The sequence below is a fragment of the Streptomyces sp. NPDC096205 genome, from assembly GCF_044763135.1.
In the GTDB taxonomy this organism is placed as follows: domain Bacteria; phylum Actinomycetota; class Actinomycetes; order Streptomycetales; family Streptomycetaceae; genus Streptomyces.
Genome location: NZ_JBIWFS010000010.1, coordinates 397626 through 453318 on the forward strand (window position 1 = coordinate 397626; position 55693 = coordinate 453318).

51 protein-coding genes and 2 pseudogenes (1 of these 53 running past the window's edge) are annotated in these 55693 nt (G+C 70.5%); 31 read left to right on the forward strand and 22 right to left on the reverse strand.

The annotated features are described in order from the left end of the window. Window positions 1–656: pseudogene (locus ACIQ6Y_RS33740) on the reverse strand (glycosyltransferase); the annotation flags it as partial. A gap of 306 nt (window positions 657–962) precedes the next feature. Here ACIQ6Y_RS33740 and ACIQ6Y_RS33745 point away from each other — a divergent pair. The 4 genes from ACIQ6Y_RS33745 (at window position 963) to ACIQ6Y_RS33760 (ending at window position 3744) form a co-directional block, all read left to right on the forward strand. After that, window positions 963–1103 carry a hypothetical protein gene (locus ACIQ6Y_RS33745; RefSeq protein WP_015657133.1) on the forward strand — a complete coding sequence of 47 codons (141 nt, stop codon included), beginning with the start codon at window positions 963–965 and terminating at the stop codon, window positions 1101–1103. Between the two features lie 103 nt (window positions 1104–1206). Then, window positions 1207–1839, forward strand: a complete 633-nt coding sequence (locus ACIQ6Y_RS33750) for a flavoprotein (protein WP_404044958.1) — start codon at window positions 1207–1209, stop codon at window positions 1837–1839. Continuing rightward, complete coding sequence (locus ACIQ6Y_RS33755; protein ID WP_404044960.1) at window positions 1823–3001, forward strand: macrolide family glycosyltransferase; 1179 nt, start codon at window positions 1823–1825, stop codon at window positions 2999–3001. The genes ACIQ6Y_RS33750 and ACIQ6Y_RS33755 overlap by 17 nt, the downstream gene beginning before the upstream one ends. Next, the gene (locus tag ACIQ6Y_RS33760; protein WP_404044962.1) at window positions 2998–3744 is read left to right on the forward strand and encodes an NAD-dependent epimerase/dehydratase family protein; all 747 of its coding nucleotides are present in this window, start codon (window positions 2998–3000) and stop codon (window positions 3742–3744) included. Before ACIQ6Y_RS33755 ends, ACIQ6Y_RS33760 begins: the two co-directional genes overlap by 4 nt. Here ACIQ6Y_RS33760 and ACIQ6Y_RS33765 read toward each other — a convergent pair. Then, window positions 3713–4165 carry a hypothetical protein gene (locus ACIQ6Y_RS33765; protein WP_404044965.1) on the reverse strand — a complete coding sequence of 151 codons (453 nt, stop codon included), beginning with the start codon at window positions 4163–4165 and terminating at the stop codon, window positions 3713–3715. The genes ACIQ6Y_RS33760 and ACIQ6Y_RS33765 overlap by 32 nt on opposite strands. Before the next feature lie 318 nt (window positions 4166–4483). Here ACIQ6Y_RS33765 and ACIQ6Y_RS33770 point away from each other — a divergent pair, with 318 nt between their 5' ends. The 5 genes from ACIQ6Y_RS33770 (at window position 4484) to ACIQ6Y_RS33790 (ending at window position 9727) form a co-directional block, all read left to right on the forward strand. Next, window positions 4484–4879 (forward strand): hypothetical protein, encoded by a 396-nt coding sequence (locus tag ACIQ6Y_RS33770; protein WP_404044968.1) that lies wholly within the window; start codon window positions 4484–4486, stop codon window positions 4877–4879. A 322-nt stretch (window positions 4880–5201) separates the two neighbouring features. Next, window positions 5202–6164, forward strand: a complete 963-nt coding sequence (locus ACIQ6Y_RS33775; protein ID WP_404044970.1) for a YihY/virulence factor BrkB family protein — start codon at window positions 5202–5204, stop codon at window positions 6162–6164. A 118-nt stretch (window positions 6165–6282) separates the two neighbouring features. Beyond that, window positions 6283–7512, forward strand: coding sequence for a phosphatidylserine/phosphatidylglycerophosphate/cardiolipin synthase family protein (locus tag ACIQ6Y_RS33780; RefSeq protein ID WP_404044973.1), 1230 nt, complete (start codon window positions 6283–6285; stop codon window positions 7510–7512). A 497-nt stretch (window positions 7513–8009) separates the two neighbouring features. Beyond that, a complete protein-coding gene (locus tag ACIQ6Y_RS33785) occupies window positions 8010–8732 on the forward strand; it encodes a hypothetical protein (protein WP_404044976.1) in 723 nt (240 codons plus the stop codon). 17 nt (window positions 8733–8749) lie between these two features. After that, window positions 8750–9727, forward strand: a complete 978-nt coding sequence (locus ACIQ6Y_RS33790) for a hypothetical protein (protein WP_404044978.1) — start codon at window positions 8750–8752, stop codon at window positions 9725–9727. A 75-nt stretch (window positions 9728–9802) separates the two neighbouring features. Here the strand turns inward: ACIQ6Y_RS33790 and ACIQ6Y_RS33795 are convergent, their stop codons facing one another. Next, window positions 9803–11338, reverse strand: a complete 1536-nt coding sequence (locus tag ACIQ6Y_RS33795; RefSeq protein WP_404044981.1) for a CHAD domain-containing protein — start codon at window positions 11336–11338, stop codon at window positions 9803–9805. Between the two features lie 326 nt (window positions 11339–11664). On the opposite strand from ACIQ6Y_RS33795, the gene ACIQ6Y_RS33800 reads away from it, so the two are divergent. The 6 genes from ACIQ6Y_RS33800 (at window position 11665) to ACIQ6Y_RS33825 (ending at window position 16710) form a co-directional block, all read left to right on the forward strand. Beyond that, on the forward strand, window positions 11665–12090 hold the full coding sequence (locus tag ACIQ6Y_RS33800; protein WP_404044982.1) for a DUF6003 family protein: 426 nt from the start codon (window positions 11665–11667) through the stop codon (window positions 12088–12090). 586 nt (window positions 12091–12676) lie between these two features. Further along, a complete protein-coding gene (locus ACIQ6Y_RS33805) occupies window positions 12677–12784 on the forward strand; it encodes a keywimysin-related RiPP (RefSeq protein ID WP_110635242.1) in 108 nt (35 codons plus the stop codon). A gap of 147 nt (window positions 12785–12931) precedes the next feature. After that, window positions 12932–14803: an asparagine synthase-related protein gene (locus ACIQ6Y_RS33810; protein ID WP_404044986.1), complete on the forward strand. Its 1872-nt coding sequence runs from the start codon at window positions 12932–12934 to the stop codon at window positions 14801–14803. Continuing rightward, a complete protein-coding gene (locus tag ACIQ6Y_RS33815; RefSeq protein ID WP_404044989.1) occupies window positions 14800–15057 on the forward strand; it encodes a lasso peptide biosynthesis PqqD family chaperone in 258 nt (85 codons plus the stop codon). The genes ACIQ6Y_RS33810 and ACIQ6Y_RS33815 overlap by 4 nt, the downstream gene beginning before the upstream one ends. Before the next feature lie 65 nt (window positions 15058–15122). Continuing rightward, window positions 15123–15539, forward strand: coding sequence for a lasso peptide biosynthesis B2 protein (locus ACIQ6Y_RS33820; protein ID WP_404044992.1), 417 nt, complete (start codon window positions 15123–15125; stop codon window positions 15537–15539). Window positions 15540–15981: 442 nt separating this feature from the next. Beyond that, window positions 15982–16710 (forward strand): GNAT family N-acetyltransferase, encoded by a 729-nt coding sequence (locus ACIQ6Y_RS33825; RefSeq protein ID WP_404044994.1) that lies wholly within the window; start codon window positions 15982–15984, stop codon window positions 16708–16710. Between the two features lie 51 nt (window positions 16711–16761). Here the strand turns inward: ACIQ6Y_RS33825 and ACIQ6Y_RS33830 are convergent, their stop codons facing one another. The 5 genes and pseudogenes from ACIQ6Y_RS33830 to ACIQ6Y_RS33850 all read right to left on the reverse strand — a co-directional run bounded on the left by ACIQ6Y_RS33830 (window position 16762) and on the right by ACIQ6Y_RS33850 (window position 22956). Beyond that, entirely contained in the window at window positions 16762–18297 is a 1536-nt protein-coding gene (locus ACIQ6Y_RS33830; protein ID WP_404044997.1) for an SDR family oxidoreductase, read from the reverse strand. A 226-nt stretch (window positions 18298–18523) separates the two neighbouring features. Then, a complete protein-coding gene (locus ACIQ6Y_RS33835) occupies window positions 18524–20434 on the reverse strand; it encodes a caspase family protein (RefSeq protein WP_404044999.1) in 1911 nt (636 codons plus the stop codon). Further along, window positions 20424–20750: a hypothetical protein gene (locus ACIQ6Y_RS33840; RefSeq protein ID WP_404045002.1), complete on the reverse strand. Its 327-nt coding sequence runs from the start codon at window positions 20748–20750 to the stop codon at window positions 20424–20426. The genes ACIQ6Y_RS33835 and ACIQ6Y_RS33840 overlap by 11 nt, the downstream gene beginning before the upstream one ends. Before the next feature lie 229 nt (window positions 20751–20979). Beyond that, window positions 20980–21411 (reverse strand): annotated as a pseudogene (locus tag ACIQ6Y_RS33845) (AIR synthase related protein); the annotation flags it as partial. A gap of 60 nt (window positions 21412–21471) precedes the next feature. Then, the gene (locus tag ACIQ6Y_RS33850; RefSeq protein WP_404045004.1) at window positions 21472–22956 is read right to left on the reverse strand and encodes a peptidoglycan-binding protein; all 1485 of its coding nucleotides are present in this window, start codon (window positions 22954–22956) and stop codon (window positions 21472–21474) included. Between the two features lie 892 nt (window positions 22957–23848). On the opposite strand from ACIQ6Y_RS33850, the gene ACIQ6Y_RS33855 reads away from it, so the two are divergent. After that, window positions 23849–24904 carry a bifunctional class I SAM-dependent methyltransferase/NUDIX hydrolase gene (locus ACIQ6Y_RS33855; RefSeq protein ID WP_404045007.1) on the forward strand — a complete coding sequence of 352 codons (1056 nt, stop codon included), beginning with the start codon at window positions 23849–23851 and terminating at the stop codon, window positions 24902–24904. Window positions 24905–25209: 305 nt separating this feature from the next. Here the strand turns inward: ACIQ6Y_RS33855 and ACIQ6Y_RS33860 are convergent, their stop codons facing one another. Then, window positions 25210–25482 carry a hypothetical protein gene (locus tag ACIQ6Y_RS33860; protein ID WP_404045009.1) on the reverse strand — a complete coding sequence of 91 codons (273 nt, stop codon included), beginning with the start codon at window positions 25480–25482 and terminating at the stop codon, window positions 25210–25212. A gap of 110 nt (window positions 25483–25592) precedes the next feature. Here ACIQ6Y_RS33860 and ACIQ6Y_RS33865 point away from each other — a divergent pair, with 110 nt between their 5' ends. Then, window positions 25593–26165, forward strand: coding sequence for a dihydrofolate reductase family protein (locus ACIQ6Y_RS33865; protein ID WP_404045011.1), 573 nt, complete (start codon window positions 25593–25595; stop codon window positions 26163–26165). An 858-nt stretch (window positions 26166–27023) separates the two neighbouring features. Next, window positions 27024–27815: a DUF5995 family protein gene (locus ACIQ6Y_RS33870; protein WP_404045014.1), complete on the forward strand. Its 792-nt coding sequence runs from the start codon at window positions 27024–27026 to the stop codon at window positions 27813–27815. 864 nt (window positions 27816–28679) lie between these two features. Here ACIQ6Y_RS33870 and ACIQ6Y_RS33875 read toward each other — a convergent pair. Together ACIQ6Y_RS33875 and ACIQ6Y_RS33880 are read right to left on the reverse strand one after the other, a co-directional pair. Beyond that, window positions 28680–29453: an SDR family NAD(P)-dependent oxidoreductase gene (locus ACIQ6Y_RS33875; protein ID WP_404045016.1), complete on the reverse strand. Its 774-nt coding sequence runs from the start codon at window positions 29451–29453 to the stop codon at window positions 28680–28682. Then, window positions 29450–30457, reverse strand: a complete 1008-nt coding sequence (locus ACIQ6Y_RS33880) for an NADP-dependent oxidoreductase (RefSeq protein ID WP_404045019.1) — start codon at window positions 30455–30457, stop codon at window positions 29450–29452. Before ACIQ6Y_RS33880 ends, ACIQ6Y_RS33875 begins: the two co-directional genes overlap by 4 nt. A 345-nt stretch (window positions 30458–30802) precedes the next feature. On the opposite strand from ACIQ6Y_RS33880, the gene ACIQ6Y_RS33885 reads away from it, so the two are divergent. The 3 genes from ACIQ6Y_RS33885 to ACIQ6Y_RS33895 are packed head-to-tail and all read left to right on the forward strand — an operon-like array spanning window position 30803 to window position 33669. Then, on the forward strand, window positions 30803–31297 hold the full coding sequence (locus ACIQ6Y_RS33885) for a DUF485 domain-containing protein (RefSeq protein ID WP_404045022.1): 495 nt from the start codon (window positions 30803–30805) through the stop codon (window positions 31295–31297). Next, complete coding sequence (locus ACIQ6Y_RS33890; protein WP_404045025.1) at window positions 31294–32910, forward strand: cation acetate symporter; 1617 nt, start codon at window positions 31294–31296, stop codon at window positions 32908–32910. Before ACIQ6Y_RS33885 ends, ACIQ6Y_RS33890 begins: the two co-directional genes overlap by 4 nt. Before the next feature lie 24 nt (window positions 32911–32934). Further along, the gene (locus ACIQ6Y_RS33895; protein ID WP_404045027.1) at window positions 32935–33669 is read left to right on the forward strand and encodes an SOS response-associated peptidase; all 735 of its coding nucleotides are present in this window, start codon (window positions 32935–32937) and stop codon (window positions 33667–33669) included. 46 nt (window positions 33670–33715) lie between these two features. Here ACIQ6Y_RS33895 and ACIQ6Y_RS33900 read toward each other — a convergent pair whose 3' ends face one another. Next, window positions 33716–34519, reverse strand: coding sequence for a phytanoyl-CoA dioxygenase family protein (locus tag ACIQ6Y_RS33900; RefSeq protein ID WP_404045030.1), 804 nt, complete (start codon window positions 34517–34519; stop codon window positions 33716–33718). A gap of 118 nt (window positions 34520–34637) precedes the next feature. Between ACIQ6Y_RS33900 and ACIQ6Y_RS33905 the strand changes: the two genes are divergently transcribed. Both ACIQ6Y_RS33905 and ACIQ6Y_RS33910 read left to right on the forward strand, forming a co-directional pair. Next, complete coding sequence (locus tag ACIQ6Y_RS33905; protein WP_404045132.1) at window positions 34638–35504, forward strand: GyrI-like domain-containing protein; 867 nt, start codon at window positions 34638–34640, stop codon at window positions 35502–35504. 126 nt (window positions 35505–35630) lie between these two features. Further along, window positions 35631–36296 carry an MSMEG_1061 family FMN-dependent PPOX-type flavoprotein gene (locus ACIQ6Y_RS33910; RefSeq protein ID WP_404045033.1) on the forward strand — a complete coding sequence of 222 codons (666 nt, stop codon included), beginning with the start codon at window positions 35631–35633 and terminating at the stop codon, window positions 36294–36296. A gap of 122 nt (window positions 36297–36418) precedes the next feature. On the opposite strand, the gene ACIQ6Y_RS33915 is transcribed toward ACIQ6Y_RS33910, so the two are convergent. After that, complete coding sequence (locus ACIQ6Y_RS33915) at window positions 36419–36820, reverse strand: hypothetical protein (RefSeq protein WP_404045035.1); 402 nt, start codon at window positions 36818–36820, stop codon at window positions 36419–36421. Between the two features lie 104 nt (window positions 36821–36924). Here ACIQ6Y_RS33915 and ACIQ6Y_RS33920 point away from each other — a divergent pair, with 104 nt between their 5' ends. Further along, window positions 36925–37656, forward strand: a complete 732-nt coding sequence (locus tag ACIQ6Y_RS33920; protein ID WP_404045037.1) for a CHAT domain-containing protein — start codon at window positions 36925–36927, stop codon at window positions 37654–37656. 104 nt (window positions 37657–37760) lie between these two features. On the opposite strand, the gene ACIQ6Y_RS33925 is transcribed toward ACIQ6Y_RS33920, so the two are convergent. Then, window positions 37761–39227, reverse strand: a complete 1467-nt coding sequence (locus ACIQ6Y_RS33925) for a non-reducing end alpha-L-arabinofuranosidase family hydrolase (protein WP_404045039.1) — start codon at window positions 39225–39227, stop codon at window positions 37761–37763. A 511-nt stretch (window positions 39228–39738) separates the two neighbouring features. Between ACIQ6Y_RS33925 and ACIQ6Y_RS33930 the strand changes: the two genes are divergently transcribed. From ACIQ6Y_RS33930 to ACIQ6Y_RS33945, 4 genes are all read left to right on the forward strand, one after another. Beyond that, window positions 39739–41169 (forward strand): endo-1,4-beta-xylanase, encoded by a 1431-nt coding sequence (locus ACIQ6Y_RS33930; protein ID WP_404045041.1) that lies wholly within the window; start codon window positions 39739–39741, stop codon window positions 41167–41169. 100 nt (window positions 41170–41269) lie between these two features. Further along, the gene (locus ACIQ6Y_RS33935; protein WP_404045135.1) at window positions 41270–42571 is read left to right on the forward strand and encodes an RICIN domain-containing protein; all 1302 of its coding nucleotides are present in this window, start codon (window positions 41270–41272) and stop codon (window positions 42569–42571) included. Between the two features lie 223 nt (window positions 42572–42794). Then, complete coding sequence (locus ACIQ6Y_RS33940) at window positions 42795–44300, forward strand: alpha/beta hydrolase domain-containing protein (protein ID WP_404045138.1); 1506 nt, start codon at window positions 42795–42797, stop codon at window positions 44298–44300. A gap of 115 nt (window positions 44301–44415) precedes the next feature. Continuing rightward, complete coding sequence (locus ACIQ6Y_RS33945) at window positions 44416–44973, forward strand: hypothetical protein (RefSeq protein ID WP_404045043.1); 558 nt, start codon at window positions 44416–44418, stop codon at window positions 44971–44973. Window positions 44974–45019: 46 nt separating this feature from the next. Here the strand turns inward: ACIQ6Y_RS33945 and ACIQ6Y_RS33950 are convergent, their stop codons facing one another. The 4 genes from ACIQ6Y_RS33950 to ACIQ6Y_RS33965 all read right to left on the reverse strand — a co-directional run bounded on the left by ACIQ6Y_RS33950 (window position 45020) and on the right by ACIQ6Y_RS33965 (window position 50706). Beyond that, entirely contained in the window at window positions 45020–45853 is an 834-nt protein-coding gene (locus ACIQ6Y_RS33950) for a PIG-L family deacetylase (protein WP_404045046.1), read from the reverse strand. Between the two features lie 182 nt (window positions 45854–46035). Further along, window positions 46036–46836 carry a xanthine dehydrogenase accessory protein XdhC gene (gene xdhC / locus ACIQ6Y_RS33955; protein WP_404045048.1) on the reverse strand — a complete coding sequence of 267 codons (801 nt, stop codon included), beginning with the start codon at window positions 46834–46836 and terminating at the stop codon, window positions 46036–46038. Between the two features lies 1 nt (window position 46837). Then, window positions 46838–49234 carry a xanthine dehydrogenase molybdopterin binding subunit gene (gene xdhB, locus ACIQ6Y_RS33960; RefSeq protein WP_404045051.1) on the reverse strand — a complete coding sequence of 799 codons (2397 nt, stop codon included), beginning with the start codon at window positions 49232–49234 and terminating at the stop codon, window positions 46838–46840. Further along, window positions 49231–50706 (reverse strand): xanthine dehydrogenase small subunit, encoded by a 1476-nt coding sequence (locus ACIQ6Y_RS33965; RefSeq protein ID WP_404045054.1) that lies wholly within the window; start codon window positions 50704–50706, stop codon window positions 49231–49233. Before ACIQ6Y_RS33965 ends, xdhB begins: the two co-directional genes overlap by 4 nt. A 707-nt stretch (window positions 50707–51413) precedes the next feature. Between ACIQ6Y_RS33965 and ACIQ6Y_RS33970 the strand changes: the two genes are divergently transcribed. Further along, on the forward strand, window positions 51414–51806 hold the full coding sequence (locus ACIQ6Y_RS33970) for a hypothetical protein (RefSeq protein ID WP_404045057.1): 393 nt from the start codon (window positions 51414–51416) through the stop codon (window positions 51804–51806). A 180-nt stretch (window positions 51807–51986) separates the two neighbouring features. After that, window positions 51987–52730: an esterase/lipase family protein gene (locus ACIQ6Y_RS33975; RefSeq protein ID WP_404045060.1), complete on the forward strand. Its 744-nt coding sequence runs from the start codon at window positions 51987–51989 to the stop codon at window positions 52728–52730. A gap of 90 nt (window positions 52731–52820) precedes the next feature. On the opposite strand, the gene ACIQ6Y_RS33980 is transcribed toward ACIQ6Y_RS33975, so the two are convergent. From ACIQ6Y_RS33980 to ACIQ6Y_RS33990, 3 genes are all read right to left on the reverse strand, one after another. Further along, entirely contained in the window at window positions 52821–53615 is a 795-nt protein-coding gene (locus ACIQ6Y_RS33980) for a hypothetical protein (protein ID WP_404045063.1), read from the reverse strand. Between the two features lie 10 nt (window positions 53616–53625). Further along, a complete protein-coding gene (locus tag ACIQ6Y_RS33985; RefSeq protein ID WP_404045065.1) occupies window positions 53626–54015 on the reverse strand; it encodes a peptidoglycan-binding protein in 390 nt (129 codons plus the stop codon). A gap of 148 nt (window positions 54016–54163) precedes the next feature. Continuing rightward, entirely contained in the window at window positions 54164–54394 is a 231-nt protein-coding gene (locus ACIQ6Y_RS33990; RefSeq protein ID WP_404045068.1) for a DUF6479 family protein, read from the reverse strand. Between the two features lie 287 nt (window positions 54395–54681). Between ACIQ6Y_RS33990 and ACIQ6Y_RS33995 the strand changes: the two genes are divergently transcribed. Further along, on the forward strand, window positions 54682–55404 hold the full coding sequence (locus ACIQ6Y_RS33995) for an alpha/beta hydrolase (RefSeq protein WP_404045070.1): 723 nt from the start codon (window positions 54682–54684) through the stop codon (window positions 55402–55404). Between the two features lie 83 nt (window positions 55405–55487). Here the strand turns inward: ACIQ6Y_RS33995 and ACIQ6Y_RS34000 are convergent, their stop codons facing one another. Next, window positions 55488–55693, reverse strand: the final stretch of a protein-coding gene (locus tag ACIQ6Y_RS34000; protein ID WP_404045072.1) for an amino acid adenylation domain-containing protein. It continues 3868 nt past the right edge of the window; the window shows 206 of its 4074 coding nt (coding positions 3869–4074); its start codon lies beyond the right edge, outside the window; its stop codon occupies window positions 55488–55490.

The window sequence follows — 55693 nt, forward strand, 5'->3', positions numbered from 1 at the left end:
CAGCAAGGCCCCACGAAGTGGAAGTCCTCCCCGAACGTCTCGCCCCGGAACTGGAACTCACGCGGGATGAACACCAGCGCCGGACCCGACTCGCTGCTCGCGAAGAACTCCTGGGCGCTCAGGCCCACTCCGAGGTCCGCCAGCATGGTGGCGATCTCCCCGTAGACGGCGTTCAGTCCGGCGTGCTCCGGCTCGAAGGTCGCGTACTCCCCGTCCGTACCGAGCGACCAGTGCTCGTTCGCGGCCAGCGTGGGAATGCTCCGCACGGCCGGTATCCCCCAGCTGTGCGCGAGGAGGCGGCCCGTCCACCCGGACAGTCCGTCGTGGACCAGCACGTCCGGACGGTCACCGGCGAACGCCTCGGCGAGCCTCGGGTACACCGCCTCGGTCTCGCGCACCAGGCCCCGCAGCACCTGTACGAAGTCGCCGGTGGTGAACCGGTCGACGCTCTCCAGGTCGTTCATCGCGTTCCGGGTCTGCCGCATGGTCGACTCGTACGGCACCAGCGTGGCGCCGGCCTCCTCGACCTCCGCGCCCTGGCGTGCGGTGACCGCGTAGCTGACGCGATGGCCGCGCGCCACGAGTTCCGCGACGATCCCCGCCGTCGGATTGACGTGGCCGGTTCCAGGAATGTTGAAGAAGGCGATATGGGACATCGAACCACCTGTGTTTCCGGGCGGGCAGAACTGTCATCGGACCGGCAACGTAGCAAAGGATTCTGCCCGTTCGGTATGCGCGGGCTCCGTCCGATGCCGTAATAGCGGGATGGTGAGCCCGCCTCTCACACCCGGGTGGGAGACGCGGGGTCGGCTTCCCACTCGTGCGGGGAGCGAGAAACCAGCGGGCCGACGGAAGAATTCGGGATGCTCCCCCGGACAGCATGGCGATCGCCGCCCGGACTTCGGGCGGCCCGACGGATGCATTCCCCATCCGTCGGAATATCCCTTGTCGAAGGAGGCACCATGCCCGTCGCCGACCTGCTGGCCGATGACCTGCTGGAGCTGGACGCCCTGACCGAGGACGAGCTCCTCACCGTCGAGGCGGACGAGAACGAGGCACAGGCCATCCTGTGCGCCTGCTGCTGCTCCTGGTGCGGTTGCTGAGCATCGGCCTGATACACGTCCCCCGGGAGGCCCTGCCTCCCGGGGGACGGCTGGACGCTGTCGCCCAGGAGACCGGAGTGTGCGATGACAGGTGATGTGCGCGATGACGAGTGAAGAGAACTGGGGCATGCCGCCCATCCCGATTCCGCCCCTCGGGGTGAAACGCCTTCTCCTGGTCGGTACCGGCTCTTCGAATGCCGCTTTCCTTCCGCTGTGGGTCAACTGGTTCCAGGTCAGTTACCCGCAGGTGGAATTGCGTATCGTCCTCACGCGCTCCGCGCAGCGTTTCGTGACCCGGGAGGGTCTTTCGGTTCTCACCAACCGGCTGGTTTTCGAGGATTCCTGGTCCGAGGAGCCGCAGACCCGGAAACTCCATGTGGAGCTGGCAAACTGGCCGGACGCCATTGCCGTATATCCGGCGGGCCTGCACTTCATCGCCCGCCTCGCCCAGGGCCTCGCCGACACTCCGGTGACGATGGCGCTGCAATGCACCGAGGCGCCGATCGCGCTGGCCGCCGCGCTGCCTCCGGGCGGCTGGGAGAGCGCGGCGATGGCGGACCACCGGGCGCGGCTGGAGCAGCGCGCCAATGTCGTGCTGTGTCCGCCGGTGACGGGGCTGAGCATGACGACCGGACGCCATGACGGCAACCAGCCGGACACCCTCCCGAACCTCCTCAGGAGTCTGGAGGACCTCCGCACCCGGCACGAGGCGGTGAACGGTGCGGGCTCCCGCTGAGCCGGGAGCGGCGGCCCGGCACGTGGCGGTCTGCACGGCCGCCGCGTACAGCCACATCGGCCCGCTGCTGGGCACGGTGGCCGAGCTGGTACGGCGCGGCGTCCACGTCAGTTACGCCACGACCGAGCAGTTCGCGCCGCTGGTGGAGTCCGTCGGTGCCACGCCCGTACCGGTGCGCTCCTCGCTCCCCGCGGACCCGGCCGACTGGCCCACGGACGTCCGCCGGCTGCCGCTCCTCTACCTCGACGACGCCCGCACCGCACTGCCCCAGCTGACGGCGGCCTTCGCGGGCAACCGCCCCGACCTCGTCCTCACCGAGGACCCTGCGGGCGCGGGCAGCGTCCTCGCCGCCCGGTGGGGCATCCCGTCGATGCAGGTCTGGACGTACCTGGCGGCACCCCGCCATTGGTCCCTGGCCCCGTCCGGGACACCCGAGGCGAACCCGGCGGCACCCGAATTCCTGTCCCGGCTGGGGGAGTTCCTCGTAGCCGAGGGCATACGGGCCACAGCACGGGAGCACCTGACCACGGCGCTGTCGGGCGGACTGGTCCTGATCCCCCGCTCCTTCCAGCCGGACGGTGACTCCTTCGGCGAGGAGTACGCCTTCGTGGGCCCGACCCCGGCCCCCGAACCGGCGGACTGGACACCGCCCGACACGGACACCCCTGTCGCCCTGGTCTCCCTGGGTTCGATCGACCACACCCACCCGGAGTTCTTCGCGACGGTCGCCGAAGCGTTCACCGATCTCCCCTGGCATGTCGTGATGGCGACCGGCGACTGCCGCGGCCTGCCCCCGCTTCCGGCGAACGTCGAGGCGCGTTCCTGGGTGCCCAACAGGGCCGTACTGCGCCATGCCGCCCTGGCCATCCACCACGGCGGGATGGCCACCACGATGGAGGCCCTCCAGCACGGCGTGCCGTCTGTGGTGGTGCCCCGGCTGCCCGAACAGGCCGGCACCGCACGGCGCGTGCGCGAGCTGGGCCTGGGCATGGCGATCCCGTTCCGCTCGGTCGCCCCGGAGGCGCTGCGCACCGCGGCACTGCGCCTGCACACGCACGACGGCGTCCGCCGCCGGGTGGCCGCGATGCGCGAGGAGATCCGCCGTGCGGGCGGCGCCCGCGCGGCGGCCGACGCCGTCCTGCGCCGCCTCGCTCCCGTATGAGCGCCGAAGTGATCGGTGACGGATTCATCGCCCGCTACCTCCGCCGCCACCCGCTTCCGCACCACTGGGTGACCGTGCTGGCCGCGGGAGTCTCCAGCCCCTCGGAGTCCGCGCCGGAGCAGTTCGCCCGCGAGGCACGGCTGGTGACCGCCACCGTCCGCCGCTGCCGGGAGCAGCGCCGGCTGCTGGTCCTGCTGTCCACAGCGGCCACCGGCCTGTACGGCCGGCAGGGCGAGGGTCACGAGAGCGCGCGGATCACCCCGCTGACGCCTTACGGCCATCACAAGCTGGCGATGGAACGGCTGGTCACCGCCTCGGGCGCCGCCGCGCTGATCCTGCGCCTGAGTCATCTGGTCGGCCCGGACCAGAACCCGGCCCAGCTCATCCCGTCGCTGGTCCGTCAGGTCCGTTCGGGCACGGTCACCGTCCACCACGGGGCGCGCCGGGACCTGCTGGACGTACAGCACTTCGGCACGGTGCTGAACCGGCTGCTGGACCTCGGGGTGCACGGCCGTACCGTCAATGTGGCCTCAGGGGTCTCCTACCCGGCCGAGGAGATCGTCACCGCGGTCGAGGCGGCCCTGGGCAGTCGGGCGCACCGGGTCCCGCACCTGGTGCCGCCCGAGTCCCTGCGGATCTCCACCGACCGGATGCGGGCCTACGTCCCCGAGGCCGCGCACTTCGGCTTCGGCCCGTCCTACCTGGACGGCCTCATCGCGCGCTACGCGCCAGCCACGGTGTGAGGTTGGGGTCCACGATCAGTTCCTTGTAGGTCTCGTCCCCCGGGAGCGGCACGATGAGCCACTGGCCGGGCGGGAACAGCCGGCCCTTGGTTCGGGCGAGCCCGCCGTAGACGGATCGCAGGAACCCGGGCACGGAGTCCCGCGGCACATCGTTGAACTCCACCCCGTCGACGGTGATCCGCGCGTCGTCCTCGGGGAAGAGCCGGACGCTGACGGAGGGCGACCCGGCCAGCTCCACGAACGCCTCGTGCGGCAGCGAGCCGTCCGGGTCGAACACGGTGAACAGCTCGGCCGAGGTGCGACGAGAGGTCTGGTCGGCACCGATGTCGTCGGTGACGGTCATGCTCACCTCGAACTCCGCCGCTAGGTCACGAATCGCCACGACAGCGGACTCAGTGGTCGGCAGATGCGCTCTCTCCATGCCACCGATCATGCCCGACGAACCCCACAGAGGTCTAGACAATGTTTCACGGACGAGGTCGGCGTCGACGGCAAGTACCTCCACCACGGTACGAACGGCCGCTACGTGACCTTCAACCGCTCGTCCGAGGGGATCTGGGGCATGTACGCGGCCGGTGACCACCACCAGGTCGGGTACGGGTACGCCAGCTTCGGCGTCTGCAGCAGTTGAACGTGTCGGGACCGCAGGTGAGGGTGGGATGATCCTTCCCTGTTCGGTAGGCCAGGCGACGCCGCGTGTACCGGATTGCCGGTGTCCGACGAGGAAGACGATGGATCGATGACGTTGAACGTGGGCCAACGGGTGCGACTGGCGGCAGAGCTGCAGTTGACCGGATCGGTGACCCCGGCCGGGGAACCCTCGGAGGAGACGGGTGCCTTCGCCGCCTCTCTGGCCCTGGCAGCAGGCATCGAGGGCACCGTCGAGCGTGTGGACGAGCATCACCGTCAGCAGAGCCACGAGGTCCGCGAGTACCTGCGCCTCAGATCACTCCTCGACGACTTCGGCCACCAGATGCCGCCCGCGAGCAGAAGACAGCTGGAAGAGCAGGTGGAGGCCCTGGAAGCGCACTGGGTCGCCTACCAACAACGGATGCTCCGTGTCACGGTCCGCGTCCGGCTCGACAACGGATTCGTCCTCGACGCCGCCCCCGAGGAGGCTTTCACCTCCGCCTGACCAGGCGTCGGGGGCGCTCCCCCGCTTGAGATGCGGCGCGGCCATCTCCACGCCAGTGGCGCCGGGCTCCGCGAGGCGGTTCCCGGGGCAGCCACACACGACACGCACGGCACCCGTCGGGCCTTCGCCCTGACCGGGACGCTCTGAGGCCTGTGACGCTCTGGGCGTGAATCGCTCCGACTCCTGTGTATCTCCGACGCCCATGTCGCTCCGAGGCCTGTATCGCGTGCGGCCGGGCAGATGGTAGGCCGGAAGCCGGACCGGCAGCCGCCCGGGCGGGGACGCTCGCGGCCGGCCCGACACGCAAGGAGAGACGCGGACGATGGGGACGGTCGTGCACGTTCCGCAGACGCGGGACATGATCGGGGAGGAGCTGTCCGGCGACGAGGCGTTCACGGCGCTGCGCCGCTACGGCGGTGTGCGGTTGCTGGCCGACGCGTTCTCGCGGTTCCGCTACGCCGACGGCTTCACCAACGCGCGCGCCCTCGGTTTCCAGATCGTGCTGGGGATGGTGCCCTTCACGATCGCCCTCGTCGGCGTCGCCACGGCCGCGCACACCGAGAGCGTCGGACGGGTCGTCGAACTGACGTTGGGCCGGATCGTGCCGGGCGCCAGCACCGAGGTGGTCGAGGAGGCACTCGCCGGCACCCGGCGCAGCGCCCACTCCGACGTCTGGAGCACCATGGCCCTCTGGCTCGGTCTCGCCTTCTCGGTCCTCAACCTGGCCTCGGCGATGGGGCAGGTGGAACGGGGCGCCAACCGCATCTACGGCATCGAACGCGACCGGCCCTTCCCCCGCAAGTACGGCCGGGCCCTGCTGCTGGCCTTCGCCGCGGGCGTCCCGATGGTCCTGGGGTTCCTCGTCCTGGTGGCGGGTGAGGCCGTGGGCCGGTCGGCGGCCGAGGCACTCGGCTGGTCCGGGGCGCCCGGCTGGTGGGGAGCCCTGCGGACACCGGTCGGTGCGAGTCTCGCCTGGGTCGCCTCGGCCGTGGTCCTGCGCTGGTCACCCCGCCGGGTCCAGCCCGGCTACACCTGGCTGGCGTTCGGCTCGGCCGTACATCTCGTGCTCTGGGTCGGCGCCACCTGGCTGCTGACGCTCTACGTCGCCGAGAGCGGGTCCTTCGGTGCGGTGTACGGCCCCCTCACGGCGTTCGTGGCGCTGCTGCTGTGGGCCAACCTCAGCGGCGTGGCGCTCTTCCTTGGCATCGCGTTCGCCGCACAACTGGAGGCCGCGCGGGCGGGGTTGACCGATGCGGTACGTCCGGACCCGGGGGCCGGGCCCTGACAGCAGGGCCCGCCGGCCGTGGGGTGTCCCCGGCTCGGGACGGCCCGCGGGAGTGAGGCGGCGCGGGTGGGGCAACAGGTTGTGCGGGCCTGTCGGGCAGCCCGTTTCCCTGCCCTCGATGTCCAGGAGGAGATCCGGCGTGATCCTCGACGGCATACCCGCACCGCTCGACGACAGCACCTCGACCGGCACGGCGGAGCGCAAACAGCGCCTGCGCCGCCGCCTGGAGCGGCTGATCGGCGTCGCCGCGACCGAAGGCAACGCGCTGGTGCCCCTGCGCAACGGCGACGAGATCTTCCCCGCGATGCTCGGCGCGATCCGGTCGGCCCGGCACACCGTCGACATGATGACCTTCGTGTACTGGCGGGGGAAGATCGCCCATGACTTCGCGGGCGCGCTCGCCGAGCGCGCCCGCGCGGGGGTGCGAGTGCGGCTGCTGCTGGACGGATTCGGGGCCAAGGAGATCGAACGGGGCCTTCTCGACCTCATGAGCACCGCGGGTGTGCAGGTGGCGTGGTTCCGCAAACCGGCGTGGCTGTCGCCGTTCAAACAGAACCACCGCTGCCACCGCAAGGCCCTCGTCGTGGACGAGCACACCGCCTTCACCGGCGGCGTCGGCATCGCGCAGGAGTGGTGCGGTGACGCCCGTACGCCCGACGAGTGGCGCGACACCCACGTCCAGGTACGCGGCCCTGCGGTGGACGGCATCGCGGCGGCCTTCGCGCAGAACTGGGCCGAATGCCACAACGAACTCTTCGACGACCGCGACCGCTTCACCGAGCACCCCCAGGCCGGCTCGTCGGTCGTTCAGGTCGTGCGCGGCTCCGCCAGCATCGGCTGGCAGGACATGCAGACCCTCATCCGGGTCATGCTCACCTCCGCCGAGGAGCGCTTCCGACTGGCCACCGCGTATTTCGCCCCCGACACCTACTTCATCGACCTGCTGTGCGCGACCGCACGCCGTGGTGTGCGGGTCGAGATCCTGCTGCCCGGCCCCCACACCGACCAACGCGCCTGTCAGCTCGCCGGGCAGCACCACTACGCGCGGCTGCTGGACGCCGGCGTACGCATCCATCAGTACCTTCCGACGATGATGCACGCCAAGATCATCACTGTGGACTCGGTCGCCTCGCTCATCGGGTCCACCAACTTCAACCGCCGGTCCATGGACCATGACGAGGAGGTCATGCTGGCCGTCCTCGACGAGGACTTCACCGCTGTCCTCGACCGCGACTACGAGGCCGACCTGAGGCGCAGCGTGGACATCGACCTCACACGGTGGAGACGCCGCGCCCTGCTGCAACGCGTGAAAGAGGCCTCGGTCCTGCCGGTCCGGCGTTTCCTCTGAGCCGGCGTGCGGCACCCGCCGCGTGAGCACGGCGTTCTACGGCCGGCGAAGCGGGAACCGCGCGCGTTTCGACGTATCCGGACTCAGCCCGCAGGAGGGCGATTTCTCGCCGGTGCCGCGTCGCCGCTGCTCGACGCAGTGCGGGGCCGCCAGTGACGGGTTGGCGCATCGCGCCGTCGGCCGACGGAGTTTGGCCACGGCGGCGCCGGAGCATTATCCAGGTCCGTCACAGAGGTTCTGTCCGAGGTGACATCACATCCGGGCTGCATGAGCCCGGGCGGGGGGCGAACGCGATGGCAACACTGCCCGGCAGACCGTCCGACCCGGCGTCGGATCCGGCCGACGCAGCGCACGCGCGGGGCATTCGGAGCCGTACGGACGTCCCGGATGTCTCGGGCGCTCCGGACGCATCCAGCGCATCCAGCGCACCGGGGACGTCTGATACGCCGAGCGTGCCGGGCAGCGGCACCGCCTTAGGTGGTCCAGGGACGTCCACCGTGCCGAGCGCCGGTGACGGTGGCACGCCGTCGGGCGAAGCCGCACCGGACGGCGGTACGACGGGCGTCGATCTCCACAGGTCCGTCCGCTCGTTCGCCTTGATCGGCGGACTCGGTGGTGCCGCGGCGGTGCTGACGGCCGTCGCCCTTCTCCTCGGCAAGAGCCCGGTGGACTGGTTCGGCGACTCCGCCGCACCGAGCCCCACGACGTCGTCGCCGACCGAACCCTCCACGTCCGCTCCCGGCACCACTCCCCCGGCCGCCGTCGCCGCGTCCCGCGCCTCCGCGGTCACGATCCAGCAGCCCACCACTCACGACGGCGAACAGGTCGACGTCGAACAGTGCCAGGAGTTCCGCGGCACGGCCCGTCTTGCCGACGGTTTCACGCTGTGGCTGGCGGGCCACACGAAGGCGGACCCTCGCTACGCGCTGTACACCGAGGCATCCGTCTCCCCGGCGACCGGCCGGTGGACGGCCACCGCTCAACTGGGCGGACCCGGCGAGGCCGGCCAGAGCTTCGAGGTCGTCGCCGTAGCCGTACCCGCCGACGTCGCGGACTACCTCAGGGGTATCACCGACAGCAACAGCCGCCAACTGCTGCAGAACAAGGACGGTACGGGATCGTCCGTCGGCCTGTTCAACCCCGCGCTGCCCCCGGGTTCCGACACCGGACACAGCGACACCGTCACCGTCCGGCGTGCGGAAGCTCCGCCGAACTGCTGAACGCCACAGGAGAGACGATGGCCGTCCCGACCCCGAACCGAGGCAGTGCTCCGCAGGAGCAGGAGAGCGACGTACACCTGGTCGTGCTCGCGGCGCCCGTCACCTCCGGAGGCGACGGGCCGACGACTGCACATCGCGGACGACGCGGGCGACGCAGGCTCGCCGTGTTCGCGTCCGCGCTGCTGGTGACGGGGGCGCTGGCAGCGAGCCTGCCGTTCCTCGGCGACGCCGACGATGACACGTACGCGACTCCTCGTCCCGACCAGCGCACGGCGGACACCGTCCCTGATCCGGCGAGGCTCACTCCGACGGGCCGGCCGGCCCGAGCCACTTCCTCCCTGCTCCCGGTCCGTACGAGCGCGCAGCCCGGGCCGTCGGGTACGGGCGGGCCGGCCACCGGCCCGGACTCCCCCCGGCCGACCGGTGGTCGGGGTGCCACCGGCGCGGGCGGAGGCACAGCGGGCGCGCCGGGCGCATCGGGCACCTCGGCCGGTGGAGGTTCCTCTCCCGACGGCACGACCGGCCGGACTGCCGACGAGAACTCCACCCGTGCCGCCGCCGTGTCCTTCACCGACCCTGCCCCGCGAGGCGACGCCTATGTCGAGGTGCCGCACTGCGCGCGACTCACCGGGACGGCGCTCATCCCTCAGGGCACCCGCCTGTGGTTCGCCGTGCGCTACACCGGCGACGCGCGCTACCAACTCATGGGCCCTGCCGAACTCGGCGCCCTGACCGCGGACCGGCGAACGCGGTGGTCGAAGGTCATCCGGCTCGGCAACCCGGACCAGTACCTCAAGGGCCGCGTCATCGCGCTGTTCGTCCCACAGCGCTGGGCCGATTACCTCATGGCCGCCAGGGGGTACGACGACCAGCGCCCGCTGCTCGACTCCGGCAAGGGCGACCCCTTAGGGATCTCCGCCCCAGTGCTGCCCCCGGACTCCAGCACGGAGGGCGAACTGAAAGTACAACGGGACCGCTCGGCCCCGTGCGACTAGAGCACGTTCCGTCGTGCCCGGCCCCGGGCCGGACAGGCGGGTCAAAAGCCGCAGGCGACGACGTCCCCTCGCCCCTCACTTGCTGAGCCGTTTGCGCAGCGCCGGCTTCGAGGCGCTCTCCCACGCCGTGTGCACCTGACGTTCCCGGGCGGCCGCGACGGGCTCCTCCCTGCCGTACAGCAGGCCCCAGGTGAAGGCGCTCTCGCCCGCTGTCGCGGCGGCCACGGCGAGTTCCCTGAGGGTGGCGCGGGCCACCACGCTGTCGTGGTGGTCGCCGAGGACGCTCTGGACGGCCTTGACGGACCGCCCCAGGCGCTTGGCCGGTTTGCCGAGCGCTCCACGGGCCGCCTCCGCCGCGTAGCGCACCCTTTTCGCCGCCTTGCGGGCGTTGTGCAGGGCCGCGTCACGTTCGTCGCCCGGCGGCAGGCTCAGTGCGGTGTCCATGCGCCCGGCCAGCCGGTGGAACTCCTTGAGCACAGCCTTCGCCATGACCTTGTCCGCGTCCTCGCCCGCCTTTGCCCGCAGCGGTGGCTTCTCCACGAACCCGGCGAGGGTGTCCAACAGGGTCAGGTAGCGGGGCGATCCGAGGGCGTCGAGCGTGCGCCGGTGGGCCTCGTCACCGTGACCGACGCCCCACACCTGCAGCCGGGCGGTCACCGGGCCGAGGACCAGTTCCCGGGGCAGGGACCCGACGCCGTGGGTCAGGCGCTCCCTCAGCACTTCCTGGTCACGCTCGGCGCCCAGCTCACCGGCCAGCCACTTCAGTTCGTCGCGGACCGGGTCCGTGACGTCACGGTTCAGCACGGTGCGGTACGAACGCAGACAGCTCCGCAGGCGACGGCACGCGACGCGCATCTTGTGGACCGCGTCGGGCCGGTCGAGGCGTACGGCCGGGTCGTACGCGGTGAGAGCTTCGAGCTGTTCCCGTACGTACGCCAGGACCTGCTCACCGGCCGATCCTCCGGGGCCCCCGGACCTGTCCCTGTCGTCGGCCGAGGCTGCCCCGGTCTCCTCCAGGGCCCGGGCGAGCTTCGACGGTGACTGCGCCCGAGCGATGCCCTGCTCGCGCAGCCCGGCCTCCACGGCGTCCAGGAGCGCCGGGTCGGTCTCGTTCCCGGCCAGCTCCACCTCCATCTCCCGCCACGCCGTAGGGGCAGCATGCGTACGCAGCGACTCCGCACGGACCGCGTCGACGGCGAGTTCGGCGAGGACGGCGTCCTCGGCGTCCGCGAGGCGCCACACCGCTCGGTCGGTGCGGATCCGCACCAGGGGCGTGAGCTCGGCTCCGCGCGTGCGTGACCGGATCAGGTCGAGCAGCGGTTGCGGGACGTCTGCCGCGAGAGGCGACTGGATCTCCTCCCGGCTGTCGCCCGTCATGGGCAGCTTGAGATGCCAGCCGGCATCGGCCCCACCGGTCCTGCGGCGCAGTGTCGCCTTGGCGCGGAAGAGGCGGAGGTCGGCGGTGTCGTAGTACACCGCGTCCAGCTCCGCGGTGCCTGAGGCGACAACCGTCGCGACGCCCTTCACCCGGTCCAGGCCGGGTAGCCAGGAAAGATCGGCGGAGGAAGGAACCTCGTACTTTCGCTCTGTTTCGCGCGTCGGCCTGACCATGACCTATAGGTAGACCGGCTGCGCCGATCGAAACACCGGCGCCACGACGGAGGGTTGGACAGCTTGCGCGGCGCGAAGGCGGCGGTCAGCGTCAGAGGCCACCGCGAGCGCTCCAGGTCCTGGTCCACGAGGGAGTGCGTCGCGTCGGGGTAGTGGGCGACGGCCAGGGACGCCGTGGGCAGGATCTCGCGGTGGACGGCTTCGGTCTCGGCGGCGTCCACGTCGATGTCGTGGCCCACCTGCTTCAAGCAGCTGAGCGGGGCGGTATTTCGGGCGCGGCGGGGTAACTGGACGCCCATCAGCCCTGTCGTGAGAAGGAGCCGATGATGACCGATGACGCCTACCTGTTCCTGCTCGACGACGCGTCCGCGCCGCTCGGCGTGCCCCCCACCGCCGTCGGGGAGCTCGCGTGCATGGAGACTCCCGCGGTACGCGCGTGGCTGGACGCGCATGAAGCAGCGCCCACGTCCCCGCACTTGCGCCTGCTGCCGCCGGAGGAGACGGCAGCCATCCCGGAGGGAGCGGAGCGGCTTCCCGTACCGCTGAGCGACGAGGAGCTGAGCCGGGTCCGCCATCAGAGGGCACCCGAGTCTCTGGCCCGGCTCGAGGACGAGCTGCTGGCCTACCGCGAGACCGCGAACGGCCGGGACGACCTGATCACGCGCGCACTGGCCGCCGGGGTGCCACCGCACCGCATCGTCGAACTGACCGGAGTCGATCCCGCGACGGTGTCCGCAGCGGCGGACGGCTGACGACACGGCGGCGCCGGCCCGCCCCGTCGGTCCGCTCGGTGTGCACGGCCAGGTCGTCGAGGCAGGCACCGACGCCTGCCGCTGCGCCTGCGCCCGCCGACAAGGGTCGGCGGAGGCGCGGCGCAGCTGCTCCACGACCCGATGCGGAAGCGGTTGGTCACTGACAAGGGCCGGTTCCCGGCCAAGGAGACGGTCTTCGGCCAACCGGCGTCGGGGACCGGAATGCCGGCTGCCGCATCATGCGAGTTCAGGGCGAGGCCGTCGTGGAGCGTGCGGACCTCACAACCGCAATGGCCCGGCCGAAAACGTCTGCCGCTCCGCGGTGAGGGCATCGTGGGTACCCCCTTCCGCCAGAGGCATGACTCGGTCCTCGCACTCCGTGACCTCTGAGGCGAATGTGACGGAAGGGAAGTCCCGAGGCGCGTCCCGGATGGCCTGCGGCCACTGTTGTGAACGAGGAAACCGCACACCTAGCTTTGTGCACTGCGTCGGCGCCCCGCTGATCGGGTGTGGCGCGCCGGCTCACGCAACGGGCGGGGCAACCCGCCTTCCGTTGGAGCGAATTCCTCGACGAAGGGATATGACGATGGCTTACGAGCGTCCCACTCTCACCAAGGTCGGCGACTTCCAGAAGGTCACGGGCCTGGCCGGGACGGGCAGCCCCGACCTGCTGGGCGGCCACAGCCTGCTCTGACCTTCTCCGCCCATCCTCCGACGGCCCTCCACGGCTGATCGGAGAGCGGGTCACAAGCGTGGGCGGCGCCACCGGTGCCGCCCACGCCCCTGCCGCAGACCGCAGACCGCCGACCGCCGACCGCACCCGACCGGAAGGACCCGCCCCATGGTGACCGGCCCGTCGTCTCCCGCCGGGGCCTGCTGGTTCCTCGTCTTCCCGGACACCGACGCCGTCGCAGCACTCGCCACGCGAGCCCGCTCCCACGGCACCCGGGAAATCCCGCATCCGTCCGGCCGGCCCTGGCTGATCGGCCGTTGGCCGGACCACGCCGTGACGAAGGCAGCGTGCGGACCCGCCCGGCTGACCGTGCTCGGGCAGCACGCGGTGACGCCGGAAGACGCAGCGCGCGCGGCACGCACCGGATCACCCGAGGCCGCCGACGCGTACGCGAGGAAGTGGCCCGGCAGCCACCATCTGATCGTCAGCTTCGACGGCAGGACGCTGGTCCGCGGCACCGTCACCGGCGTCCGCAGCGTCTTCGCCGCAGAGGCTCCCGGAACCCACGGCGCCCACCTCGTGTCCGACCGTGCCGACGTCCTGGCCGACCTGACCGGCGCGGACCTCGACGAGGGCCGTCTGGCCGTCCAGTTGCTCAGTCCCGGCATCCTGCACCCCCTGACCGTCCAGACGGTCTGGCGCGGCGTCGACGTCGTGCCCGGCGACCGGCGCGTACTGCTCGACCGTGACGGACGCCTGCGTACGAGCCGCTGCTGGAGCCCGCCGCCGGCCGGACTGTCGCTCGCCGAGGGCGCCCGGCTGGTTCGGGAACGGCTCGCCGACGCGGTCACCGTACGGATCGCGGGCCGCGGACTGATCAGTGCCGACCTGGGCGGCGTCGACTCAACGGCAGTGGTGGCCACAGCCGCCCGCGCGGGCGCGAAGACCGTCGCCTACACCGCAGCCGTCCACGACGTTCTCGGCGACGACGTCACCTACGCGCGGCGCACGGTGGAGGCGCTGGACGCGGTGGAACACCATGTGGTGCCCGCGACCGCCGTACCCCTGACCTTCGACCGCGTCGACACGCTCGACGACGACCTCGACACACCGTCGCTGTACACGGTCAACCGACACCGGCGGATGTACATCGTCGAGCGGGCCGCGGAGCGCGGCTCCCCGCTGCACCTGAGCGGAATGGGCGGCGACGAACTCTTCAGCGGCGCCTCCGCCCACGTCCACGGCCTGCTGCCCCGCCATCCCCGTACGGCCTGGCGGCTCGCCCGCGGCTTCGCCTCCCGGCACCGCTGGTCCCGCCGCACAGCCCTGGCCCAGCTCCTGGACCGCCGCCCGTACGGATCATGGCTGGCGCGCGTCGCGCACGACCTCACCCTCCCCCAACCCCCCATGTCCGTCCCCCTGTTCACCTGGGGCACCCCGCCGCGGCTGCCCCCGTGGGCCACCGGGCGGGCCGTCGAGGCCGCGCGCGAGCTGATCCAGCGGCAGGCGCGGGATGCGCAGCCACTCAGCCCCGGCCACGGCGGGCACCGGGAACTGGCCACCCTGCGCACCCTGGCCCGCTTCGCCCGGCACGTCCAGCAGATGTCCGAACCCCTCGGCGTCACCTTCGCCGCCCCCTACTACGACGACCAGCTCGTCGAGGCCGCCCTCGCCGTCCGCCCCCGGGACCGGGTGACGCCCTGGCAGTACAAGCCACTGATCGCGGAGGCCATGCGGGGTGTCGTCCCCGACGCCAGCCGCCACCGGACCACCAAGGCGCACGCCGCATTCGAGGAGGAGACCGGGCTGCGCCGCCATCGCTCCTCGCTGCTCGCCCTCTGGGAGGAATCGCGGCTGCACGAGCTGGGTCTCGTCGACGTGGCGGCCCTGCGCGACTGGTGCCTTCGGCCCCTCGCCGCCGATCTGGAGAGCGCGCTGCTGCATCCGACCGTCGGCTGCGAGGTATGGCTGCGTACCCGCGAACGAAACAGCAGCCCGCTGCTGCCGGCGAAAACCGACATGGGAGGTCTTACGGCATGACGATGAACCTGCGCCCCGGAGTGGTGACGGCCGACACCGAGTACGGCATGGCCCTGCTCGACCAGAACAGCGGCGAGTACTACACGCTCAACCCCACGGCGGCACTCATCGTACGGACCCTGCTGGACGGCACGAGCAGGCAGCAGGCGGTGACGACGCTCACCGACCGGTACGACGTAAGTGCCGAGCAGGTCGAGGAGGACATCACCCGCATCCTCGAGGAACTGCGCACCGCGAAGCTCCTGACGGCCTGACCCGTCGCCCACCACCCTCCCCGTCCTCGCTTTCGACACCGTCCCCGTCCCGGAGGATTGCCGCAGTGTCTACCTCGCAGGTCGTCCCGCACGATCCCCGCTCGGTGCCCCTCGGGCCGCGGCTGGTGACCCGGCTGGCCGTCGGCTGCGCCCACCTGCTCGCCCGGCAGCCCCCCGCCCGCATCCGTACGGTCCTCCTCCGGCTGCGCCGCGGAGCCCGCCCCGCGACCCTCGCCGAGGCCGCCCGCGCGCGCCGGACCGTCCTCGCCGTCAGTCTGGCCGCCGGCGGCCAGCAGGGCTGCCTGCCCCGCTCCCTCGCCACCGTGCTGCTGTGCCGCCTGCGCGGTCAGTGGCCGACCTGGTGCGTCGGCGTACGCACCCATCCGCCGTTCGCCGCGCACGCCTGGGTGGAGGCCGAAGGCGTCCTGGTCGGCGAGGACGCACCCGCCGATTACTTCCAACGGTTCATCACGGTGGACTGAGGGCAGGAGACGGAGCGCCGACCGCTCCGGGCCATCCCTCGAGGGAGGCGAGAGCACTCAAGTAGCGCAGTAGGACGGCCAGTTCGCCCTCACTGAACTGAAGCCGGCCTGCGCCTCCACCTGTGCGAGGGGCATGAAGCAGGTGCGTGCGGCAGCCCGCGCGCCTTCAGCGTGGTGCGAGTGGCCGAAAGACGTGCGGACGACGACAAGGGCGAACCCTCCCGCCGCATCGGTCGGCAGCTCTCTGACCTGCTGGGTTCACAGGAAATGGGCGAGCGGCACGGGTACGCACAGACCTCTTGCGCGACGGCGTCATTCGGCCTTCTACTGTCCTTCACGTTCTCGTCCCTCGCGCAGCAGGGACCGTGGCGCATCCTTACGTCCTTCGCACCGGGAAGCCGGTGGCAGGCGACACCTCCTTCCCAGAAAGACCGAAGGCCCCGTGCCCGTACCCGTCGTGCTCACCGGCCGCCTGACGCGGCTGGAGCCCCTCGCAGCGCACCATGTCGAAGGCCTGGCCCAGGCCGGAGCCGAGGACCGTAGCTCGTACGCGTTCACTCCCGTCCCCCACGGCGTGGACTCGGCTCGCGGCTACGTGGAACGGGCACTCGCCGAGCAGGCGGCCGGCCGGGCGGTACCGTTCGCCGTGGTCCGTGCCGACGACGGACGCGTCGTCGGCTCGACCCGCTTCCAGGAACTCGACTACTGGCAGGGCCCGCTGATGTGGCCCCCGGTGTCCGGTGTGCCCCACGGCGACCCGGTCACCGCCGTCCCCGACGCCGCCGAGATCGGCAACACGTGGCTCGCTCCGCACGCCCAGGGCACCGGGATCAACACCGAGGCCAAGCTGCTCATGCTGCGCCACGCCTTCGACACATGGCGGCTGCGCCGCGTCTCCTTCCGCGCCGACGCCCGTAACGTGCGCTCGCGCGCCGCGATCGAGCGCCTCGGCGCCACCTGCGAAGGTGTCCGCCGGGCGCACTCACGGGGCCTGGACGGCGTCGTGCGCAGCACCGCGTTCTACTCGATCCTGGACGAGGAGTGGCCGGCCGTCCGCGCCGTCGTAGAACTGCGGCTGAGCGCGGGACGGTCCGGAGCGGCCTGCGACCTCGCCCTGGGTGATGCCGACCCCCGGCCGCGTGGCCGCGATGACCGGCTGATCCCGGCCTAGCCGACCGCTGTGCGCTGATCACCCTGCCGCGCACGGGACCGCGGACCGTGCTCACGTCCCTTCGCCGTGGGTCCGGGACGCGGTCCTGACGATGTTGCGAGCCATACCGCCGAAGACGGCCGCGTGGAACGGCGCGACGCTCCACCAGTACAAGTGCCCGAGCAGCCCATGGGGATGGAACAGGGCCCGCTGGCGGTAGCGGACGGCGCGACCGTCGCCGCCGTCCACCCGCATCTCCAGCCAGGCCAGTCCGGGCAGCCGCATCTCGGCGCGCAGCCGCAGCAGCCGCCCGCGCTCGATCTCCTCCACCCGCCAGAAGTCCAGCGAGTCACCTGCCCGCAGTCGGCGCGCGTCCCGTCGGCCCCGCCGCAGTCCCACTCCCCCGAACAGGCGGTCGAGGCGGCCGCGCACCGCCCAGGCCAGCGGGAAGGAGTACCAGCCGTTCTCCCCGCCGATCCCTTCGATGACCTGCCACAGCGCGGCGGGCGGCACGTCGGCCTCGCATTCACGGACGTCCGTGTACAGGCTGCCGCCGGCCCAGTCCGGGTCGGTGGGCAGCGGATCGCTCGGGGCGCCCGGCACCGAGGCCGACGACCAGCGGGTGCTGACCTGGGCCTCCCGGACCCGTTGCAGCGCCAGGGTGACGGCGCGGTCGAAGTCGAGAGGGTGACCGGGTGGGCTGGGCACATACCGTTCGATGTCCCGCTCCTGGCACACGACCTCGTGGCGCAGGGACTCCGTCAACGGGCGGGCGATGGAGGCCGGCACCGGGGTGACGAGACCGACCCAGTGGCTGGAGAGGCCGGGCGTGAGCACGGGCACGGGCACGATGAGCCGCCGCGGCAGCTCGGCGACGGCGGCGTACCGGCGCATCATGTCCTCGTACGTGAGCACGTCCGGCCCACCGATGTCGAAGGTGCGGTTGACGTCGGCGGGCAGACCGGCGCAGCCCACCAGGATGCGCAGCACGTCCCGCACGGCGATCGGCTGGATGCGGGTGTGGACCCAGCGCGGGGTGATCATCACCGGCAGCCGCTCGGTGAGGTAGCGCAGCATCTCGAAGCCGGCGGATCCCGAGCCGATGATGACGGCGGCCCGCAGGACGGCGGCGGGGACGCCGCAGTCCATGAGGATCCTGCCGACCTCGGCGCGCGAGCGCAGATGCGGGGACAGGCCCGACTCGGCCACGCCCGCGGGGGTGAGTCCGCCGAGGTAGACGATGCGGCGAACGCCGGCCCGGCGGGCCTGCTCACCGAAGACGCGGGCCGCGTCCCGGTCGGTCCGCTCGAAGTCATGGCCGGTGCCGAGCGCATGCACGAGGTAGTAGGCCACGTCCACGCCGTCCATCGCCCTGCCCACCGAGGCGGCGTCGGTGACGTCGCCCTCGACGATCTCCACCCGGCCGGCCCACGGGTGGTCGCGCAGCTTGGCCGGGGTGCGGACCAGGCAGCGCACCCGGTGGCCCGCGGAGAGCAGTTCCGGCACCAGCCGCCCGCCGATATAACCGCTCGCACCCGTCACCAGACAGGTCAGGGCACCCGCCGCCGGCGCGTTCACGTTCGAGTCGGTGATCTGCTCGTCGTCCATGGTGCCGCCCTCGGGCTGCCGTACGTCCGCCGGAGCCTCGTCGTATCGGCCTCGTCGCTCTCTTCCCTTCGAGCGTCCCAGCCGGATGCGTTCGCTGCCCGTCGGGGACGGCCGGACTCGGTGCTCGGTGCACGCGGCGGCCGCGCGGGAGCCCGACCCGCTCCGTCACCTCGTACGTCATGCAACGGCCGTGACATGGACGTGAAACGCAGAGCCGGATCCGGAATCAGTGAGCAAGTGTCCACAGGCGGACGGTCCGGTCTTCGCTGCCGCTGGCCAGCAGGTTTCCGTCGGGGCTGAAAGCCACGGAGTAGACGGCGCCGCGGTGACCGGTGGAGGGTCGGCCGGCGGGCGCCGGACTCCCGGATTCGCTCACCCGCCACAGGCGGATCGTCCCGTCGCTGCTGCCGCTGGCCAGGACACGTCCATCTGGGCTGAACGCGACCGTCTCGACGGAGTCCTTGTGACCGGTGGCGTCTCCCAGGAACACAGGATTCGCGGAGTCGGTCACCTTCCACAAGCGGATCATCCGGTCACCGCTGCCACTGGCCAGCAGGTGCCCGTTCGGGCTGAACGCCACGCAGTAGACCCGGTCGGTGTGACCGATGAGGGGCGGGCCTACGGGCGCCGGAGGGTCGGCCACGTTCCACAGCCGGACGGCGTGGTCGGAGCCGCCGCTTCCCATGACGCTCTCGTCGTGGCTGAACGCCACCGACAGGACGGCGTCCGTGTGACCGACGACGGGCGGTCCGACGAGCTCAGGACGTGCCGGGTCGGTCACGTTCCACAGGCGGATGGTGCGGTCGCCGCTGCCACCGGCCAGCAGCTCCCCGCTCGGGCTGAAGGCCACCGAGAAGACGGCGTCCGTACGACCGGTGGCCGGCGTACCGAGACGCACCGGCTTCGCCGGGTCGGTCACGTCCAGCAGCCGGACGCTCCGGTCGGCGCCGGCGTCGGCCAGGAGGTTTCCGTCGGGGCTGAAGGTCACGGAATAGACCGTGTCGGTGTGGTCGGAGGAGGACGGGCCGAGGGGCTCGGCCTGTGCGGGTTCGGACAGGTCCCAGAAGCGGACCGTCCGGTCGACGCCGCCACTGGCCAGCACGCGCCCGCCCGGCCGGAAGGCCACCGAGTGGACAGCGTCCGTGTGGCCGAGCAGCGGCTGTCCCAGGGGGGTCATCGGCGCTCTGGTCGCCGTGTTCGAGGCTCCGCCGCTCGGCGTCTTCGTGTCCGCCACCGTCGAGGGGCGAGCGGGACGTCCGTCGAGGGTCAGGATGCTGTTGCCGATGGTCAGTCCGACGGCGGCGACAGCGGTCAGCAGGGTGCGCCGGTCCAGCCGTGGCGGCAGTTGTCCGGGAGAGGCTTCCGAGAGCCCGTCGAGCAGCTTCTTGCGGTGGTCGGGGTGGGCGGCGTTCAGGGCGAAGGGAAAACGGCGTGCGTCGCGGGCCCCGCTGTCCACCGGCGTGGGCAGGTCGTTCTTCCGTAACCGGGCGCGCAGTTCGAGAAAGATCCGCTCCATGGGCAGGGTCGGCGCCGAAAACTCGGGGACGCCGTTCGACACCACCTGGAGAAAGGCGTCGGTGAAGCAGGTCAGTGTCCCGTTCAGGGGCGTCTTGGCCTTTTCGTACTTGCCGCTGGCACCGATGACGTACACACCGTCGATCGGGTAGGTCTCCCCGAAATCGGCGGACTGGAAAAGGTAGTTGGACTGGTTGGAGAGTTCGGCGTGACAGCAGTCCAGGAGAACCAGTTTGGTCGCCGCCCGGCAACGGCGAAGGATCTTGGCGAGGTTCTCATAGAGCATGGCGGTGTGCGGCAGCACTTCCCAGTCCGGGTCGGTATTGCCCATCGTCAGGGCGAGTTGCCCGTCGCTGGTGCGCATGCCGTGGCCGACGTAGTACACCAGCAGTACGTCCTGGGTGTCGCGGATCGGCTCGATCACCCTGCGCGCCAAGTCGTCCGGGGACGCCACGTCCACCAGCGACATGACGCGGTCGGGCGGCCATCCGCACAACTCGCCGGTGAGCAGCTCCGCCATCGCGGTCACACACTCGGCTGCGGGCAGATCAGGGATGCGGTCGTCCGCGTAGACGCCGTTGCCGATGAGGATCGCGCGGGACCGGCTCAGGTCACGGTCCACCCAGCAGTTCCTCCAGGACGGGCCAGACCTCTTCGAAGGTGTCGGCGGTGACCTTCAGCCGGACGTTGCCCTGCCGGACCTTCAGTACGAAGCCCGGCCTGCGGGACTCCAGCAGCGACTTGACGATCCCCAGGAACACCGCGACGGCGCCGCCCGACGCGCAGGTCACCGTCAGCAGATCCACGACCGAGCCCTGCTCTCCGGGCTCCATCGGCACAGGGACCGCGTCCGCCTCGATCCCGCTGACGCCCTGCAACTCGCTGTAGAGGATGTCGAAATCGTCCGGGTCCTCAGCCGAGACGTCGATCGCGTGCACCCGCGCCCCCTTCGAGACTGGCGTCCACCCAGCCATCATGATGTCCCCATGGACCCGACTCCGTAACCCGCACGCCTGCACGCCTGTATGCACCTGGGCCCCCGCCCCGGCACGACGCGCGCAGCCACGCCGACCATAGAGGCACTGTGATCGCCGTATCCGCAGGAGATCGGAACGTCCTCGAAATTGCTCACACCTGACCGGGTACGGCCAGCAGGCGTCATGCGGCGACGCCGGCGGTGCGCGCGGCGGCGCCCAGTGCCTCGGCGACCCGCTTGACCACGTCCAGCTCGACGCCCTCCTCCAGGATGAATCCGCAGGAGAGGTAGGCGGCCCGGGCCCCGCTCATCGCGAGGTCGTTGACCGTGCCGTTGACGGCCAGGTCGCCGATCGACCCGCCGGGGAAGAACAGCGGCCGCACCACGTAGGAGTCCGTGGAGAAGGCCAGCCGGGCTCCGCCCAGGGAGAGCACGGCGGCATCGCTCATCTGGGAGAGCACCTCGCCGCCGTAGGCGGGGGCGAAGATCTGCTGCACCAGCTCGGCGGAGAGGGCACCGCCACCGCCGTGCCCCATGACGACGCGCGGCCGGTCGCGCAGGGGGGCGGGGCACGTCCACCCTTCCACGTCGAGCGGTGCGGCGCGGAGATCGCGATGCGTCATGACGCTCACGGGGCAAGGGCGCCAACCAGTCGCTCGCCTCGCCTCCGCACGGCGCATGCGTCAGGTCGGGCCGATCTGGGCGTGGAGGTGGGTGGCGTGCGCCTCGCGGCCGTGGGGGCCGCCGACGTCCGACGTGGGGTGGTCGGGCGACATGACACAGCTGGTCTCGCCAGGGGTCGTGAACGGCCCCGGGTCGAAGGGGGTCTTCGTGCGGTCCTGGTACTGCGTGGCGAACCACACGTACAGGTCGAAGAAGAAGGATGTGACCGTGGTGTCGGCGGGGAGGATGCCGAGGTCGTCGACGGCGGCGAGGCGGTAGGTCAGGCGAGGCACGCTGCCGGAAGGCCACTGTGGCAGGATCCCGCTGGGCCTGCCTGGGGCGGGGACGGGCTTGCTCGCCCAGTGGTCGAAGACGTGGACGTCCCGGACCACGCCCGCGTCCGTGAGACGGACACCGACGAGGTCGATCGCCCGTCCGTCCGTGTGGCAGTCGGTCCGTACGGCGCTTCCGCTGATGCCTGCGTGGTGCACCTCACTGACGTTCCAGTCCGACGACAGGAACTGCGCCAGCCGCACCAGGCCGGCCGCATGCCGGACATCCAGGCCGGCCAGGACGGGAGTGGAAGAGCCGACGGCGACTCTCCGGGCCGACGGGTCAGGTGTGAAGCGGAACGTGACACCCGCGATGACGTGATCCAGCGTCACACGAGGTATCGGCGTGGGCACGACCACTCCACCCGCTGGTGAGAGGGCCGGTGCCGGCGACATCACGACTGTCCCCGACACATGGTGGCCGGCCACTTCGCGGTAGGCCATGTCGGGCGTGAGCGCGCGGACGGGAGGAGGGGGCGGACCGAACGGGAGCGTGGCCAGGGACAGGGGCTGCCCCACGAGAGCGGCCGCCGCCTGCTGGGCCAGCCACTGGCTGCCCGTTTGGACCGAGGCCAGGACGGCCGGCCAGTCGGCGAGCACCGGCTGGGCCAGCAGGGAGCTCAGCTGATCCCCCAGGCGTGCGGCCGGGGCGGTGGGTCCCGTGAAGGCCTGGTCCGGGGCGGCCAGGGCGTCGCGCGCGGCCTCCGCCGTGACAGGGCCGTCCACACCGAGCAGCTGCGCGGGCGTGTGGGCAGTGACCGTCCCTCCCTCGCTCACTTCCAGGAGAGCGTTCAGTCCGACTGCGGACAGCAGCAGGTTCACGTCCTCATGGGCGACGCCGTTCAAGGAGATTGCGGGTCCTTCGGGTCCGACGCAGCCGGCGACGCCCGCCGGCTCGGTGGCGAACGCCTCGTCCAGGGCCCCCATGGTGTGCATGCCGACCTTGCCGTCCACACCGAGCCCCGGCGTGTTCTGCTGGAAGATTTCCACGGCCTCCGCGGTGAGGGGGCCGTAGAAGCCGTCGACCTCGACGGACACCCCCAGATCGGCAAGCGCCTGCTGCACCTGGCTGACGAAATAGCCTCTCTCGTTGGGCTGTTGCAGGAGCAGTACGCGGCTGCCGGCCAGGCACTCCTCCAGTTCGGTGGATCCATCGAATCTGATGCTCTTCATCGGCGTCTCCGTCCGGCCCACCGGTTCCGGCCGCCGCAGCGCCCTGTTCCCTGGTCACCCGGTGCGCGGGGATCGGCAGCGGCGCGCGTCACACCCGCTGCTTGTGGGCGGCACCGTGCAGGCGCCCGAGCTGTGATGTGTCGGGCGGCGGAGAACGGCGCTTTTCCTCGGGCACTGGCGTGGTCGTGATCAAGCAGTTCCGGCCGCCCTTCGGCACTCCCGAGCACCTTCCAGCGTAGAACTCCCTGCGGCAGATCGCAGCTCCGACCAGCGCAGGTCGAGGCCACAGGACTCACCACCGATGCACAGGCCCGCCGCCTTCGCGCAGATGCCGTGCACGACCTCGTACACCACTGCACGCGCTGGGGACCGGGGCAGATGCATACGGCAGCATTGCGCTGCACGGAGCAGCAGCTTCTGCCAGGTCGGCAGGGAGATGGCTGGTCGCTCTGCGCCTCGATGTAGGTGCAGGCGACATCGACCACAATGCGCCGTCCTCGCCCGGGTCCCGGCCTGCGGGGCCGGGCGAAGGGTGGAGGGGTCGCGACCTCGTTCGATGGGAGCCGGCTCAGATGGAGGGTCGGTCCCAGTGGACGAGTTCGGCCATCATCCTCAACTGGTCGGCCCGCGTTTCCATCTGCCGGTGACATCACTGGCGTAAGCGGCCATTCGCGATGCACATGGCCGACTGACGCGGACTCTGTGACCGGTGACGTGGCGGCGGTTACGCGTGCTGCCGGACAGGATGGGGCGCTCGCTGCGGCGATCGTCGCGCGGGTGGCTCCGGGGACGAGCTGCGGTGAACCGATGGCTGTGCGGCGAGGCCGACTGCCCACGGGCCGGGCCCGGCCGCCGGTTTGGTGCGGTCCCCGACCCGGCAAGGATCTCGCCCATGGAGCACATCACGCCCGACGAGTGGCACGCGCACTACACAGACGGCACGACCTTCAGCCCCCTCGGCGATACCGAAGCCCAGGTGCTCGCCGAGCATGTGGCCGTCCCTGCCGGCGGGCTCGCACTGGACGTCGGCTGCGGGCTCGGCGAACTCGCGCGCCACCTCGCGTCCGTCGGATACGGCGTGGACGCCGTGGACTTCGCCCCGGCCGCACTGGACCTCGCCCGGCAGAACGGGGAGGGCGTGCCGGGCGTCAGGTACCAGTGCTTCGACATCGAGCGCGACCGCCTGGAGGACCTCCCGCATCCGGCGTACGACCTGATCACGTTCCGCCTCAGCTGGGCCTTCGTCCACGACCGCACCCGGCTGCTGGCCCGCCTGCGCGAACGCCTACGCCCCGGCGGGACCCTCTGCGTGATCACGCCGCTCGCTGGGGCCGTGCCGGAGGGGCGTCGGCACATCGCGCTGGACGAAGGCGAGTTGGGGCTGCTGGGCACGGGCTGGGGGGTCGTCGAACAGTACGACGCGGAGGGGCTGGCGATCGTGCTGCTCCGTGACCCGGTTCCGGCCGAGGGCGGATACGCGGACAAGGGCCGGCCGTCCCCGCACGCCCTGACCGGCGCTGGGGTCGTCGTCACCGATCCGCGGGGCCGGGTGCTGCTGGGCTGGTCGGTACGCGGTGTCTGGGAGCTGCCCGGAGGCAAGAACAGCGCCGACGAGGACTTCCGGGAGGCAGCCGTAAGGGAGTTGGAGGAGGAGACGGGGCTCAAGGCCGACCCTGGGGACGCCCGGCTACTCGCCCTGCTGATGGACTCTGTGCACGGCATGCCCCGGCTGACGGCCGCCGTCCACGTCACCGCGTACACGGGCGAACCGGCCGTAGCCGAACCGCACTTGATCCACCGCTGGGAGTGGCACGACCCCGCCGACCTGCCCGCGCTCCCCCAGCCGCTCTTCACCCCCAGTGCCCATGTCATCGACATGGTCTGGCCGGGCCTGCTGCCGGACCTGCCGCCCGTGCACCGCTATCCGGTGGCCCCTGAGGCCCGCTAGGCCGTGCATCGAAACTGGATCTCGAGCTGATGAATGATCACGGACCATGGAACGGGCACCTGCCCCAACGCCTGTTGCGGACCGGCAGGAACCGCCGCAGCCGTGCCCACTCGGCATCCGTCAGATCGCCTCGCCCCATGTCCCTGTCAACGAGTCCGTCACGGAGTAGTCATGAACTGCTCACCCTCGGCGCCTGGTTCATCACGGCGAAGTGGCGTGCGCCCTGGCAGGCGTGCGCGCGCTGCTTGAGGCGGGGTACAGCCATCGCTCGGTTCAGAGCCAGGTCAACATGACCTACCGCTCCGTCAGCTCACCGACGCCGCGACGCCCAAGGAACTCTTCACCGGCCAGCGGCAGAACCGGCCCCCGTCCTGGACGACTACAAGACCTATCTCGACGAGGGCTGCACCACCGAGGCCGAAGAGCTCAAGCTCCAGACCGTCCGCACCCACCGCCCCGAACCAGGCCGTTTCGTTTGGATCACCGAACGCGACTCCATCAGAGCAATGCGGCTCAGGAGGCCACCCGGTGGCCAAGGCCGGCAGACAGGACTGGCGACGGCCGATGAGTTCCTCCATGATCCACAGTCATAGATCACGGTTGTCGTGCCGCGGCCGTGAGTGCGGTCGAAGCGCGCACCGACCGAATCTGCCGCCAGCTGGACACAAGACACCGAGGAACCTTCTAGATGCGCACGCTGATCAGCACTGCCTTCGTCTCGCTCGACGGCGTCGTGGAGGCCCCCGGCGGAGAGGCCGGTTACCGGAACGCCGGATGGACCTTCAAGGACATCGATTTCCTCCCCGAGGCGTTCGACATCAAGGGCCGGGAGCAGAAGGAGGCCACCGCGATGCTGATGGGCCGGACCAGCTACGAAGCATTCAGCCCGGTATGGCCCGACATGGCAGACTTCGCCGACTACAAGGTGATGCCGAAGTACGTCGTCTCCACCACCCTCACCGAGGACAACCTGGCGTCGAACTGGGGCGAGACGACCATCCTGCGTTCGCTCGACGACGTCGCCACGCTTAAGGACACCGAGGGCGGCCCTATCATCCTCCACGGCAGCGCCGCCTTGAACCAGTCCCTTTCGGACGCCGGTCTGATCGACCGTTACCACCTGCTGGTCTTCCCTCTCCTGCTCGGCGCGGGCAAGCGGCTCTTCAGTGCCACGGACAAGGACACCCAGAAGCTGAAGCTCGTCGAGCACCAGGTCTACGCCAACGGTCTGCAGAAGCAGGACTTCGACGTCGTCCACTGACCGGACTCCCGCCCTCGTCCTGCTATCGCCTCGCCGGACGCGGCACTCGCCGTAAGGCCCTGCTCGGCGAGCCTGGGATCGATGTGGAGCCCGACCAGGTAGATGGTCGCGGTCCTTTCGTAACGGATGGCAAGGTCGCAGGTGACCGGTTCGGACATGCGGTGTCAGCGTGCCGGGTGACGCCACCGCCCGGCAGCGTCCCGGGCGACCTCGACGCCGACCTCCACCACCCGCTCCGGCGTCACTCGCGTGACATGCAACTGCTCGCGCGAGCCCCACCCGGCGGAGAACTACCAGCCCGTCCAAGGGTGGCCGCCTGCGGCCGAAGCGAGGAGCGCGGCCGCCGCCCGGCCCGCAGACTGCGGGAGGGGCGTGCTGCGCCCGACGCAGCGCAGCCGCCCGTCGGAGTCGTAGCGGCCCAGCAGCGTGTTAGGAGCGGCCGCGGGCCGGTGAGCACTCCGACGGCAGGATCTCGGTCTCGCGCACCGTGCACTTGCCCATTCTGTGCACTTCGCAGGCCTCAAGCATGGGTCGCTCAACCTACCCCCGACTGCAGCCCTCCGGTGAGAGGCCCGTTGCGCCGGGGTGCGGGCGGAGACAGGGAATCACCGGTGCGAGTAGGGCCGGCTCGGCCACAGCCTGCCGGCCGGTCGGCGGGGACGGGCCCCGGAGGGGTTCCGGGCACGCGGACCGGCACGCCCAGGCGCCTGGGGCGGCACACGAGTGGTTTCGAACAGCCAATCGGGCGAGAGGCGACGGAGCTCTGCTTCGGGCCGGGAGAGAACCGGCATCCTCCCGGCGCGGACGCTCTCACTCGAGGGCGAACCCCAGGCCGCCCTCCCGGAAGGAACACAAGGCATGACTCAGTCACAGACCCGGACAGTAGGCAGTGTCGACGAGGTCATCGAACGGATGCAGGCCATCAAGGCGCAGCTGGATCCACGCGATGGCGTGGCCTGCTTCAACCGTATGTACCTGCGCGTCACGGAACTCGTCGGTCAGAACCTGGTCGCGGGCTTCTTCGAGGACCAGGCATTCATCGAACGCATGGATGTCATCTTCGCCGGGTTGTACTTCGACGCGGTCGACGCCGCAGCCAAGCGCCCCGCGGCGGCGGGCAACTGGGCAGCGCCCCTCCTGGGCGCTGCCCAGGCCGTCAACGGCCACTCGCAGACCCACGAAGCGTGGCAGCCCCTGTTCGACGCACGCAACAACCGCACCATCTGGCCCATCCAGTTCGCGTTCGCCGGCATGAACGCACACATCAACCACGACCTCGCACTCGCCGTCATCGACACCTGCACCGAACGCGGCACCACCCCGGACACCGCACCCGTCTACGCCGACTATCTGCGCGTCAACGAACTCCTCGCCAAGGTTGAGGCAGAGATCCGCGCGTCGTTCGAAGCCGAGCTGATCAAGGTCACCACCAAGGACGCCGAAACCCTGAAGCACATCCTGGGCGCCTTCAGCATCGCCCGCGCCCGCGACAGCGCCTGGGCAACCGCCCAGAGCCTGTGGCACCAGCGCAGCCTGCGCCCTTCCTACGACGCCACCCTCGCCACCGTCGCCACTGCAACCGCCACCATCGGCCGTGCACTGCTCGTTCCCGTCCTGCCCCCGGTCGAACAACCCGACGGCCACAACTGATCCCACCAGCTGCCAAACGACGTCCGGACGATCAACAGTCGTGCCGAAACGGCTCTCACGACCACGGATCTGGCCCCAGTCGGCGGCCAACTACTGCAACGCGGCGTTGCCCTCTTCCAGGAGGATCAGGAACCGTGGGCCGATGACGTTCGGGACGGCGTCGATGGCGAGCTGATCCGCGACGCCCTTGGAGCCTTGGGCGAGCGGACCTGAGCCAGTCCAGGCCGTCGGTCACACAACGGGGGACGAACCTGGTACCTGCATTCGGATGCCGTTCGATATCGGCAGCCTGGGGCGGACTCTGGGGGCGGCGGGGTGGGGTCAGCCGGGCCGGCTGCCGGGGACGGGCGCAGGAACCAGGCACACGCAGCCGCGGCCCGGCAGGCCGCCCTTTCGCCCGCGTACGGGTTGACCGTTGAATCGACCCAAGGGCATGCGAGAGCAACGCATGCCTCCTTGACGATGCCCTCGGTGTCCGTCCCCACCAACCGGGCGCGGACTGCCCGAAGACCCTCGGTTCGTTCGGTCGGGAGACGACGACCCGCCCGGACGCAATGCCCTCGGACGTGAGCTGGACGCCGGCCCGGGCGGTGGGGGCCAGGTGCAACTCCATGACCGTCCGGAAGATGAGCAGCATGACCGGCTGACACCTCGCACGCCTCCCGGCGCCGACTCGCGCGCCAGCCGAGATGAGCACAGCGCGGACCGCTCACCCGCCCTCCGCACGAAGCCCCGCCACACACCGGCGGGGCTTCACCATTGGCGCACGTCCCTGCCTGAGCTGAAGACAGCCTCGGCTGCCCCGGACCCGTGGGTTCGGGACAGCCGCCAGCGCGTGGCCGGCAGGGACTGCCGTAGGCCTTCTCAGACCCCGACGGGCTCGCCCGGACCAGGCACGCGACGGAAACGGAACGGCTCCGGATCGCGTCCGGGCTGGATGAACCAGCACTCCCCGGTGGCGTCGCCGGTGACGAGCCGGAGCACCGTGTCCGCGACGACTTCGGCCGGGATGATCGGCAGTTCCTGCTCGGCGAGCATGTCGCGCAGGTGGTCGATGATCCGCGACTCGGCGAACCCCGGGCAGACGGCGTTGAAGCGCACGTTCTCACGCGCGAGAGCCGGTCCCAGGGAGCGTGCGAGTCCCACGACCGCATGCTTGTTGGCCGCATACAGCGGATCCAGGGGCACCGCCGCCAGGCCCGCCAGGGAGGCGGTCGCCACGATCGCTCCTCCGCCGCGGGCTCGCAACGCGGGCAACACCGCATGGGTGCCGAAGACGACGCCGTCGAGGTTGGCGCCCATCGCGCGGCGGTAGCGCGCCAGGTCGAAGTCGTCGCCGAGGCCGCATCCGGTCGCCACTCCCGCGTTGAGGAACGCGATGTCGACGCCGCCGCACTGCTGCTGGGCGAAGTCCACCAGTGCCAGGTTGGCTTCGAGGTCGGAGACGTCGCAGGCACGGAAGTGGCCGTCGACCATCTCGGCCACCTCACGGCCGCCCTGTGCGTCGAGGTCGGCGACCACGACGCGCGCCCCCGCCTTCGCCAGCGCCAGGGCCGTGGCCCTGCCCAGTCCGCTGGCACCGCCGGTGACGATCGCCACCTTGTCCTGGAGCGCGAGCGCGCTCTCGGCGGCCGTCACGCCAGCTCCAGCACGAGCTTGCCGACGTTCTCGCCGCGGAAGAGCATCTGCAAGGTGTCCGGGAAGTCGTCCACGGTTCCCCTCACCACGTGTTCCTTGACCTTGATGCGACCGGCACCGATCCAGGCGGAGATCTCCTGGGCGGCCTCGCCGTACCGCTTGGCGTAGTCGAAGACCACGAAGCCCTCCATGCGAGCGCGGCGCACCAGCAGCGAGAGGTAGTTCGAGGGGCCCTTGACCGGAGTGGCGTTGTTGTACTGGCTGATCGCACCGCAGATCACGACGCGCGCGTGCATCGCCAGCCGGGTCAGGGCGGCGTCGAGGATGTCGCCTCCGACGTTGTCGAAGTAGACGTCGATGCCGTCGGGGGCGTGTCGTCGCAGCGCCTTGCGGACGTCCTCGGTGCGGTAGTCGATCGCCGCGTCGAAGCCCAGTTCGTCGGTGAGCAGCGCGCACTTCTCCGGTCCGCCGGCGATGCCCACGACCCGGCAGCCCTTGGCCTTCGCGATCTGACCCGCGATGGTGCCGACCGCGCCGGCCGCGCCGGACACCACGACGGTCTCGCCCTCCTGCAACGCTCCGACGTCCAGCAGGCCGAAGTAGGCGGTCATACCAGGCATGCCCAGCGCGCCGAGGTAGGTCGAGGGCGGGGCGAGGGAGGTGTCGATCTTCATGGCGCCCTTGCCGTCGGAGACCACGTACTCCTGGACCCCGAAGGTCCCGACCACGTGATCACCCGGCTGGAAGTCGGGGTGGTTCGACGCGGTGACCTCGATGACCGATCCGGCGCGCATCACCTCGCCGATGCCCACCGGCGGCAGGTAGGAGGGACGGTCGTCCAGCCAGCCCCGCATCGCGGGGTCCAGGGAGATGACGCGGGTACGGCCCGCGAACCGGCCCGGGCCCGGCTCGTCGACGGGCTCCGTACAGTGCTCCCAGTCATGGGGGTCGACCTCGCCCACGGGGCGGGCTGCCAGACGGATCTGGCGGTTGGTGGCAGACATCGCGCCTCCTGTCGTCACGGCTCCCCGCGACCATACCGACCAGTAGGTACGTCTGCTGCTGTGATCTCGGCCACAACGCCGCTCCCCGGCCGGGTGCCCGCGATGCACGGCGGTGTCGAACCATCACCCGACGCCACCTTTCGGTTGCAACGTCGAGCTCAAAACGTGATGCCCGACGGGCTTAGCAGGCATACCCACCAGTCGGTAACGTGCGCGGGCGCCGCACCACTCCCCCCTCGCCACCACCACCGCCGCCGCACCACTCCCCCCTCGCGCACACACCACCGCCGCCCCACTCCCCTCGCCCCACCCCCACGGAGCCGAGCCGCACCGGAAGGCCACCCGATGACATACCCCGACGACCAGCGGTACCCGCCGCAGTGGCCGCAAGCGCGGACCGAGCCCTACGGCCGCGCCCCTCGATACGAGCCGTACGGGCGGGATCCGCAGCAGGTCCCCCTCCAGTCCGGGTACGGCGACGTTCCGTACGACTGGTACGGGCAAGCCCCCCAGCCGGCACCGCACGCGCACGAGCCCCAGCCCACCAGCACCGACCTCGCCGCCCTCCGCTCGGCCTACCAAGTGCTGCGCCGCGTCTCCACGCTCACCGCGCTCGGTTCCTTCGTGGTGTACGTGCTGCTGTCCTGCTACGCACCGGATCTGATGGGATCCAAGATCATCGGGGAGCTGAGCCTGGGCATGTCCCTCGGGGTCCTGCAGCTCGTCGTCACCTTCGGGGCGGTCTCCTGGTACGGACGCAGCGCTCAACGCTCGGTGGACCCGTTGGCCCGCATCGTCAGAGAGCGGGCGGCCGGCCGGCACGCGGGGGTGGCGAGATGAACAACTTCAGCTCGGGGACGCAGGCAACCGTCCTCGTCCTCTTCGCCGCCCTGGTCACCGTCACGCTGCTGATGTGCGTGATGGCGGGACCGGACCGCGACGACCTCACGGACTTCTACACCGGCTACCGCTCGCTCACCCCGTTCAAGAACGGCCTGGCCATCGCGGGCGACTACATCTCGGCAGCCACGGTGCTCAGCACCACGGGCATCATCGCGCTCGCCGGATACGACGGCTACGTCCTCGCGGTCAGCACCGCCCTGTCGCTGGTGCTGCTGATGTTCCTGGCGGCCGAACCCCTGCGGAACACCGGCAGTTTCACCATGGGCGACGTCCTGGCCCGCAACATGCCCGGGCGGGCGGTGCGGATCGCAGCCAGCGTGGTGACGCTGGCGGCGACACTGCCCTTCCTCGTCGTGCAGCTCTCCGGGGCCGGGTCGCTGCTCACCTTCATCCTGGACATCCCGCACGGAGTGGGCGCCAGGACGGCGTGCATCGTCATGGTCGGCAGCCTGATGATTCTCTACGCGGCGCTCGGCGGTATGCGGGGAACCGCACTCATCCAGATGATCAAGATCGTCATCCTGCTCGGCACCAGCTGCGTCGTCGCCGCCCTGGTCCTCAACCGCTTCGACTGGAGCCCGGGGGCCCTGCTCAGAGCGGCCCAGCACGGCAGCGGCGCGGGCCCCGCCTTCCTCGAGCAGGGCCTGCAGCTGGGCACCTCGGCCGGCGACCGGCTGGATTTCGCCGGGCTCCAGCTCACCATCATCCTCGGCGTGGCCTGCCTGCCGCACATCACCATGCGTCTGTACTCCGCGCAGGACGTGCCCGCCGTACGTCGCTCCATGTCCTGGGCGGTCGGTACGGTCACCACGTTCTGCCTGCTCGTGATCGTCATGGGCACGGGCGCGGCGGCGCTGGTGGGCTCACAGAACATCATCGCCGCCGACCCGCAGGGCAGGACGTCGGTGCTGATGCTGCCGCAGGCGCTCGGCGGGGGCCCCGACTCCGCGGGCACGGCGGTTCTCTACTCGGCCGTGGCGGGCATGGTGTTCATCACCCTGCTGTCCTCGGTGGCGGGAATGACCCTGGCCGCGGCTTCGTCGCTCGCCCACGACCTGTTCGCCCATGCGGCGCGGCGAGGGCAGGCGGAGCCGCGTACGGAGATGACGGTTGCGGTGTGGACGAGCGTGGCCGTGGGAACCGTGGCCATCGCACTCGCCACCCTGGTCCAGAACTGGGACGTCGGCGTGTTGACCACTGCGGCCATCTGCATCGGAGCATCCGCGGTGGCTCCCGCGCTGACCTACTCCCTCTTCTGGCGAGGATTCACGCGCACCGGCCTGCTCGCCACCCTCTACGGCGGTACGGCCTGCGCGCTGGTGTTGATGGTCTTCTCCGAGGCGGTCTCGGGCACGCCGTCCGCCGTCTTCCCGAACGCCGACTTCCACTGGTTCCCCATGCAGTCCACCGGACTGGTCTCCATCCCGTTCGGTTACCTGGCGGGCTGGCTGGGCAGCCGTCTGGACCACCGGCTCCGGGCCGCCGACAGCCGGGAGAGCCGGCAGTCGTACGAGGAGAACGAGGCGCGTCTGCTCGCCGCGGCCGAGTGACGACGGTCGTGGCACAGTGGCGGTATGTGCGGCCGTTACACGTCCACCCGCAGTCCCCAGAACCTCACCAGTCTCTTCCACGTCACCGACTGGCGTCCCGACGAGACGCTCGCGCCCAGCTGGAACGTCGCGCCGACCGATCAGGTCTACGCGGTCCTGCAGCGCGTCTCCCGGGACGGCAGTGACGAAGTGCGCCGTGAGCTACGGGCGCTCAGGTGGGGCCTGGTGCCGTCGTGGGCGAAGGACCCGAAGGTCGGCTCCAGGATGATCAACGCCCGGGTCGAGACCGTGCACGAGAAGCCCGCCTACCGGCGCGCCTTCGCCGAACGCCGCTGCCTGCTGCCGGCCGACGGCTTCTACGAGTGGGAGCCGGTGAAGGACGAGAGATCAGGCAAGACCCGCAAACAGCCGTACTTCATCCACCCCGCCGACGGCCAGGTGATGGCCATGGCAGGCCTGTACGAGTACTGGCGCAACCCCGACGTCACCAGCCACGACGACCCCGATGCCTGGCTGATCACCTGCACGATCATCACCACCGAAGCCACCGACGAAGCCGGCCGCGTACACCCCCGCATGCCCCTCGCCCTCACCCCCAGCCACTACGACGCCTGGCTCGACCCCCACCACCACGACACGGAAGACCTCCGCGCCCTGCTCACCCGGCCCGCGGACGGCAAGCTCAACGCCCGGCCGGTCTCCACGGCGGTCAACGACGTCCGCAACAACGGCCCCCACCTCCTCGACACGGCCACCTGAACTCGCCGGTAGCCGGTTGGGGGCAGTTACGCCGACGCGTGACCTGTCACCGCGGGCCCTCCTCCCCGTCGGGACCGGAGGTGGCCTGTCCCAGGCCCCGGCGGATCGCGATCTCCACGGGTGAGTACGCGCCGTCGGCCCGCTCCAGTTCGTACGGCGCGGCCGGCATCAGCGGCGGCTGGGCCATGAAGCGCGGCCGCACCCCATGGTGCGGCTGTGCCGCGTGAACGAGGAACGGATGGCACAGGAAGACGTCACCCGGGGAACCGGTGGCGAGGGCGAGCGGCCGGTGGGCGGATGCCGCTACCAGGTCCGGCGCGATGGCCAGGCCGCTCGCGCCCTCCTCCCCGTACGGCTCCAGCACCTTCGGCACGTCGAGATGGGAGCCGACCCGGATCCGGGTCGGGGCGTCCTCCTCCCCCACCTCGCTGAACAGAAAGAGCATCAGCAGGGCCCGGCCGCGTGAGCGGAGATTGGTGAAGGGCCAGGTCTCGCCCTCGACCGCATAGCTGCCCTCGATGTGCCAGCCCGCGTCACCGGGCTCCTCCTCGTGCGGGAAGCGCAGCGGGAAGGTGCCGAGCGAGTAGCGCGGCTCCCAGCGCCCGGCGCCGGCCAGCAGGTCGTACGCCCGGTGCAGGGCCGGGGAGTTGGGTGCGGCGGCGAACGGTCCCTGCGCCATCCCGCCGACCCAGTGCACGGGCTGCGTCCACGTCTGCGGGTCGTCCGGGTCGCAGCCCGTCTCCCGCCACAGCAGCCGCGCGCAGCTCGCGGCCACGCGGGGCGCGACGGCGCCCTCCAGCTTGACGAAGCCGTCGCGCAGAAAGCGGGATACCAAGGTCGTGTCGTCCATGCCTGAATCGTGCGGCGCCGCCCGTCCCGGTCACCCGACACTTGCCGCACCGCTTTTCTCGGGTGCGGCGTGCCGGCCGCGCCTGATTGAATCGATGGCCGGGATCTTGGAGGCGAGCGTGCTGGAGCGGCTCAATCAGGCCATGGAGCACATCGAGCGGCAGCTCGACAGCTCCGTCGACGTAGGCGAGTTGGCGCGGGTCGCGGCCACTTCGGAGTACCACCTGCGGCGGATGTTCTCGGCGCTCGCGGGGATGCCGCTCTCGGAGTACATCAGGCGCCGGCGGCTGACCGTCGCGGGCGCGGAGGTACTGGCCGGTGACCGGACGCTGCTGGAGATCGCGGTGCGGTACGGATACGGCTCGGGCGAGGCATTCGCGCGGGCGTTCCGCGCGGTGCACGGCGTCGGGCCCGGCGAGGCGCGGCGCACCGGCGCGACGCTCAGCTCCCAGCCCCGGATGACCTTCCGCCTCATCGTCGACGGAAGCAGCAGCATGCGCTACCGCGTCGTGCACAAACCGCAGTTCAAGGTCGTCGGGGCCAAGGCCCGCGTCCCGCTCGTGCACTCGGGCCCGAACCAGGTGATCATCGACTTCGTCCGCGGAATCGGCAACGAGGCAAGCCAGCTGCTGGAGAAGCTGTCCGACCAGGAGCCGCACGGCATCCTCGCAGTCTGCGACAACCTCGATCCCAGCCGGGCGGAGGGTACCGACCTCGACTACTACCACGGGGTCGTCACCTCCGCGTCCGCACCCGAGGGCATGGCCACGCTGCCCGTACCGGCCGGGACCTGGGCCGTCTTCACCACCTCGGGGCCGGCACCGGAAGCGATCCAGGCACTGTGGCGGGATGTGTTCACCGAGTGGTTCCCGTCGAACCCGTACCGGAACCGTCCCGGCCCGGAGATCCTTCGTACGCGGATGTCGGCGGACGGCAGCGAGGCGGACGCCGAGCTGTGGCTGCCGGTGGAACGGCAGGCCGACTGATACTGGGACCCTTCCCTGGCCACCGCCACGTTGTTCCGACTGCGCCGAGGAGTAGCGACCGGGCAACGCGGACGAGATCACGCACTCACCCGCGCACTGCCTCGGTCGTCTTCTAGGGTCATCCGTATGATGATCGACACTGGGGCCGCCGGCTTGCTCTTCGAAGCCCTCCGGGCGGACGCCCTCACCAGCCCGGAGCAGCTGCGCGAGTTCTACCCGGAGCCGAACCCGAACGCGCTCCGCAAGGAGATCGACCACCTGACCGAGGAAACCCGGGCGCTGATCGGCTGTTCCTCGCTGGTGTTCATCGGCAGCGCGGACGCCGAGGGCCGGGCGGACGTGACGCCGCGTGGCGGCCCGGCCGGGTTCGTCTCGGTGCTGGACGAACGGACCTTGGTGATCCCGGACGCGACCGGCAACAAGCGGCTCGACACCCTGCACAACGTGCTGCAGACCGGACGCGTCGGCCTGCTCTTCCTCATCCCCGGCCGCCCGACCACCCTGCGCGTCAATGGCCGCGCCTGCGTCTCGGCGCGCCCGGAGCTGCTCGCCCAACTCACTCCCGTCGGAAAACCGCCGGTCACGGCGATTGTGGTGCAGGTCGAGCAGGTCTACCCGCATTGCCCGAAGTCGCTGATGCGCGCCAACGCCTGGCAACCGGAGCGGTGGGTGCCTGCTGACGCCCAGCCGACCAGCGCCGAGGTGACGCTGGCCCAGCTGAACCTGCCGGGCCTGACCGTCGACCAGATCGAGGAGGCCGAACGGGAGTCACTGCGCCTGCGTTACGAGTGAATACGGGCTGACGCGGCCCGGCCCCGGAGCCGCCCGGACGTGGTGCTGGGCGAACACGGCTCGAACGTCATCCCGTTGGAGGTTCTCAGTACGGAAACGGTGGTCGGTACGGCGCGTAGGTCTCACTCCGCTTTTCTGAACAGTTCCGACATCCCGTCCCCGGTGTCGGGGACCAGCCGGCCCGGGGCCTCTGGAGGAAGCAGCCCGATTTTGGTGGCCAGTTCGCGGCCGTGGACATCGACGGCGGCCTCGACCAGGCTCGCAAGTGCGTCGAGGGCGGTACGGGCGCGGGAGCGGGCGACGGCTGCGCAGCCGAGGGCGGCCAGGGCGGAGGGCCACCACCAGCAGGCGAGTACGGCGTAACCGACGGCCCAGGCCGCGAGGCGAGCAGCTCCGGCGAAGGAGTCGCGGGCCGACTGGATCTGTCGTACGCCCGTCTCGGGGAGGATGAGCCACAGGCGGGGCCAGAGCGCGGCGAGGTCGAGGCCGTAGACCATCTCCACGCGGTCGGCGGCGGCCTGCATCCGGTCGCCGTACCAGGTGGGACGGACCGGCTCACGGGGCGCGACCCGGTCGCGGGCCTCGGTGAGGGCCTCGATCCGGGCAAGGAGGGCGCTGGGGACGGTCAGTGTGCACGCTGCCCCTGCACGCGGCTCAGCCCGACGGCGCTCCCGGCGCCCTGGACCGGGTCGTGTCCTCCTACACCCCGACACTGCGGGCCCTGGACCATGCCCGTCGGCGCCTGGCCCGGCCGGCGGGACGCGGCAGCCTTGTCGTCAGCGTCGCGCAGGCCGCGGGCCAGAGCCCGCTGCCGGGCGCCCATCGGGAGGCCGAGCAACTGGCCGGCGCCCTGCCCGGCGTCACGCTGCTGGCGGACGCCCGCGCCACCCACTCCGCCGTCGTCGCCACCCTGCATGACAACGCCCACGTGCACTTCGCCTGCCACGCCCTCGGCGCCCCGGACCGCCCCTCCGGCAGCCGGCTCGTCCTGCACGACCACCTCCAACACCCGCTGACCGTACGGGATCTGGCCCGGCTGCGACTGCCGTCGGTGCGTCTCGCCTACCTGTCGGCCTGCGACACCCTGCGCACCAGTCCTGAGCTCGCCGACGAGGCCGTACACATTGTCAGCGCCTTCCAGATCGCCGGGTTCCCCCATGTGGTCGGCTCGCTGTGGCACGTCGACGACGTCATCGGCGCCGAGGTCGCGCGTGGCGTCTACGCGGCCCTGGATGCCGGTGACGGCACCCTTGACGTCGCCCGCACGGCCGAGGCGCTGCATCAGGCCGTACGGGCCCTGCGTGACGCCTACCCGCGCACTCCCAGCCTGTGGGCGTGTCAGGCGCACGCCGGGCCCTGACGGACGGGTGCAGCGCTGACGTTGTCGCGTGACCCGGGCGGGCTCGGCATTGCGCCGAGCCCGCCACGCCGACTCCGTACCGGAGCCGGACCCGTGTCACGCTGTCAACGCTGCAGTGTCAGCAGACCCGGACGGTAGGGCAGGAGGCCGTAGTCGCCGCCGGAGTTGGGGCTGCGCCCCTGGTAGAGCAACTGCAGATTGCAGGGGTCGACGGTCATGGTCTGATCGGGGCTGGTGCGGATCAGTTCGCCATGGCTGATGTCGTTGGTCCAGGTGGCGCCACTGTTGGCCTTGCCGGCGAAGGGGTTGCTCTCGGTCGCGGCCTGGGGTGTCCATGAGCCGTTGAGGCTGGTGGCCGTGAACGAGCGGAAGTAGCGGCCCTGCGAGCCGATCGCCTCGACGATCATGAGGTAGCGGTTCTGGCCCTGCAGCTTGTAGACCTGCGGGGCTTCGAACAGGTTGTTCGTCGTGTCGCTCATGATCGTCGTGTACGACGAGCCGAAGCTGCCCGGGAAGTTCCCGATCGGCATGCTGGCCCGGTAGATCTTGCCGTTGTCACCGGCGAAGAACAGGTACATGTTCGTCCCGTCGGCGATGAGCGTCTGGTCGATGGGTCCTGTCCCGGAGCCGGTGATGCTTCCGGAGAAGAGCTCCTTCGGGGCTGACCAGCCGTTCGGGTTGGTGGGGTCGCTCGACGTCCGGTAGGAGAAGGCGGTCCCGCCCCACTGGTAGGCGAGCACCCAGATGTTCTTCGGCGCGAAGTAGAAGAGTGTGGGCGCGACGGTGGAACTCGACATCGTGTTCTGGCTGGCCGAGGCCATCTCCGACCAGTTGGTGAACAGCCCGAAGTTCATCGAACCCCAGCTCGTCCCGGTGTCGTGCGTCGTCGCGTAGACGAGCTGCTTGCCGTTGTAGGGGACGACGGTGAAGTCCTTGAGCGAGACCCACCCCGACTTGGGCTGCGCCAGCGCGCCCGTCGATGACCAGCGGTATGCCGACGGAAGATCGCACGTGCCGGGGTTGCCGGCGCCGACCTGGACGAGCTGCCACTGCTGGTTGCTGCCACCCCAGTCGTCGTACTGGACGATGTTCGCGTTGTCGGCGGTGGAGCCGCCCTGCACCTCGAGGGCCTTGTTGCTGTGGCGGGCGATCAGCCTCACATAGCCACCCGAGCTGTCGGCGAGCCGCCACTGCTGGTTGGTGGCGTTCAGGTCGGTCCACTGGACGATCGGGGCGCCGTTGGCGGTGGACCCGTTCTGGACGTCCAGCACCTTGCCGGAGAGACGGGACTTGATGCGGTAGTAACCGCCGCCGGCGTCGACGAACTGCCACTGCTGCTGGCTCTGATCGTTCCTGGTCCACTGGGTGATGCGCGCGCCGTCGTTGGTCGCCAGGTTGTAGACGTCCAGGGCCTTACCGCTGTTGCGGTTGACCAGCACATACGAGGCGTTGGGATCCACGGTCGCCGCGGCGGCGGGCTGGGCACCGAGGAAGGTGGCCAGGAGGAGCAAGGGCGCGAGAACGGCGAGTAAGCCTCTCGGTCGGATCAGGGACGGGTGGCGGAACCGCATCAGGGGGCCTCCTTTGGGGGCGGGGGCGAGGTGTCCCCGGCAACCGGACGACGTGCGGGTGACGGGGAAACGGGGCTCGAATGTTTCGAAGAATTCCCGCATGGTTCGACGCCACAAGCTAGGAATGCAGGAGTCTTCGGTCAAGGCCTGTGGCCGATCTTTCGTCGTGGCGCGTGCATTTGGGCGGGATTGAGGGCGGCGGGAAGTCAAGCGAGTAGCCCCCTTCCTCGAAATATTTCGGACACGAAGTCGAAACTTCTTCTGTGAGGAGTATTGACGATCCACCGTCAATTCCTCAATCATCCCGTCTGAGAAACCGGCCATGGTTCGAGATATCGAACGATCGGTTGCTCTGAATGTGCACACACGGCAGATTCCCGCACAAGCCGCACCACAGAGCCGCGCGACGGCCGCCCGGGCTCCGGCCCGCCACTCCGTCTGCCGAGTGGGAGCGGACGACGCTTTCCCCCAGCGCTTGAGTTTCCGTGATTCCTACCTTGGAGGCACAGTCATGGGCTCGTACGCCCTTCCCAGAGCCGTTGTCCAGCGGAAGATCCGCGGCCCGCTGCTGGCGCTGGTCGTCGGCGCCCTCGGTGCGGCCACCGCACTGGCCGCACCGCCGCCCGCACACGCCGCCGAGAGCACGCTCGGCGCCGCAGCGGCGCAGAGCGGCCGCTACTTCGGCACCGCCATCGCCTCGGGCAGGCTGGGCGACTCGACGTACACGTCGATCGCGAACCGTGAGTTCAACATGGTGACGGCCGAGAACGAGATGAAGATCGACGCCACCGAACCGCAGCGGGGCCAGTTCAACTTCACCGCCGGCGACCGCGTCTACAACTGGGCGGTGCAGAACGGCAAGCGGGTGCGCGGTCACACGCTGGCCTGGCACTCCCAGCAGCCCGGCTGGATGCAGAGCCTCAGCGGCAGCACGCTGCGCCAGGCGATGATCGACCACATCAACGGCGTGATGGGCCACTACAAGGGCAAGATCGCCCAGTGGGACGTCGTGAACGAGGCCTTCGCCGACGGCAGTTCGGGAGCCCGGCGCGACTCCAACCTGCAGCGCACCGGCAACGACTGGATCGAGGTCGCCTTCCGCACCGCGCGTGCCGCCGACCCGGCCGCCAAGCTCTGCTACAACGACTACAACATCGAGAACTGGACCTGGGCCAAGACGCAGGGCGTGTACAACATGGTCCGGGACTTCAAGCAGCGCGGCGTGCCGATCGACTGCGTCGGCTTCCAGTCGCACTTCAACAGCGGCAGCCCGTACAACAGCAACTTCCGCACCACTCTGCAGAGCTTCGCCGCCCTCGGCGTCGACGTGGCCATCACCGAGCTCGACATCCAGGGCGCCTCGTCCTCGACCTACGCCGCCGTGACCAACGACTGCCTGGCCGTCTCGCGCTGCCTCGGCATCACCGTCTGGGGCGTGCGCGACAGCGACTCCTGGCGGGCCAGTGACACGCCGCTGCTGTTCAACAACGACGGCAGCAAGAAGCCCGCCTACACCGCGGTCCTCAACGCACTCAACGGCGGCTCCACCACGCCCCCTTCGGACGGCGGACAGATCAAGGGCGTCGGTTCCGGCCGTTGCCTCGACGTGCCCAACTCCAGCACCACCGACGGCACCCAGCTCCAGCTGTGGGACTGCAACAGCGGAACCAACCAGCAATGGACGTACACCTCCGCCGGCGAGCTCAAGGTCTACGGCAACAAGTGCCTGGACGCCGCCGGCACGGGCAACGGCAGCAAGGTCCAGATCTACAGCTGCTGGGGCGGCGACAACCAGAAGTGGCGCCTCAACTCCGACGGATCCATCGTCGGCGTCCAGTCCGGCCTCTGCCTCGACGCCGTGGGAGCCGGCACCGCCAACGGCACCCTGATCCAGCTCTACTCCTGCTCGAGCGGCAGCAACCAGCGGTGGACCCGCACCTGATGGGACCTGCCACGAAGGAAAGGGTGAGTCGATGAAGACCTACGGTGCGGCTCCTCCCGCCCCTCCACGAAAACATCGCTGGTGGTCCCGGGTCGCCGCCGTGGTGGCGGCGGCGCTCGCGATCGGCATGCTCGCCGCGGTGAATCCGACGCCCGCCCAAGCGGCGACGGTGGACACCAGCGCCTGGTACGTGCTGGTCAACCGCAACAGCGGAAAGGCGCTGGACGTCTCCGGCGCGTCCACCGCCGACGGCGCGCGGATCGGCCAGTGGACGCGCAACGACGGAGCCAACCAGCAGTGGCAGTTCGTGGACTCCGGCGACGGGTTCTACCGCCTCAAGGCCCGGCATTCGGACAAGGTTCTCGACGTGGCCGGCGCCTCGACCGCAGACGGTGCCGCGATCCAGCAGTGGGCCGACCACAACGGGGCCAACCAGCAGTTCCGCCTGGCCGACTCCGACGCGGGCCACGTCCGGCTGATCAACCGCAACAGTGGCAAGGCGGTGGAGGTGCAGGGCGCCTCCACCGCCGACGGCGGCAACGTCGTCCAGTACACCGACTGGGGCGGCGCCAACCAGCAGTGGCAGTTGGTCAAGCTGTCGTCCGGTGGCGGCGGCGGATGCGGCAGCGCACCGACTCTGGCGAGCGGTACGCACACGATTCAGAGCGGCGGCAAGAGCCGCAGCTTCATCCTCAGGGTTCCCGCCAACTACGACAGCAGCCACCGCTACCGGCTGATCTTCGCGTTCCACTGGCGGGGCGGAACCGCCGGCGACGTCGCCTCGGGCGGCACGAGCGGGACCGCCTGGTCCTACTACGGCCAACAGGAACAGTCGAACAACACCGCGATCCTCGTCGCCCCCCAGGGCCTCGGCAACGGCTGGGCCAACTCCGGCGGTGAGGACATCACCTTCGTCGACGACATGATCCGGCGCATCGAGGGCGGCCTCTGTGTCAACCCGGCACAGCGTTTCGCCACAGGATTCAGCTGGGGCGGTGGCATGAGCTACGCGCTCGCGTGCAGCCGGGCCAACGTCTTCAGGGCCGTGGCGGTCATGTCCGGCGCCCAGATCAGCGGATGCAGCGGCGGCACCCAGCCCATCGCCTACTTCGGGATCCACGGCATCAGCGACTCCGTGCTCAACATCGCGCAAGGACGGTCCCTGCGCGACAGGTTCGTCAGCAACAACGGCTGCACCCCGCAGAGCCCGCGCGAGCCCGCGCCGGGCAGCCGAACGCACATCACCACCACCTACTCGGGCTGCCGTGCCGGATACCCGGTCCAGTGGGCCGCGTTCGACGGAGACCACATCCCCGGTCCGGTCGACGGCTCCTCCGGCGAAAGCGGCGTCACCACCTGGACCAAGGCGGAGATCTGGAGGTTCTTCGCACAGTTCCAGTGACAAGCCCGCACCGCGGAGTGGAGCCAGGACAAGCCTGGCTCCACTCCGTCGATGGCTGTCCCAAAAACGCCTCGGGCAACTTGACGGCCGCCCTGGCACAGAACGGTTCTGCGGTGACCGCTCCGTCGACACCGGTGGATTCGCCGATGGCAGCCCGCCACGGTGCCTCAAGACTGCGGTCTCGACCCATTGGGAGACGCATTCACGGAGGCAACCCGTGCGCATGCTTGATCGGTTATCCCGGCGGTCCGTCACCGCCACCGTGCTGGGGGCGCTGCTCTGCGGCGCCCTGATCGGCACCCCGTCCGCCGCCGCAGCCGCGAGCCCCACGGTCACGGTCCCGCCCGCCGGCAGTCACGGCTTCCCGTTCCTCGCCGCGGCCGAGGACCTCGGCTCGTTCGGCTACACCGAGAGCGAGTACTTCATCTCGGGCACCGCAACGTCGTACGCCAAGTCCGGCCTGTGGACTTCGGACGGCCGCTGGGCCGTGCGCGCGTCCGGCAGCGCCGCGTACAAGAGCCGTCTGCTGGTGCGGCGCCCCGCCGACCCGGCGGCGTTCAACGGCACGGTCGTCGTGGAGTGGCTCAACGTCAGCGGCCAGCTCGACCTGTCCCCGGACTACTGGTTCGAGCGGGAGGAGTTGCTGCGCGAGGGCTACGCCTGGGTCGGTGTCTCGGCGCAGGCCGTCGGGGTCAACGGCGGGCGGGGCGAGATCAAGGGCCTGAAAGGCTGGGACCCGGCGCGGTACGGCAGCCTGGTCCACCCCGGCGACGCCTTCGCCTACGACATCTTCTCCCAGGCGGGCCAGGCGCTGCGCACCCCGAACGGGCCCGACCCGCTCGGCGGGCTCCCGGTGCGGACACTGCTCGCCGACGGCGAGTCGCAGTCGGCGGGCTTCATGACGACGTACGTCAACGCCGTCCAGCCGGTGTCCAGGGTCTACGACGGCTTCATGGTGCACAGCAACAGCGCGGTCGCCGCCCCGATCAGCGGCCGGCTCGCCGACACCCTGCTGATGCCGAACCCGTCCCGGATCAGGACGGACCTGTCGGTGCCGACGTTCGTCGTGCTCACCGAGACCGATGTGCCGGGCGCCGCGGCAGCCCGGCAGCCCGACACCGACAGCGTCGTGCACTGGGAGCTGGCCGGCACCGCGCACGGCGACCAGTGGGCCTTCGACCTCGGCAACCCGACCGTGCAGAAGTCGGCAGGCGCAGCCGCGCCGTCGCCCGACTGCGCCGCAGGTTCGGCCCCCTTCAACGACGGCCCCGGCCACTGGTCGATGAACGCGGCGCTGCGCCACCTGGCCGGCTGGGCGCGGGGCGGTCCGCGGCCGCCTAGCGGTCAGCCGCTGAGCACCGTCCTGCGCGATGCGGCCACCGGCCTGGCCACCGGCGGTGTCCGCCTGCCGGACGTCACAGTGCCCACCCGTACGCTCACCGGCAGCCGCGACACCACCGACAGCGGCGTCTTCTGCGGCCTGTACGGCGCCCGGGACCCCTGGAACGGCGATGCCGACGCCTGGGACCGGCACGACGACGGCGACCCGTCCGACCCGTCCTACCCGGACACCGCGGAACCGGTGCTCAGCCGGCTCTACCCGACCCACGCCGACTATGTGAACAAGGTACGCACGGCGGCGCAGACGTCCGTCGACGCCGGATACCTGCTGCCGGAGGACGCGGCGGCGATCGTCTCCGCCGCCCAGGACTCGGCCATCGGCAGCTGACCGAACGCAACCGTCTCGCCGTCCCGTTACGGCCCCGCGCCACGGCTTCCTGGCCGCGGCGTGGGGCCGCACACGGCAGCACAAAGGTTCACAGAACGCGTGATTCAATGACCGCATGGTGGCAGACGGTGCATTTCTGGGACCGCTGGAACTGTGCAGCGGTCATTGGGGAGTTGGGGACGCCACGCGTCCGGACACCCACTGGGTGCAGTTCCGCCCCGACGGGCTCTACCAGCACGGGCCGGACTCCCCAGGACAGTTGATCGGGTGGTCCAGACTCATGACCGGCATCTGGATCACCTGGGGCAAGCACTCCTGGAACACCAACACCCGGGGCGTGTACACGCTCAAGGGAACGGTCGCCCGGCGCGACGGCGGCTGGCTGCACATGACGCTGCGCCACCCCTACGAAGCCCACCAGCTGCGCTTCGACCAGCACGCGCGCCCCTACCGGGCGGTGGACGTCCTCCGGCTGGAGTACCTGCTGCGGCAGCTCATCGACGAGGGAAGGCCGCACCTCCTCGGCGACCCGGAATGGGTGGGCCGCGCCGTGACGTGCCTGGCCGGCGGGAGCAACCGCTGGATCACCCGACGCGCGCTGCGACGAGCCGCGGCGCAGGCCCTGGCACTGGGCCGCGACATCGACGCAGCGGACCGGACACAGCCCCGGTGAGCGGCCGGGTCTGTACCCGGTCCCCGCTCACCTCCGGGTGGGCCGGTCAGCGCAGTCCGGCGAACAGGTCGTTCTCAGGCACGGCCGCGCCGGTGGTGTCCTGGACGCGTACGAAGGTCTCGACGCCCATCAACTCGGTGAACCTCTCCGGGCCCATCTGAAGGAAGAAGATGTTCTCGCCCTGACTGGCGTGCGCGGCCAGGGCATCGAACTTCTGGCCGCCGAACGCCGTGGTGTCCACCCAGGTGGTGATCTCGTCGTCGGGCAGCCCGATCTCGGCCATGGCGGCGGCCTCGGCGGAGTCCGGCTCCGGGAGCTCCGCGCCGAACTCGCGCATGACCTCCCCGAACCGCTGCATCATCGAGCGGGGCGCCGTCGTCCAGTACACCTTCGGCGTCAGCTCGGTCATCGCCAGCGCCGCCATCGTGATGCGGTTGGCCTGGATGTGGTCGGGGTGACCGTAGAAGCCGTTCTCGTCGTACGTGACGACGACGTCGGGCTCGTAGCGCCGCATGAGTTCCGCGAGCCGCGCGGCGCCCTCCTCCACGGGCGTCCGCCAGAAGGAGCCGGGGGCGTCATTGGCCGGCCAGCCCATCATCCCGGAGTCGGCGTAGTCCAGCATCTCCAGGTGACTGATCTTCAGGATGTCGCAGCTCGCCTCGAGTTCGCGACGCCGCATCGAGGCGACGGCCGACGGGTCGTGCCCGGGATCGCCCGGCTTGACACCCCCCGGTCCGTCACCGCAGCCGCCGTCGGTGCAGGTCACGAGAACCGTGCGGACGCCCTCCGCGGCATACCGCGCGAGGACACCACCTGTTCCCGTGGCCTCGTCATCGGGGTGAGCGTGTACAGCCATCAACGTCAGCGGCCGGTCATTCATAAAAGACAGTCCTCCTCGACGGAACAGCCCCGGCCTGAAGACCGCGGCCGGCACACAAGCCGCCACCCATCATCCGATACCGCATGCCGGATGACCGGACGCACCCCGGTGACGACGTCGGAGAGGGTGGGCAGCTGGGTCCGAGGAGTGTCGAAGGAAGTGCTACGTCATCCGTCCGCCCCTCAGTCTTCAAAAGCGCGCAGCAGATCCGCAGCGACGCTCACCGCGATCGTCGCCGGTTCCTTGCCGGTGATGTCGGGCAGTCCGATCGGGGTCTTGATCCGGTCGATGGTGGCGTCGTCGTGGCCGCCCTCGGTGGACAGGCGCTTGCGGAACCGCGTCCACTTGGCCGCCGAGCCGATCAGCCCGATGGAGCCGAGGTGGTCGGTGCGCAGGGCGGCGTCGCACAGGGCGGCGTCCTCGGCGTGGTCATGGGTCATGATCAGGACGTGGGTGCCGGGCGGCAGGTCCTCCAGCACCTCCTCCGGGAGCAGGGGCGTGTGATGCACGTGCACCTGCGCGACCGCGTCCGACAGCACGCCGAGCCGGTCCTCGGTGAGGATGTCGGCACGGCTGTCGATCAGATGGAGGTCGAGGTCCTGGCGCGCCAGGATGCGCGCCAGTTCCAGGCCGACGTGCCCGACGCCGAAGATGGCCACTGCGCGGACCACCGGGAGCGGTTCGAGCAGGACCGAGACCGTGCCGCCGCAGCACTGCACGCCGTGCTGGTTGGTCACCTTGTCGTTCAGGGCGAAGTCCATCAGTTCCGGCTTTTGCTCGGACGCGGCGATCATCTCCCGGGCCCGGTCGATGGCGACGGCCTCGACGTTGCCGCCGCCGATCGAGCCCCATGTCCGGGTCTGCCCGACGACGAGTTTCGCGCCGGCGTCACGCGGGGCGTGACCGCGCACGGTCGCGACGGTCACCAGCACGCCGGACTCCCGGCGTGCCCGCAACCGTGCGACCGCGGCGATCCACGTCATGTCAGGCACCGCTCAGCACTTCGGCGTCGCCGCGGACCTCGTCGGCCTCGCCGGCCCGCGAGGCATCGCTTTCGCGAGCGGCCTGGATCGCCCAGAACACCGCCTCCGGCGTCGCGGGCGAGGCCAGATCGACGCTGACCCCGCTCGGCCCGAACGCGGCCGCGGCCTGCCGCAGCGCCTCGCGCACCGAGAACGCCAGCATCAGCGGAGGCTCGCCCACCGCCTTGGACCCGTACACCGCGCCCTCTTCGGAGGCGTTCTCGAGCAGCGTGACGTTGAACTCCTCGGGCATCTCCGAGAAGCTCGGCAGCTTGTACGTGCTCGCCGCCTGGGTCTGCAGCCGGCCGCGGTTCGGGCCGTCGCTGGTGTCCCAGCGCAGGTCCTCCAGCGTCAGCCAGCCCGCGCCCTGCACGAAGCCGCCCTCGACCTGACCGATGTCGATCATCGGGGACAGGCTGTCGCCGACGTCGTGCACGATGTCCACCCGCCGGATGCGGTACGCGCCGGTGAAGCCGTCGACCTCCACCTCGGTGGCCGCGGCACCATGGGCGAAGTACTTGAACGGCGAGCCCCGGAACGACTTCGCGTCCCAGTGCAGCCCCTCGGTCCGGTAGAACCCGGCCGCCGACAGCTGGACCCGCTGGAAGTACGCGGTGCGCACCAGGTCGTCCCAGGCCAGCTCCTTGTCGCTGCCCAGGGCGCGCGCGACACCCTCGACGATGCGTACGTCCGAGGCGTTCGCACCCAGTTGCGTGGAGGCCACCTGCAGCAGGCGCTCGCGCAGCTGCTCACAGGCGTTCTTGATCGCCCCGCCGTTGAGGTCCGCCCCCGAACTGGCTGCCGTGGCAGAGGTGTTGGGCACCTTGTCGGTACGCGTCGGGGCGAGGCGGACCTTGTGCAGCGGGATGCCCAGCGTGGTCGCGGCCACCTGCATCATCTTGGTGTGCAGGCCCTGGCCCATCTCGGTGCCGCCGTGGTTGATCAGGACGGAGCCGTCCTTGTAGATCAGCACGAGCGCGCCACCCTGGTTGAAGGCGGTGAGGTTGAACGAGATGCCGAACTTGATGCCGGTGATCGCAAGCGCCCGCTTGGTGTGCGGGTGCGCGGCGTTGAAGGCCGCGATCTCACGCTTGCGGTCGGCGATACCGGCGTCGTCCTGCACCTGCTGCCAGACGGTGGAGATCCGCTCGGCCTGTGTGACCGGCTGCCCGTACGGCGTCGTCTGGCCCTGGCCCGGCTGGTAGAAGTTGCGCTCCCGCAGCTGCATGGGGTCCAGACCGAGCTGCGGAGCGCAGCGGCCGAGGATGTCCTCGATCACCAGCATGCCCTGCGGGCCGCCGAAGCCGCGGAAGGCGGTGTTGGAGACCGTGTGGGTCTTGGCGATACGGCCGGCGACGCGCGCGTTGGGGATCCAGTACGTGTTGTCGATGTGACACAGCGCCCGGGCCAGCACCGGCTCGGACAGGTCCAGGCTCCAGCCGCCGTCGGCCACCAGGGTGGCGTCCAGGGCCTGGATACGGCCGTCCGCGTCGAAGCCGATCTTCCACTTGGCGTGGAAGCCGTGGCGCTTGCCGGACATGGTCAGGTCCTGCGTCCGGTTGAGCCGGAACCTGACCGGCCGGCCGGTCAGCTTCGCGCCGAGCGCGGCGACGGCCGCGAACCCGTGCGGCTGCATCTCCTTGCCGCCGAAGCCGCCGCCCATCCGCAGGCACTGCACGGTCACCTCGTGTGCGGGCACACCGAGCACGTGCGAGACGATTTCCTGGGTCTCCGAGGGGTGCTGGGTGCTGCTCTGGATGAACACCTGCCCGTTCTCGTCGATCTGGGCCAGCGCCGCGTGCGTCTCGAGGTAGAAGTGCTCCTGGCCGGCGAACTGGAACTCGCCGGTGAACACGTGCGCGGAGTCGGCGAAGCCGGCGTCGATGTCGCCGTGCACCATCAGGGGCTGGGCGCCGTGATAGCTGCCCGCCTCCATCGCGTCCTGCAGTGTGACCAGGGACGGCAGTTCCTCGAGCTCCACCTCGACGGCCGCCGCACCGAGCCGGGCCGCCTCCAGGGTCTCGCCGAGTACCCAGGCGACCGCGTGGCCGTAGAACATGACCTCGTCGGGGAAGAGCGGCTCGTCGTGCTTCATGCCCGCGTCGTTGACGCCCGGCACGTCGTCCTTGGTCAGGACACGCACCACACCGGGCACGGCGAGCGCGGGCTCGGTGTTGAGCGCGGTGATCCGGCCGTGGGCCTTCATGACCTGGACCGGGTAGGCGTGCAGCACGTCCTTGGTGCGCTGGACCAGGTCGTCGGTGTAGAGCGCCGTGCCGGTGACGTGCTGGAAGGCGCTCTCGTGCGGCATCGAGACGCCGACTACGGGCTTCTCGGGGCGCTCGGACAGATGACTCATGACGACACCGCCTCGGGGGTCTGTGCGTGCAGCTTCAGCAGGCTCTGGCCGAGCATCGCGGAACGGTAGAGGGAGCTGGCGCGATGGTCGTCCATCGGCGTGCCCTCGCCCCGCAGGACCCGGGCCGCGGCCTCGACGGTCTCCGCCGACCACGGCTTGCCCTCCAGGGCCGCCTCGGTGGCCAGGGCGCGGATCGGGGTGGCGGCGACGCCGCCCAGGCCGATGCGCGCCTTGCGGACGATGCCGTCCTCGATGTCGAGCGCGAACGCGACGGCGACGCTGGAGATGTCGTCGAAGCGCCGCTTGGCGATCTTGTGGAAGGCCGTGACGGGCGACAGCGGCAGCGGGATGCGCACCGCGCGGATCAGCTCGCCGGGACGGCGCACGCTCTGCCGGTAGCCGGTGAAGTACTCCGCCAGCGGGACCACGCGCTCACCGTCGGCGTCGGCGAGGACCAGCGACGCCTCCAGCGCGAGCAGCACCGGCGGGCTGTCACCGATCGGGGAGCCGGTACCCAGGTTGCCGCCGAGGGTCGCACCGTTACGGATGAGCCGGGAGGCGAACTGCGGGAACAGCTCGGCGAGCAGCGGAACACTGCCGTCGAGGCGGCGCTCGATCTCGGTGAGCGTGACCGCTGCCCCGATCTCGATGTGATCGGACTCGACGCGCAGCTCGCGCAGTTCGGGGAGCCGGTCGATGGCGACCACACAACTCGCCCGGCGGGAGCGGATGTTCACCTCCACACCCCAGTCGGTGCTGCCGGCGACCAGCACCGCGTCCGGCCGCTCGCGCAGCACCTGCAGCACCTCGGCCAGAGTCCCCGGCCGCAGGAACGTGCTGTCGTCCTGGGTGTATTCGGTGACGGCCGGCTCGGGCGGCGACTGCTCGCGACGCTGCGCCAGCGGATCGTCCTCGGCGGGCTCACCTACGGCGAACGCGGCGTCGCGGATGGGGCGGTAGCCGGTGCAGCGGCACAGGTTGCCGCTCAGCGCGTGCAGGTCGAATCCGTTCGGACCGTGCTCGGCGTCGGTGTGCCCGTCCGCGTCGGCGTCGGCCTCCGTGTGCGCGCAGCGGTCGGGCCGGTAGTACTCGGAGGCCATGCTGCAGATGAACCCCGGCGTGCAGTAGCCGCACTGCGAACCGCCGCGGACCGCCATCTCCTCCTGCACCGGGTGCAGCGTGGGGGCCGTGCCCGGCTCGCCCTGGGTGGCGAGCCCCTCTGCGGTGACGATCTCCTGACCGTCGAGCGCCGCGACCGGGACCAGGCACGCGTTGACCGCCACCCAGTCGGTGGGCTTGTTCACCCCGGGGCGCGCCACGAGCACCGAACAGGCGCCGCACTCGCCCTCGGCACAGCCTTCCTTGGTGCCGGTGAGGCCCCGCTCGCGCAGGAAGTCGAGCACGGTGGTGTGGGGCGCAGCCGGGGAGATCGGTGCTTCTTCTCCGTTGACCGTGATCCGCGCGGCTACCATGACGGGCCCTCGTTTCGGCGCGCGGTCGATCGATTCAGTGTGTTCGCCAATTTTCAGGCAGCTTTCTGTGTTCAGACACGCCGCTTCACAGGGAGCGGGCGCAAAAGACACGCGACAGCGACGTGCCGGGAAATGATGATGACGGGAAACCCGAAATGTGCCACGAGCGGCACCTCAGAACGGCGCGCTCAGCAGCCGTGCGCGATCCGCCCCGGCACCCAGGCCGTGCGGCGGGCGAGGCGACCCAGATCAGAGCTGGTGTACATCTGCTGGTCGCCTCCCTTCGATAGCTACGCTTCTAGCGCAAGTTAGTGGCTGGAGTCACAGCCGTCAAGGCCCCTGATCTTGGACTCCCGAGAGAGCGCAGCGTGGACAGCTCACCGATCAGCTCGCGAAGGGCCCGATCGTATAAACACCACCGTCTCACCTGCGCAGATGCCGGTCTCCTGGGACACGTACCCCGATCACGACCCCACGGAGATGAACCTTGAGTACGCGAGGAGAAACCCTCCGCGCCCCCGCCGGGGCACGGGCCGAGCAGCCCCGGCAGGCGTCGTGGCCGGCCTGCTGCCCGAGATCGCGGGAGACCTGCAGGTCAGCGTCGCCCGGACCGGGCTTCTGATCACCGTCTTCGCCGTCGGAATGATCGTCGGCGCGCCGTTGACGGCGATGCTCACGCTGAGGCTGCCGACTCGGCTGACCCGGCCGTGGCCAACGTGGCGGCCACCCGCGCCGCGGGCCCGGCCGCGAGCGCCCGTGTCCTTGGTCTCATCGGGGCCGGCGCCATGCTCGCGAACGTCGTCGGCGTGCCGATGGGCGCGCTCGCCGGGCAGCTCATGGGCCGGCGCGGCCCGTTCTGGGCCCTGGCAGCCCTGGCCGCCGCGGCCGTCCCGCTGATCGCCCGTACCGTCCCGCACGACGGCCCGGCCCAGCACACGGGGTCGGTCCGCTCCGAGCAGACCGCGCTGCGCTCCGGCCGCCTGCGCCACCACCACCGGGGGCGTCCTGGCCGCCGCTGGTCCTCGTCGGCTTCAGCCTCGGCGCCCTCGTCGGCTCGCTCGTCGGCGGCCGTCTGGGCGACCGCCGCCCCCACACGGTGACGGTCACCGCCGCCGCAGGCGCCGCCCTCCTGCTGCTCGCGATCGTCCTGCAAGAGCCTGAAGGTCCTCATCAGCCCTGACCCGAGAAGGGCGACGCACTGGTGATTTCGCTGATGGCGGGGGCGTCCCGCGCCGTGACTCTGGGCGGGTCAGGCACCCGCATCCTTCTCGGGAGGGCTCATGCGTCGTCGTTCAGCGCGCCGACTCTTCGGCGTTCTCGCGGCCGGCACGGTCGCGTTCACCCTGTTCACCTCGGCTCCGACGGCCGGTGCGACCGCGTCCGTCTCGACTGCCTCCGTCACGCAGTCGGCTCATGAGGACGCCCAACCGCTGTCGACCAGAACGCCGGTCGTCTTCGTCCATGGGTACACCGGCAACGCGTCCAACTGGGTCACCGCCATGAGTGTCTTCCGGCTCAACGGCTGGTCCAGTTCTGACCTCTTCGCCTACGAGTACGACTCGTACGGCAACAACGTCACCAACGCCCAGGGTCTCGCCGCCTTCGTCAACGGCGTGAAGGCGCGGACGGGCGCGAGCAAGGTCGCGATCGTCAACCACTCGATGGGCGGCCTCGTCAGCCAGTACTACCTGAAGGTGCTGGGCGGCAACACCAGCGTCAGCCACCTCGCCTCGATCGCCGGCGCGAACCACGGGACCACGTACGCCGGTGCCTGTCTGATCTACACGACCTGCCAGCAGATGTACCCGGGGTCCTCGTTCATCGCGCAGATCAGCTCGGGCGACGAGACCCCGGGTGCCACCAGGTACGCCACGTGGTACTCGGCGTGCGACGGCATCATCATCCCGTACACCAGCACCCGGCTGGACGGCGCGACGAACAACAACGTGGTCTGCCAGACACACATCGGGTTCCTCGCGGACACGGTCGTGCTCGGTCAGATCGCCCGCTTCATCGCTTCCTGACCGCCGCGCGGCGGTCGAACCTGTGCTCCGTCCCCGTCATGCCGTTGCCGGGGACGGAGCACAGGCCTGTGGCGCGTCCCTCAACGAGCGTCACGCGCCGTCGACGTGCGGGACGCCCATGAGCTGGTGGAGCAGGCGGCGGTCGATGAGGAGGATCGGCGTGGTCAGGCGGGCGCCGAACTCGACCAGGGCCGTCTCGATGCCGAGCAGCGCGGCGGTGAGTCTGGCCCGGCCGATGATCCCGGCCCGTACGGCGGTCTGGCTGATCAGTACGCGCATGGCGCTGAGCGCTCCGGCCAACTTCGCTGCGGCGTCACGGCCGTTGAGAGGCAGCTGCCTGATGGAGGTGAGCACCGACTGGAGCGCGGACTGGGTGGAGGGGATCAGTCGTGGCTCGATGCCCCGTGCGGTGAGCTGCGCGGACATGGCGTTCATCTGGTTGGTGACGAGGGCCTGCTCGGTGCGGCCGATCTCAGGACCGAGGCCGCCCTGCCCGAGCACGACCCCCTGCAGGCGGGTGGGATCGGTCTGCCGCAGTACGGTCGCCGCGTTGTTCGTCTCCCGCGCGATCCTCAGGTAGTCGTCCGCGAGCTTCAGGATCGGGTCGCACAGGCTGCGTACGCGCACGCCGAGCGCGGGTTCGACGCCCTGCAGACGGTTCAGTGCCAGCTCGGCCGCGTCCCGGTTGCCCTGGATGTTGCGGGCGGTGTTCAGCACGTCCCCGAGGTGGTTGAAGCCGCCCGGGCCGATGACGCCGCCCTGCGCTTCGAACAGGGCGGCCTCGTGCGACCCCTGGTAGATGCCGTGCATCGCGCCGCGTGAGGAGTTGAAGAGCGCGAGAAGGGCCTGGGAAAGCTCCAGGATGAGTTCTTCGGTCGGGTCCACAGCTGCGCTCCTACTCCGCGAAGATCGACTGGACGAGGGTGCGCAGCTCGGCATCGTCCAGCACCGGGTCCGCCTCGACCGGCGGCTCCTCCTCGACCGGCCGGTGCGAGAGCAGCAGTGCGAACATGGTCACGGTGCGCAGCTCGTCCAGCACCGCCGCCGTCTGCGCCTCGAGCGCCGTGATCGCCTGCGCTCCGGGATCGACCCGCCCGTCGACGACCCCGGTCACGGCGGTCTGGAACTCCTCGATCGCCCCGATCGTCTTGGGCCCCACGAGTCCGTCGAGGTCCAGCGCGGTCTGCCCGTGCTCGGCACGGAAGATGTTGAGCAGCGCTTGGACGTACTGCACTTCACGCCGCAGATTCGCGCCATTGCGGCCTACCGACTGACTGATGGGCATGGGCGGCCTCCACACAGGCTCGGCTGGGCGTCCTCCACCCACGATGGCAGCGCGACCGTCCGTACATCGGGGCCCACGCCCGGGGATGCCGCCCGGGTTCCCACGGGCGGAGCACACCGGTCGCGACGCTCTCGCTCTGCCGGGGTGGTCAGGGATGCCGGTGGTCGGACTCGCCGCCCGGTGTGTCCCAGGAGTCCTCACGGCTCGCGGCGGCCGGGGGCTGGACGGTCGGCCCGGCAGGGCCGGGCGACTGGCGTCGGGCCGCACGGCGCGATCCCCACCAGAACGCACCCAGGATCATCAGGACGAGCACGACGCCGACGACGATCAGAAACAACGACGGGGACCCGGACGCGGCCAGAGGCAGGAGTTCATTCATGGGGAGCGCGTTCCCCACCAGGGCGGACTCACCCCCGATGTGACCCGTTCAGCCGAACAGGTCTCCTGGTCCGGCACGTCGGCGGCGCGCCGTGTCCGACCGCTGAGCCTCCGCGAAAACCCGTTGGTGGCCACGGCGACCACTGCTACGGTTCCGGAGGCCGTGCGAGAGAACAAGGAGGTGGTACCCGTGAACACAGTATCGACATGGGTGCTCCCCTCCGGGGTCACGGTCGGGCGATAGGTCGTCCGGGAGCGCCGCTCTGAGCACTCCCGAAAGGCACGACCATGCGATTCACTTCCGAGCAGCGCCTCGACGACGGCGTCGTCGAACGCGAATTCACCCTCGGCGAGATCCCCGGCACCCTGTGGGCGCCTGAATCCGCCGCACCGGTCCCGCTGATCCTGATGGCCCACAACAACGCCCTGCCCAAGGCGGATGCCCGGCTGGTGGCCCGGGCCCGGATCACCGCGTCGTACGGCTACGCGGTCGCCGCCATCGACGCCGCCGGGTGCGGTGACCGGCCCCGTACCGCCGTCGAGGAGCAGGCCCGCGCCGACTTCCGCCGGGCGATGCAGGCCGGCGAGCGGGGCGATGAGGTCTTCGAGTCGTTCATCGGCCCGCTGGTCGAAAAGGCGGTCCCGGACTGGCGGACCACTCTGGATGCCCTGCTCTCGCTGCCCGAGATCGGCGGGCCGGTCGGGTACTCGGGGTGGACCGCCGTCGGCATTCGGCTGGCGGTGGTGGAGCCGCGTATCGCGGCCGCCGCCTTCTTCGCCGGGGGCTATGTGCCCCGCGCCCAGCGCGAGGAGGCCCGGCAGGTCACCGTTCCGCTGCTGTTCCTGCTGCAGTGGGACGACGAAGGCAACCCCCGGCAACGGGCCCTGGACCTGTTCGACGCCTTCGGCAGCAAGGAGAAGACGCTGCACGCCAATCTGGGCGGGCACACCGGAACGCCGTGGTTCGAGGTGGAGGACGGGGGCCGGTTCTACGACCGGCACCTGAGGTAGGGCCCCTGGGCCGTCGGGCAGACGCACTCCACCGCCCCGATCGTGTCGGTACCGGCCGATCGGGGCGGCACGGACATGCCGACTCAGATGCCCCCATGGACGAGGTCCAGACGCGCGGAGACCTCCCGGCCGATGCGCGCCAGCGGTGCCGGCTGGGTCATGGCGTGATGGGTGCAGGGGATGTCGCGGGTGTCGATGCGGCCGGTCACCAGGCGGCGCCAGGTTTCGCCGGTGGGGGCGTGTTCCGGTTTTCCGTCGGTGGCGTGGAAGTAGAGCAGGTCGCCGTCGA

Bases quoted from the DNA above. Each gene is read 5' to 3' on its own strand.
- ACIQ6Y_RS33745 (WP_015657133.1), top strand. From the start codon at position 963: ATGCCCGTCGCCGACCTGCTGGCCGATGACCTGCTGGAGCTGGACGCC.
- ACIQ6Y_RS33750 (WP_404044958.1), top strand. From the start codon at position 1,207: ATGACGAGTGAAGAGAACTGGGGCATGCCGCCCATCCCGATTCCGCCC.
- ACIQ6Y_RS33760 (WP_404044962.1), top strand. From the start codon at position 2,998: ATGAGCGCCGAAGTGATCGGTGACGGATTCATCGCCCGCTACCTCCGC.
- ACIQ6Y_RS33765 (WP_404044965.1), bottom strand. From the start codon at position 4,165: ATGGAGAGAGCGCATCTGCCGACCACTGAGTCCGCTGTCGTGGCGATT.
- ACIQ6Y_RS33770 (WP_404044968.1), top strand. From the start codon at position 4,484: ATGACGTTGAACGTGGGCCAACGGGTGCGACTGGCGGCAGAGCTGCAG.
- ACIQ6Y_RS33775 (WP_404044970.1), top strand. From the start codon at position 5,202: ATGGGGACGGTCGTGCACGTTCCGCAGACGCGGGACATGATCGGGGAG.
- ACIQ6Y_RS33780 (WP_404044973.1), top strand. From the start codon at position 6,283: ATGTCCAGGAGGAGATCCGGCGTGATCCTCGACGGCATACCCGCACCG.
- ACIQ6Y_RS33790 (WP_404044978.1), top strand. From the start codon at position 8,750: ATGGCCGTCCCGACCCCGAACCGAGGCAGTGCTCCGCAGGAGCAGGAG.
- ACIQ6Y_RS33795 (WP_404044981.1), bottom strand. From the start codon at position 11,338: ATGGTCAGGCCGACGCGCGAAACAGAGCGAAAGTACGAGGTTCCTTCC.
- ACIQ6Y_RS33800 (WP_404044982.1), top strand. From the start codon at position 11,665: ATGACCGATGACGCCTACCTGTTCCTGCTCGACGACGCGTCCGCGCCG.
- ACIQ6Y_RS33805 (WP_110635242.1), top strand. From the start codon at position 12,677: ATGGCTTACGAGCGTCCCACTCTCACCAAGGTCGGCGACTTCCAGAAG.
- ACIQ6Y_RS33810 (WP_404044986.1), top strand. From the start codon at position 12,932: ATGGTGACCGGCCCGTCGTCTCCCGCCGGGGCCTGCTGGTTCCTCGTC.
- ACIQ6Y_RS33815 (WP_404044989.1), top strand. From the start codon at position 14,800: ATGACGATGAACCTGCGCCCCGGAGTGGTGACGGCCGACACCGAGTAC.
- ACIQ6Y_RS33830 (WP_404044997.1), bottom strand. From the start codon at position 18,297: ATGGACGACGAGCAGATCACCGACTCGAACGTGAACGCGCCGGCGGCG.
- ACIQ6Y_RS33850 (WP_404045004.1), bottom strand. From the start codon at position 22,956: ATGAAGAGCATCAGATTCGATGGATCCACCGAACTGGAGGAGTGCCTG.
- ACIQ6Y_RS33855 (WP_404045007.1), top strand. From the start codon at position 23,849: ATGGAGCACATCACGCCCGACGAGTGGCACGCGCACTACACAGACGGC.
- ACIQ6Y_RS33860 (WP_404045009.1), bottom strand. From the start codon at position 25,482: ATGGAGGAACTCATCGGCCGTCGCCAGTCCTGTCTGCCGGCCTTGGCC.
- ACIQ6Y_RS33865 (WP_404045011.1), top strand. From the start codon at position 25,593: ATGCGCACGCTGATCAGCACTGCCTTCGTCTCGCTCGACGGCGTCGTG.
- ACIQ6Y_RS33870 (WP_404045014.1), top strand. From the start codon at position 27,024: ATGACTCAGTCACAGACCCGGACAGTAGGCAGTGTCGACGAGGTCATC.
- ACIQ6Y_RS33880 (WP_404045019.1), bottom strand. From the start codon at position 30,457: ATGTCTGCCACCAACCGCCAGATCCGTCTGGCAGCCCGCCCCGTGGGC.
- ACIQ6Y_RS33885 (WP_404045022.1), top strand. From the start codon at position 30,803: ATGACATACCCCGACGACCAGCGGTACCCGCCGCAGTGGCCGCAAGCG.
- ACIQ6Y_RS33890 (WP_404045025.1), top strand. From the start codon at position 31,294: ATGAACAACTTCAGCTCGGGGACGCAGGCAACCGTCCTCGTCCTCTTC.
- ACIQ6Y_RS33895 (WP_404045027.1), top strand. From the start codon at position 32,935: ATGTGCGGCCGTTACACGTCCACCCGCAGTCCCCAGAACCTCACCAGT.
- ACIQ6Y_RS33900 (WP_404045030.1), bottom strand. From the start codon at position 34,519: ATGGACGACACGACCTTGGTATCCCGCTTTCTGCGCGACGGCTTCGTC.
- ACIQ6Y_RS33910 (WP_404045033.1), top strand. From the start codon at position 35,631: ATGATGATCGACACTGGGGCCGCCGGCTTGCTCTTCGAAGCCCTCCGG.
- ACIQ6Y_RS33915 (WP_404045035.1), bottom strand. From the start codon at position 36,820: ATGCAGGCCGCCGCCGACCGCGTGGAGATGGTCTACGGCCTCGACCTC.
- ACIQ6Y_RS33925 (WP_404045039.1), bottom strand. From the start codon at position 39,227: ATGCGGTTCCGCCACCCGTCCCTGATCCGACCGAGAGGCTTACTCGCC.
- ACIQ6Y_RS33930 (WP_404045041.1), top strand. From the start codon at position 39,739: ATGGGCTCGTACGCCCTTCCCAGAGCCGTTGTCCAGCGGAAGATCCGC.
- ACIQ6Y_RS33940 (WP_404045138.1), top strand. From the start codon at position 42,795: ATGCTTGATCGGTTATCCCGGCGGTCCGTCACCGCCACCGTGCTGGGG.
- ACIQ6Y_RS33945 (WP_404045043.1), top strand. From the start codon at position 44,416: ATGGTGGCAGACGGTGCATTTCTGGGACCGCTGGAACTGTGCAGCGGT.
- ACIQ6Y_RS33950 (WP_404045046.1), bottom strand. From the start codon at position 45,853: ATGAATGACCGGCCGCTGACGTTGATGGCTGTACACGCTCACCCCGAT.
- xdhC (WP_404045048.1), bottom strand. From the start codon at position 46,836: ATGACGTGGATCGCCGCGGTCGCACGGTTGCGGGCACGCCGGGAGTCC.
- xdhB (WP_404045051.1), bottom strand. From the start codon at position 49,234: ATGAGTCATCTGTCCGAGCGCCCCGAGAAGCCCGTAGTCGGCGTCTCG.
- ACIQ6Y_RS33965 (WP_404045054.1), bottom strand. From the start codon at position 50,706: ATGGTAGCCGCGCGGATCACGGTCAACGGAGAAGAAGCACCGATCTCC.
- ACIQ6Y_RS33975 (WP_404045060.1), top strand. From the start codon at position 51,987: ATGCGTCGTCGTTCAGCGCGCCGACTCTTCGGCGTTCTCGCGGCCGGC.
- ACIQ6Y_RS33985 (WP_404045065.1), bottom strand. From the start codon at position 54,015: ATGCCCATCAGTCAGTCGGTAGGCCGCAATGGCGCGAATCTGCGGCGT.
- ACIQ6Y_RS33990 (WP_404045068.1), bottom strand. From the start codon at position 54,394: ATGAATGAACTCCTGCCTCTGGCCGCGTCCGGGTCCCCGTCGTTGTTT.
- ACIQ6Y_RS33995 (WP_404045070.1), top strand. From the start codon at position 54,682: ATGCGATTCACTTCCGAGCAGCGCCTCGACGACGGCGTCGTCGAACGC.